Consider the following 57,671-nt stretch of genomic DNA (forward strand, 5'->3'; position numbering starts at 1 on the left):
AAGACCGCCTACACCGCCGTCCTGAACGCCCTCAACGCCGGCGGCACCACCAACCCGCCCACCACGCCGCCGGTGACCCCGCCGACCAGCTCGCCGACCCCGCCGCCGTCCGGCTCCGGCTGCACCGCCGCCGTCTCGCTGAACAGCTGGAACGGCGGCTACGTGGCCACGGTGAAGGTCACCGCCGGGTCCTCGGCGGTCAACGGCTGGACCGTCAGCGTGACGCTGCCCTCCGGCAGCGCCCTCACCGGCGCCTGGAGCGCGACCAACACCGGGACCACCGGGACGGTCAGCTTCCGCAACGTCGACTACAACGGCCGGATCGCCGCCGGTGGCAGCACCGAGTTCGGCTTCCAGGGCACCGGGACCGGGCCCGGCGCCACTCCCACCTGCCGGGTGGGCTGAGCCCGCGCCGGTGACCCCGCCCGCCGGCCCGGCCCGTCCGGGCCGGCGGGCACCATCCCCTCCAGGCCGGAAGGACCCCATGAAACCATCGCCGTTCCGCCGGGTGCGCGCCGTGCTCGCGGTGCTGAGCCTGACCCTGCTGACCCTGCTCGCGCCGAGCCCGGCGCGGGCGGACAACCCGATCGTCCAGACCATCTACACCGCCGACCCGGCGCCGCTGGTGCACAACGGCCGGGTCTACCTCTACACCGGCCACGACGAGGACGCCTCGACGTACTTCACCATGAAGGAGTGGCGGGTCTGGTCGTCCGCCGACATGGTCAACTGGACCGACCACGGCTCGCCGCTCGACCTGGCCAGCTTCAGCTGGGCGAGCAGCAACGCCTGGGCCGGGCAGACCGTCGAGCGCAACGGCAAGTTCTACTGGTACGTGCCGATGACCACCCGCGCCGGCCGGATGGCGATCGGCGTCGCGGTCGCCGACAGCCCCACCGGCCCGTTCCGGGACGCCCTGGGGCACCCGCTGGTCGACACCAACCAGATCGACCCGACCGTGTTCATCGACGACGACGGCCAGGCGTACCTCTACTGGGGCAACCCCGACCTGTGGTACGTCCGGCTCAACGCCGACATGATCTCCTACGCCGGCAGCCCCGCCAAGATCCCGCTCACCACCGCCGGCTTCGGCACCCGCACCGGCGACGCGAACCGGCCCACCCTGTTCGAGGAGGGACCCTGGGTCTACAAGCGCAGCGGCCTCTACTACCTGGTGTTCGCCGCGAAGTGCTGCTCGGAGTTCATCGCCTACTCGACGGCGCCCGGACCGCTGGGACCGTGGACCTACCGCGGCACGATCATGCCCACCCAGGGCAGCAGCTTCACCAACCACCCGGGCATCGTCGACTTCAACGGGGGCTCGTACTTCTTCTACCACAACGGCGCGCTGCCGGGCGGCGGCGGCTACACCCGCTCGGTCGCCGTGGAGAAGTTCAGCTACCGCGCCGACGGCACCATCCCGACGATCACCATGACGGCGGCCGGCGCGCCGCAGGTGGGGACGCTCAACCCGTACGTCCGCCAGGAGGCGGAGACCATCGCCACCGAGACCGGAGTCGAGACCGAGGCGGCCGGGACCGGCAACCGCGCGGTCAGCTTCATCGACAACGGCGACTGGATCAAGGTCAAGGGGGCCGCCTTCGGCACGGGCGCCGCGACCTTCACCGCCCGGGTCGCCTCCGCCACCAGCGGCGGCCGGATCGAGGTGCGGCTCGACGGCAGCACCGGCGCCCTGGCGGGGACCTGCACCGTCCCCGGCACCGGCGGCTGGCAGACCTGGACGACCGTGTCGTGCCCGGTGACCGCGGCCGGCCAGCACGACCTGTACCTGCGCTTCACCGGCGGCAGCGGCAGCCTGTTCAACGTGGACTGGTGGCAGTTCTCCCCCACGGGCTCGACACCGCCGCCGAGCACGCCCCCGCCGACCACCCCTGCGCCCTCGACCCCTCCGGTGGCCGGATGCGCCGCGACCTACCGCACCACCAGCACCTGGAACGGCGGGTTCCAGGCGGAGGTCACCGTCACGGCGGGCCCGTCCGCCCTGGGCGGCTGGCGGGTGAGCTGGACGCCGGCCGCCGGACAGACCATCAGCCAGGCATGGAACGGCACGCTGAGCACCAGCGGCTCGACCGTGGCGGTGGGCAACGCCTCGTACAACGGCAGCCTGGCGGCCGGGGCCTCGACGACGTTCGGCTTCCTCGCCGGCGGCAGCGCGTCGACGCCGGCGCTGACCTGCACCCCCGCCTGACCCGTCGGATCTAGCGGTCGCCCTCGTCGTCGCGCCTGCGGTCGTGCAGCTCACGCACCTTCCGCGCGACGTCGAGGGCCCCGCCGACGAGGATGACGACGGCACCGGCGGCGTTCAGGATGGCCGAGAGGTCGGACCAGGACACGGGCAGTAGGAACATCGGAGGGCTCTCCCCGCAGAGATCGACGACGACAGAACTCCTCCAGCCTCGGCCGATCCCCCGACAGCGTCACCCTGGCGTTACAGCCTGATACAAGGCCGCCACTTTGGACCGCCCTTGCGCGGTAGTCACAGAGGGGTATTGCATGCCTACTATCGGTCATGGCCCGTCGATCCGAGACCCCGCGAGATCCGCAGTCCATCCTACGGCTGCAGCTGCGCCTGTGCCGTGAGCACAACGGCCAACCACCCTTGCGACTGATGGCAGAACGCACCAAAGATGAGGACATCGGACACAGCTATTCGCACACCACCATCGGGAAGAAGCTCGAGGGGAACGCGCCGATCGACTGGATCTTCGTCCAGGCGATGGTCCGGGTCCTGCACCGCCTCGGTGGGCATCCCGGCGAGCCCGATCTCGCGCGGTGGCTCAAACTGTTCGAGCAGACCCTGCGGCACGACCACTGGGTAGGGTCGCCGCCGCCCCTGGCCGACGCCTACCAGAGCCGTCCCCTCGCGGACGAGCTCAGCCTCGAAGTCGCGCGCGGCCGCACGGTCGTTCTCCGCGGGTTCGGCGGGGTGGGCAAGACCCAGTTCGCCGCCGACCTGGTCTACCGGTCCTGGACGGAGCACCTCGTCGATGTCGTCGTCTGGGTGGACGCCGCCGACCGGGCCGCCCCGCTCGCCGCCCTGAGCAAACTGGCCGGCAAGCTCGGCATCGAGGCCGACGGCGACGAGGAGGTCCTGGCCCGGCAGGTGCTGGCCCGGCTCGCCGAGCGCGGCGGCCACCGGGCGCTGATCGTTTACGACGGCGTGCGGAACCCCGCCGATCTGGACGGTCTGTGGCCGCTGCCGGGCGACACCGCGACGGTGGTAACCACCCAGTGTCGACAGGACGCGCTCGAGGGACACGGGCGGATCGTCCACACCGTCGGTGTCTTCGAGCCCGGCGAGTCCTTGGGCTACCTGCGCGAGAAGCTCGACGGCGAAGGCCTCGAGGACGCCGCCCGGCTCGCCGAGGAGCTCGGCCACCTGCCGCTCGCCCTGTCGCTGGCCGGGGCGTACATGAAGAACTACGCGCTGGATTGCCCCGAGTATCTGCGCAGGTTCCGGGAGCTGCGGCTCGTCGATCTCTCGCCGGACCGGGACGCCGCGACCCTGGCCACGGCGTGGAACCTCGCGATCACTGCGGCCGACGAACGCCGGCCCGAGGGCGCGGCTCGGCTGCTGCTCCAGTTCGCGGCCAATCTGGATCCGCACGGCTCCCCGGCGGCACTGTTCCTGACCGAGGCCGTCCGGGCCATGCTCACGGCCCGCCGCGGCCGGGCGACCAGCGCCGACGACGCCCGCGACGGCGTGTCGAACCTGCGGCTGCTGAGCCTGTGCGAGGACCTCGACGGGCATCGCACCATCACTGTGCACCCGCTCCTGCAGCGGTCGGTACGCGAGGACGCGCCCGCGGCGGTGTGCGCACTCGCCGGCTGCGCGGCGGACGCCCTGCTGGAAAGATGGCCCACGGTCGAGGGCGACGTCGGCCTCGTCGAGCAGCTGCGCAACAACACCGAGGCCCTGCGCCGGAACGCCGATGACGCGCTGTGGCGGAACGGGCTGCACCGGGTCGTGTTTCGCGCGGGCAACAGCCTCACCGCCCAGGGGCTGCCGGTCACAGCCCTGCGATACTGGCAGGAGCTGGTGCCTTCGGCGGTCAAGCACCTCGGCGCCGAGCACGCCGACACACTCACCGTCAGGCACAATCTCGCGTGGGCCCGGCATCGCACCGGAGACCACGCCGGCGCGCTGGACGAGATGCGCGATGTGTGGGAGATCCGCCGCCGGGTCCTGCCCGCCGAGGATCTGAACACCCTCGCCGCACTGCACGGCATCACGGTGTTCCAGCAAGCGCTGGGAAACCGCGAGGGCGCCGCGGCGTCCCTGGCGGCCCTGGTGACCCGGTACGACCGGCGGGTCGGGGCGGACGATCGCGACACGCTCAACGCCCGCAAGGATCTGGCCTGCATGCTGGGCGAACTCGAGTCCCCGGCGGTGGCGGTATCCCGGCTCCGCGCGCTGGTGGACAGATATCGCACCGTGGTCGGCGTCGATGATCCGGACACGCTGGACGTCGAGCTCGTGCTGGCCGGATGGCTGGCCGGCACGGGCGAGCTCGACGAGGCGCGGTCGCTCGTCGACCGGCTGATCGGCGACTACCGCAGGGTGCTCGGTGCGGACCACCTCACCACGCTGCAGGTCCGCTACTACGCCGCCGATGTGCGCCGGCAGCAAGGTCAGCGGAGGCAGGCCGGGCGCGCGATGCGTGGACTCCGCCGCGAACTGCAGCCGCTGCTCGGCGCGGGCCGGCCGGAGCTCGCGGAGCTCGACGACGAGATCGACGGCTGGCTGGCCGAGCTGCACCTCAGGCGGCGTGCGGCAGCTGCACCAGCCCGAGGCGGTACGCCGTCGTGACGGCATGCGTGCGGTTGCGGACGCCCAGCTTCATGAGCACCCGCCCGACGTGCGTCCGTACCGTCAGGGAACTCAGGACCAGCGCGTCCGCGATCTCGGCGTTGGACAGTCCCCGCGCCATCAGCACCAGGATCTCGTGTTCGCGCCGGGTCAGCCGGTCCGGCGGGGCGCCGGCGAGCCCGAGGACCGGCCGGCCGGCCGCCTCCCGCAACAGGTCGCCCAGGACCGCCGGGTCGAGCCAGATGCCGGCGGCGGTGACCGTGCGGACCGCGCGGGCCAGCCGGTCGGTGGCGGTCTCCTTGAGCAGGTAGCCGGCCGCGCCGGCGAGCAGCGCGTCGCAGACCAGCCGGGGGGTGTGCCGGTCGGTCAGGACCACCACCCGGGCGGTCCCGCCCGCGACGACCTCGGCGATCACGTCGGCGCCGCCGGCCGGGAGGTCCGTCACGACCACGTCGGGGCGGAGCCCGGCGGCGGCGGCGAGCACGTCACCGGGCGTGGCCTCGCCGGCCACGCGGAGGTCCGGCGTGGCGTCCAGCACGGCCGCTACACCGGCGCGGATCAGCGGTATCTCGTCGGCGATCAGCACCCGGACGGTCGTCACGCCGTCGCGCCGGGCGGGCAGCGGGCGCACGGATGACAGCTCGGTCACGTCGTCGCCCCCTCTCGCGGTTCCGTCCTGGTCACCGGGGCCTCCTGGCTGCGCTCACTCGTCGTCGCGCTGATGCCGTTCAGCCTCGCGGGCACCGCTGGACCATCCGCTACAGCGATCTCTGCACCGCATCGCTCCGCCGGGGCCCGGTCAGTCGTACGAGCCGTGCCGGATCGCGTCCACCAGGCCGGCCACCGCCCGGCCGCCGGGCGTCAGGAACGGCTCGGCGGTGCGCAGAGCGTCGATCATCGCCGGTCGGTCGAAGCCGTCGCGTGCCCGGCCGGCCAGCGCCGCGACGCGGTCGGCCGGGAACTCCCGGGCCGCCGCGGGACGCCGCCAGAACGACCACAGGGCGAACCACACGCAGCAGGCGTGCGCGAACGAGTGCAGGTGCAGCCGGCGCCCGGTCCACGGCGAGGCGACGGGCACCCGGTCGGCGGCGGCCCGGTCCCGCAGCAGCGGCTCGTCGCGTTCGACGAGGTAGAGGAACGAGTGGACGGCCTCGTGGAGCAGCCGGTCGAGGACGCCGGCCGGGTCGGCCGGCGGGCCGGCCAGGTTGCCGAAGGCGGGGCCGCCGATGCGGCGTTCGGTCGAGAACGACGTCGCGGCGTCGCCCGGGCCGCGGCGGGCCACGACGACCCGGACCGACGAGGTGACCAGGTGGTGGGCCTCGGGGCTGATCCGCCGGGCGGCGGCCAGGGCGGCGTCGGCGGCGGTCACGACCTCGCGCAGGGCCTCCGGCCGGTACGCCACGGTCGGCCCGGCCCAGTCCAGGGCGGCGTACGGGCTGCGGGTGTCCACCGGTATGCCCGGGGCCAGCCGGGGCGCGTGGTACGCGCCGTCCGCGCCCTCCGCCGGGAACCAGCAGTCGCCCAATGCGGTCCACACCGGCCGGCCCGGCGCCCGCGCCGGGTCGAGGCGGCGGAGCTCGGCCAGCGCGCCGGTCAGGAAGAAGTGCAGGTCGTGCGGGGGTCCGTAGTGCAGCCGGCGGCCGCTCTCCGGCGCCAGCACCAGCCGCGTCGTGCTCGCCTCGGGCAGCTCGCCCACGATCGAGCGCAGCCGGTCGCCGATGTGGGCCCGCACGAACCGGTCCAGCATGGCCTCGAACCGGTCCCGGGAGGCGGCCGCGAACCGGTCGTGCAGTTCGCGGTGCCGGGCCGCCGCCGGTCGCCAGGACAGGACGTCGGCGACCACCGGCTCACCGTCCCGCGGTCGCGGGCAGCGCCAGGGCGAGGAACTGGTCGCCGTCGCGCATCATCAGGCCCCGGTCGCAGAACTCGGCCAGCGCGCCGGTCACCTCGTCCCGGGACGGGCCCGGGTCGAGCCGGCCGTGCATCGCCGCCGCGGTGACCGGGCGATCGGCGCAGCTCAGGTAGATCGCGGCCAGCGGGCCGTCGAAGGTGAACGTGCCCGCCTCGGCCGGCGTGCGCGCGTCCTCGATCTGCAGGAAGCCTTCCGCGTGCCGGAAGGTCAGGGTGGGCCGTTCCGGCGCGCGCCAGGCGTCCCGCCAGGCCCGCACCACCCGCCGGGTGCCGTCCATCGTCTCCTCCGGCACCGACCCGTCGAACTCGTACTCGAAGAAGTAGGCGATCCGCTCCAGGTCGACCGACTCGGGATAGATCTGCCCGTAGCCGCGGTGCGGGCGCCGGTAGCGGGCCGGGAACGCCGCCGGATCGGCGAAGATCGGGCTGAAGCGTTCCATCCAGATGCGGGTCGGCGCGCCGGGCGGTGATAGATGCGCCAGCAGCGGCAGGAGTGCCTCCTGGCGCTCGTAGTCCGCCGCGCGTTCGCCGGGGAAGCCGAAAAGCAGGTTCCAGTGCACCTTGATGCCGTAGTAGCGGGCCCAGCGCAGCGTGTTGACGTTCTGGATGCCGGTGACGCCCTTGCGCATCAGCCGCAGGACCGGCGTGCTCAGCGACTCGATGCCCGGCTGCACCCGGCTCACGCCGGCCTGCCGCAGCAGCCGCAGCTGGTCGCGGGTCAGGTTGGACTTGAGCTCGTAGAAGATCTCGTAGTCGGTGCCGGCGGCGACCAGCTCGGCCAGCAGGGTACGCAGATACGCCATGTCCAGGATGTTGTCGACGGCCTCGAAGCGGAAGCTGCGGTAGCGGCGCGCCGCCTGCGCCAGCTCCTGGCGTACCCGGCCCGGCGACTTGCTGCGGAAGGCCATCCCGGTGCCGTTGAGGCCGCAGAACGTGCAGTGGTGCTTGGCGCCCCACCAGCAGCCCCGGGAGCTCTCGAACGGGATGGCGACGTCGCGCCTTGGCGCCCGGGTGAGCAGCCCGAGGCGCTCGGCCCGGTCGAAGTACTCGGTGTAGTCCGGCATCGGGAGCTCGTCCAGCCGGGTGAACGGCGGACGGTGCCCGACCGCGGTCACGCCCCCGTCGCGCCGGCACACCACGCCCGGCACGGCCGCCGGGTCGGCGCCCGTCGCCAGCGCCCGGAGGAACTCCGGGAAGGCCTCGTCGCCCTCGCCGATGACCGCGTAGTCCACGCAGCCGATCGCGCCGGTCAGCTCGACGCCCATCTCGCCCTCGAAGTTCGCCCCGCCGAACAGCGTGACCACCGCGGGGTGGGCGGCCTTGATCCGGGCGGCCAGGGCGAACGAGGCGAGGTTCTGCTGGAACGTCGACGTGAAGCCCACGACGTCGAAGCCGCCCCACGGGATCTCGGCCATCAGGCGGTCGAGGAACCGGGGCACCTGCTCCTCGCGCACGGATCTCAGGAACTCCAGCGGGTGTGCGACGTCGGGCAGCGCGGCGCGCAGGAACGGCTCGTCGGCCGGGACGGGCGCACCGGGTCCGGGGGCCGGGCCCGGGAACGCGGCCGCGGCGAAGAGCCAGTCGCCGAGGAAGGACCGCCCGACGTCGCCGATCGCCTCGTAGGCGCCGGCGCCGATGAGGTCGGCGAACTCGAGATTGAGGTGGAACGTCTCGGCCGGGAACCCGTGGGCGCCGGCGATCGCCTTCAGCAGGCCCAGCTGGATCGACGGCCGGAACTGGGAGTGGAAGGGCATCGACACGAGCGCGACCCGCGGCGGTGAGGCCATGACGGTCAGCGGGGCGGCTCGGTGTCCGGCCCGGAGTGCTGGACCGAGTTCTCGACGCTCGGTCCGTCGAGGGCGTCCTGGATGCTGCCGCCCTTGGCCGACTCGGCGACGGTGCGGAACGCCGTGCCCCGGCCCCGCTCGTACGCGTCCCGGAAGCCCTCCGACAGCAGCCCGGCGCGGACGGCCGGGGCCGGTTCGGCGGCGGGCCGGCCGAACCGGTGCATGATGGTCAGCAGCACGCCGCGCTCGGTCTCCGACAGGGTCCGGGCGAACTCGTCGAGCTTGGTGGCCAGATTGCGCAGTTCGTCCTCAGTGACGGGGAGTTCGTCAGCCATCGCCTGAGCTCCTTCGGTCCACAGGTTCCCGAGGTCACACGCGTGCCGGGCCACCATACCGCCGCACCGCGGCGGATGTCATCGATCGATGTTCATCTTCCGATCGGGGCCGGCTCGACCGGTTCCAGCCGGGCCCGGATCAGGGCGTCGTCGGGATGGCGCAACTCGTCCAGGATGGTGACGGCCCGGCCCCAGGCGGCGTACGCCGCGTCTGCGTCGCCGGCCGCGTGCAGGGCGTCGCCCAGCCGGGTCAGCGAGTCGGTCTCGTTGTAGCGGTCGCCCAGGTCCTGGAAGCCCTCCAGGGCCTGCTCATAGGCGCGCACCGCCTCGTCGAACGCACCCAGGGCGTGGTAGGCGTATCCGAGGCTGTCCCAGGTGTTGGCCTCGCCCTCGCGGTCGCCGGCCTCCTGCAGCATGGCCAGCGCCTGCCGGCAGATGCTCAGGCTCTCCTGCGGGCTGCCCAGCCGGGCCCGGTACCAGCCCACGGCGTTGAGCGCCCGGCCCCACCCCACCTGGTGCTCGCAGGCCCGGTAGAGCTCCAGGGCCAGCTCGGCGTGCCGCAGCGCGTCCGGGTAGCGGCGCTGCTGGTCGTACATCCACGACGTGCTCAGCTGGGTGCGGGCCCGGCCGGCGCCGTCGGCCAGCCCGGTGAACAGGTCGAAGGCGAGCTGGTGATGGGCGCGGGCGTCGGCGAAGTCGCCCAGCCGGGTGCGGACCCGGGCCAGGCTGAGATGCGTGTAGGCCTGCCCGCACCGGTCACCGGAGCGCCGGGCCGTGTCCAGGGCCACCTGCGCGGTGAGCAACTGGTCGCGCAGGTGCCCCTGGTAGAACAGGAACGTCGTCAGCGTCCACGCCAGCTGCCAGCTGTGCGCCGCGAAGTCGTGGGCCGCCGCCCGGCCGACCGCCGCGACCAGCACCGGGTGTTCGGCGGTGAACCAGGCCAGCGCCCGGGTGCGGTCCGGGATGTCCTCGCACACCGTTCCGGGCGCCGGCGGGATCAGGGTCAGCGGGTCCTCGCGCCGGCTCAGCCGGGCCGTCGCCAGGCCCGCCGTCTGCAGGTAGTGGTCGAGCATCCGGTGGATCGCGGCGCGCCGGTCGGCCGGCGTGTCCAGGGTGGACGTCTGTTCGCCGGCGTACGCCCGCAGCAGGTCGTGGAAGGCGAACCGGCCCGGCGCGTGCTCGGTGACCAGATGGGCCCGGGACAGCTCGGCCAGCTGCCGGCGCGCCTCGCGGATCGTGCCGCCGGTCAGCGCGGCCGCGGCGGGCACCGCGATGTCCGGGCCCGGATGCAGCGCGAGCCGGCGGAACATCCGGGCGGCGCCCCCGCTCAGCGTCCGGTACGACCACCCGAAGACCCCGCGTACGTCGGTCTCCGCGTCGCCGTCGTCGAAGGCGTCCAGGCCGGAGTACGCCGTCCGCAGCTGCCCGGCCAGCACCGCGAGGGAGAACTTGGGGTGCACGGCGGCGCGGGCGGCGACGATGGTGAGCGCGAGCGGCAGCCGCGCGCACGCGTCGATGATGTCCTCGACCGCTCCCGGCTCGGCGTCCACCCGGGCCCGGCCGATCCGCCGGGCCAGCAGCCGGCGCGCCTCGACGGCCGACAGCAGGTCCACGGTGACCGGCCGGGCGTCCTGGCCGACGATGAGCCCGGCCAGCTGATCGCGGCTGGTGATCACGACGAGGCAGCCCGGCGCCCCGGGCAGCAGCGGCCGGACGTGCTGGGCGTCGCGGGCGTTGTCGAGCACGATCAGCACCCGCTTGCCGGCCAGCAGGCTGCGGTACAGCCCGGCCTGGGCGTCCGGGCTGATCGGGATGCGCTGGGGCGGCACGGCGAACGCGTCCAGGAAGCCGCGGATCGCCTCGCCCGGCTGCACCGCGGCGCCGCCGGGGTCGAAGCCGCGCAGGTTGACGTAGAGCTGGCCGTCCGGGAACCGGTCGCGCACCCGGTGCGCCCAGTGCACCGCCAGGGCGGTCTTGCCGATGCCGGCGGTGCCGGAGATCGCCACGACCGGGGTGGCGGTGTCCGGGCCGCCGCCGTCGTCGAGCAGCCGGTCCAGCCGCACCAGCTCGTCGTCGCGGCCGGTGAAGTCGGGAATGTTCAGCGGCAGCTGCGCCGGTGTCTGGCCGGCCGCGGCGGGACCGCCGGACCGGTCGTCGTCCCGCGCGGGCTCCACCGGTACGGCGTCGGTCACGCCGGTCTCCCCGGCGGCGTTCTTGAGGTCCGGATCGGCGGCCAGGATCCGCCGGTGCAGCAGCCGCAGCGGCTCGGCCGGATCGATGCCGCAGTCGTCGCGCAGGCGCCGGCGCGCCTGCTGGAACACCGCGAGCGCCTCGGCCTGCCGGTCGGACCGGTACAGCGCGATCATCAGCAGCTCGTACAGGCGCTCCCGCAGGGGCTCCTCGGCGAGCAGGCGGCGCAGGGTGGCGATGTGGTCGCGGTGCCGGCCCAGCGCCAGCTCCGCCTCGATCCACTCCTCGGCCAGCCCGACCCGGCGCTCGGCCAGCGCCGCCCGCTGCTGCTGCAGGTAGGGACCGGGCAGCCCCTCGAAGCTGGGCCCGCGCCACAGCCGCACCGCGCGGGCCAGGGCCTCGGCGGCCGCCGGCAGGTCACCGCGGGCGCGGGCCACCCGGGCCCGCTGTTGCTCCGCGTCGGACACCGCGAGGTCGAGGGCGCCGGCGGCGACCTCCAGGCGGTAGCCGGCGTCCGTCCACGTCAGCCGGCTGGCCGAGGCGGGGGCGTCGTCCAGCACCCGGCGCAGCGATGACACGTGCCGCTGGAGCAGGTTGACGGCGCACCCGGGGATCGCCTCGCCCCACAGCGCCTCCACCAGCTGCTGCCGGCCGACCGGCCGGTTGGCGTTGAGCAGGAGCACCGCCAGCACGGCGCGGCGTTGCGCCGGGCCCAGCGACACCGGGGTCGGACCGCGCCAGGCACGCAGCGGTCCCAGAATCTCGAAGCGAATCCCGGCCTCTCCGTCGGGCCTCATCACGGCCTCCCGCGATCACGGTGCCCCTCGCCGCCAGTCCCGCGTGCCCCGGCCACTCCAGTTGTACTCCGGCGGCGCCGCGGCCAGCGACGTGATTTCCCGCGCCCGGGCGCGAATCCGCGGGTGGATCGCCCGGCGGCGGGAACTGTCGGATGGACGACGACCCCGCCCTACGGGCGCCGGCATCCGTACCGGATGGCGCGGGCAGCGCCGCCCGAGCTGAGCGTTCGTTCAGCGCGGCAAGGGACGAATCACTCAAGACCCGCTAAACGCCGGGACGAACCGTATGAAACACGCTTTCCTCCTAGTCTGCGTTACGCAGATAGCCGCACGCCGACGGCTGAGTGATAAATGAGTCTTGCTGACAGCCGATTCAGGGCCGACCATGAGACCGGGAGGTCGGCATGGCAGCCAACTCAGACACTTCGGCGGGGGGACGGGTCTACTACCCCGGCCCCGGCATCGTCGTCACCCGCGCCTACATCGAGACCTCGCAGGCCCGGTACCGGATCGGCGATCTGGTCATCGACGATCCGTCCTATCTCTACGCCCACCCGGCCCGCGCGGTCGCGCTCTACTGCGCGGTGGTCGAACTCCTGCTGGCCACGGGCGTCGCCGCGCTGTACGGCTCGGCGGGGACGCTGCTCTGCGGGTCCGGCGCGGTCGCCGCGGCCGGCCTGGCCGGCGCCCTCTGGGCCGACGACCGCCGCAACCCCCGGCGCATGGAACTCACGGCGTGGTACCGGGGGCGTCGCGTGGTGCTGTTCGCCTCGGCCGACCACCGCGTCTTCGAGCAGGTACGGCGGGCCGTGATCCGCGCCCGGGAAGCCAACGAACGGCCGCAGCCCTGAGCTCAGCCGCCGCGCAGCGCGTCCCGGCTCGAGCGGATGAGCTGCAGGGCCCGGTCGCCCGTCCGGCCGTAATCGACCAGGTCCTGGAAGAGGGCGTTGTGCCGGTCGGTCGCCCCGCGGTCGGTCAGCAGGAAGTCGGCTCCCGCCGCACCCTCCACGAAGAGCACGTCGGGGTGGCTGCGGCCGGCGAACTTCAGCAGCTCGAACGAGCCACCCAGGCCGGAGTGGTGCTCCAGATCCAGCGGCGTCACGCCGAGGGCGAAGGTCTCGTCGTCCTCGGCCAGCTTCAGGAGATGGTCGAGCTGGCGGGCCATGAGGTCGCGGCCGCCGATCGGACGCCGGAGCACGGCCTCGTCGATCACCGCTATCACCCGCGGCGCGTCCGGGCCGCCGAGGCGCTCGAACAGCGCCTGCTGACGATCCATCCGCAACTCGACGCGGGCCTGCACCTGCTCGTCGTTCGGATCGGCGCGCAGCGTGCGCGCGGTGACGGCGCGCGCGTAGTCCCGGGTCTGCAGCAAACCGGGAACGAACAGCAACTGCCAGGCCCGGATGACGGCGGCCTCGTTCTCGTAAGCCACGAAATCAGCATAGGCCCCGGTCAATCGATGGCGGCTGTACCACTGCCGGGAGCGGGCGGTACGGGCGAGCCGGGACAGTTCCGCGAGCACATTCTCGTCGGTTACGCCGTAGTGACCCAGCAGCGCGCGAACCTCCAAGGGCTGGATCGACACCTCGCCCTTTTCTATTCGGGTGAGTTTCGAGACCGACCAGTCCATGTCGGTGGCGACCGCGGCAACGCTCAGGCCGGCCTCGTCGCGCAACTCCCGCAGGCGCTGGGCGACGTTCGCCTTGGCCACCTTGGGTCCCATCGGGGCCGCGGGCGTCACGAACTGCTCAGCTCCCTCCGGCATGCCTCACCGCCCGTCGACTGCCGCCATGAATCTGCAGATTGCAAGTGGCCGATGCCCACCCGCGAAAGCCTAGCATCGCGCTGGCGTTCCCTTGTCGACACACCACGGCGGCACATTGCCGTCGTCCATTCGGCGGATACATCACGCTCAATTTCGGGTACTGTCAGTGATTGGCCGACTCCCATGGGCTGCCCTGTTCGCCGGCGTGGCCGGCGGCGTTCGGATATGCCGCCCCTGCCGCCCCTGAGACGTGGCCTTTCGACCGATGGGCCGATGCGAGGCCGTTCCCAGGAGGCACAGTGCGCAACCGGACCGAACCGGGCTGGCACAAGAGCTCGAGAAGCTCCAGCGGAAACTGCGTGGAGATCAGGAAGGAGGGCGACCGGGTGCTCATGCGCGACTCCAAGGATCGGCTCGGTCCCGTTCTCGCCTTCGACCTCGGCGCATTCCGGGCCTTCATCGCCGGCCTGACGGCCGGGGACGACCCGGCCGCCTGACCGAAGCGCCGGTCAGCCGCTGATGAGCTTGGCCATCAGGGTGCGGGCCTCCTCGCCCGAGGCCGCCGCGTCCATCAGGGAGTTCGTCAGCTCCCGGTAGAGGGCGATCCGGTCCCGGTCGCCGTCGAGGATCCGGTCGCCCTCGGCGCCCTCGAAGAAGACCAGGCTGCCGTCCGCCGCGTCGTAGAGCTCGTAGGTTCCCGCCAGGCCCCGATGCGGGCCGTGCTCCAGCGGAATCACTCCGATCCGGACGGTCGGCAGGTGCGACACCTCGATCAGGTGCTCGATCTGGTGGCGCATCGCGGCCGACCCGGCGGGCGCCCGGCGCAGCACGGACTCGTCCAGCACCACGTGCACCTGCGGCGGGTCGTCGCTGCGCAGCCGCTCGAGGAAAGCCCCATGGCGCTCGTCGCGGACATCCCGGCGCTCGACGGCCTCGGCGTCGGCCGGGTCCAGGCCGGAGATGCCGCAGATCAGATCCTGCGCGTACGCGGGCTCCTGGAACACGCCCGGGACGTAGAGCGGGGCGTTGTAGAAGATGCTACCGGCCACCTTCTCCGTTTCGCGGAGCCGCCGGAAGGCGTCCGAATTGCGGACATCGAACATCTTCGTCATGGTCCAGCCCTCCATATGGCCGATGCTAGCGCGAACGCCGCTCGCTATCTGCAAAACGCAGATTTCCAAAGGCGGACTGCAGACTACACAGGTTGACCGGAACATCCCAAAGCGATCATGTCGTGTCCCGGAGCGTCAGCCTCCGGTGCGATTCCCCGACCATGACGGCAAACCGATCGTGGGCGGGGCAGCCGCGGCCACCCCGCCCACGAGAGGTCACTTCTGCGGAAGCAGCGGCGACTCCGGGTTCACCGTGGCGACCGGCGGGCGCTGCTTGCCGGTCGGCGAGGACAGGGTGGCGACCTCACCCGGCGGCGGCAGCGGCTCGGTGAACGGCTGCGCCGAGTCGGTGCAGACCGTCCCCTTGGCCGGCGGCTTGCCGGTCAGCAGGTAGTTGTCGATCGCGGTGGTGGCGCACACGCCCGAGCCGTACGCGGTGTGGCCCCAGTTGTTGCTGGACAGCAGCCGCGAGTTGGGCAGCAGCCGGCTCGACGCGACGGCGCCCCGGTAGTTCGTCGCCGGATCCCAGAAGTTGCCCACGACCAGCACCGGAGCGACGGTCCGCCGGTTGAACGGCCCGCGGTAGGCGTCCTCGTCCTGCACGGTCCACATCTTGTGGGCGCACTGGCTGTCGATCCAGCCCCAGGCCCGGCCGAAGTACGGCGCCTGCCGGTCGCGACGGGCCGTGGCGGCGGGCCAGGATCCCGCGTCCGCCGGGTGCCGGCCGTCGGTGCAGATCACCGCGCTGGTCGCCTCGAAGCCGTTCTCGTACGGGAAGTCGTACCCCTGCCTGCTCGCCCGGGCGGCCCGGGCCCGCGCGGTCAGCGCGGCGGTCGAACCACCCTGCAGGGCCGCCCAGACCTCCGCGGAGATCTCGGTGACCACCTCACCGGCGTCCGTGCCGTAGAGCGCGCCGAGGATCGCGCTGACGAAGATCGCGTACGTCACCGTGAACGTGCCGCCCTCGCCGTCGGGCAGCTGGATCGGCTCGGCGCGCAGCCGCCGGGCGATCGTCTCGAAGTTGCGGACCGGGTCACCCGCGGCGAACACGCAGTACTTCTCGCCGGCCCGGTCGCAGCGCCGCAGGATCTCGATCAGCGCCCGGTACGCGCCGTCGGAGGAGCGCAGCCGCTCGTCGAGGATCTGCCGGGTGTTGCCGACCCACGCGGTCGGGGTGAGCACGCCGTCCACGGTCAGGGCCCGGAACCGGTCCGGGAACATGTTGGCGTAGTACTGCCCCAGCGCGCTGCCGTAGCTGAAGCCCAGGTAGTTCAGCTTCTTGTCGCCCACGGCGCGGCGCATCACGTCCATGTCGCGGGCCACCTCGGCGGTGGACATCGCGCCGGTCAGCGGCCGGCCGGTGGTGGAGCAGGCCCTGCCGAGCAGCTTGGAGCCCCGCACGTACCGCTGCTCCTCGGCCCGGGTGACCGGGAACGGCACGTTGAACAGATCGAGCACCGCGGTCTGGTCCTTGACCGACTTGAAGCAGCGGACGTTCGCGCTGGCGCCGATGCCGCGGGGGTCGACCCCGACGATGTCGAAGCGATCGAGCAGCGAGTCGCTGAGGAACTCCGGCGCATAGCGGGCGAACTCGGTGGCCGAGCCGCCCGGGCCGCCCGGGTTGAGGAACAGGCTGCCGATCTTGTGCCGCTGGTCCCGGGCCCGGACCCGCAGCACGGCGATCTCGGTGGTGGCGCCGCGCGGCTGGTCGTAGTCGAGCGGCAGCCGGACGGTCGCGCACTCGGCGATCTCGTAGCACTTGTACCAGCCCAGCTTGGGCGTGGGCACCGCGTCGACCCGTTTGCTCTCGGCCGCGCTGGTGCGATCGGCGGAGACCGGGGCAGCCGAGCCGGGCGCAGCGGCCACGGCGGACAGGACGATGCCGGCCAGCGCCGCGGTCAGTAGTCGGTGCGTCTTCAGTGTCATGGTGACGACCCTTCTGACGATGGATCGCGGCGTCGCGCCGCGACCCCCGGCATAGTAGGAAGTCGATGCCACGCTGAGTGATCATGACATCCGGCGACGCGTCAGCGGACACCCGGACCGACAGCTGTCCGATCTTGTCAACTCTGGTCAAGATCCGTATCGAACGCTACCGGCGATGATCCCGACGCCGCACTGTTGACCAGTACCACCGAGGGCCGCCGGCACGACCGAAGGAGACAACGTCATGCGCAGCACGATCATCCCCGTTCTGATCGCCGTTCTCTCGTGGCTGATCTCCCCCTTGGCCGTCCTCGTCCTCGTCTCGACCTACGTCTGGTCGCGCCACGATGGACACCGCCGGCGAGCGCGTGAAATGGTGGGCCTGCTCCTCCGGCGCGACCAGCCACCGCCGGTCGCCGGCCGGCGACACGTCCCGCCCAGCCGGTCCAGCCGGTCCGGCCGGCCGGGACGCGCGGGTCGGCAGCGCGTCGACACCGACCCGGCGCGGGGTCGCGTGCCATCGCTGCGCAGGCAGCGCGCGTCGATGGAGGGCCGCCCGCCCAGGGATCGGAGGCGCGGATGAGCACGGCCGCCCGTTTGCCGGAAGCGCTGCGCGAGGCCCACATGGCATCGGGCGCGCCGAGTTGCCGAACGATCGCCCGCCGGATCAGGAAGCTCAGCGCGTCCGCCGGGCCGGGCCCGTTTCGCCACGGCGAGTTCAAGGCGCTGAGTCACACGACGGTCAACGACGTCATCAAGGGCAAGCGGATCCCGAAGCTGGAGACGCTGCTCCTGATCGTCGACGCGCTCGGCGGCGACAAGGGGTTCTTCACGAATCTCTGGCAGGACGCGCAAGCCGGCGACGACGCTCTTCCGCGGGCCACCGGCTCGCGCACCGCGGAGCCGGCCGTCTCCTTCCTCAGCGCCGAGTACGTCGTCGAGCACCACGCGCAGGCCGAGACCCTGTTCAAGGAGGGCTCCTACGAGGACGCCGAACGGCAGCTCGAGCTCGTGATCGCCGGGGCGCAGCACAACAAGGCTCGCGTCCTCTACACGCGGGGCCGGTGGGCGGAGGCGGAGGCCCTGTACCGGGACACACTCAAGACCCGGCGTCACCTCCTGGGTGACGAGGACGAGGAGACCCTGGCCACCCGGAACAACCTCGCCCTGGTGCTCTTCGATCAGGGCCAGGTCCACGAGGCGCAGGCCGAACACGAGGCCGTCTACCTCGCCTTCCGCAGCCTGCACGGCGAGGACCATGAGACGACCCTCGCGTGCCGCTACAACCGGGCGCGCATCCTGCACCGCTGCGGACGCCTGGCCGAGGCCGAGGACGCCTTCCGCTCCGTACTGGAGGTTCTGCGCAGGACGGCCGAGCGTCGTGTGTCACTGATCGTGCAGAACAATCTCGGCCGGGTGCTCTACGACCGCGGGGACATGCGGGCGGCCCGCACCGAGTTCGAGGCCGTCCTCAGCGCGCAGCGCGAGCTGTTGCGCGAGGACCACCCGGATCTGCTGCGTACCCGTCACAACATCGCTCTGGTCCAGCGCGGCGAGGGCCGGAGGGACGACGCCGAGCGGGAGTTCAAGGAGGTCCTGAAGCTCCAGCGTCAGGTTCTGGGCGAGCGCCACGCGCACGTCTTCGACACCCGCCACCATCTGGCGCTCCTCGACTACGACCGGCGCCGGTTCGGCCTGGCCGAAGAGGGGTTCCGCCAGGTGATGAAGGACCAGGCCGAGTTGCTCGGCGTCCGGCATCCGGACACCCTGCGCACCCGCCGCAACCGCGCGCTGGCCATCCGCGATCAGGGCGACCTGGACGAAGCCGCCCGGGAACTCGGCGCCGTCCTCGGCCTGCAGGAGCAGACGCTGGGACCCGATCATGACGAGACGGCGCAGACGCGCCGCAATCTCGCCGGTCTGAGGGCCGGCTCCGCCGGCGCCGAGCCGGCCCGACCGCCGCACCCCGCGTCGCCGCGGCCGACCGGCTAGGAAAGCGGGCCCGGATCCGGGCGACACCCGGCCCTCACCCGATCGGTCGACGGCATGGGCATGCCGCCTCCCGGGCCACTACCTTCTGGTGGTGGGTGGTCGGGCGCAGGTGAGGACGGCGCGGCAGCCGCGTGGCAACCTGCCGGCGGAGCTGTCGAGCTTCGTCGGGCGTACCCGCGAGCGCGCCGAACTCAAGCGCCTGCTGGCCGTCTCGCGGCAGGTCACGATCACCGGGATCGGCGGGGTGGGCAAGACGCGGACGGCGATCCGCCTGGCCGCCGAGGTGCGGCGCGCGTTCCCGGACGGGGTGTGGCTGGTCGACCTGTCGATGCTCACCGAGGCCGAGCAGGTCACCGAGGCGATCACCCAGGCCCTCGGGGTGCAGGACCAGACCGTACGCCCGCCCGTGGACAGTCTCGCCGGCTATCTCGAGAACCGCCGCCTGCTGCTGATCCTGGACACGTGCGAGCACGTGGTCGAGGCCTGCGGCGGGCTCGTCGAGCGGCTGCTGCGGGCCGCGCCGGGCCTGCAGGTGCTGGCCACCAGCCGGCAGCCGCTGGGGACGCACGGCGAGCACGTGTTCCTGCTGCACCCGCTGCCCGTGTCCGGCCCGGACGGCCCGCCCGCCGACCGGGAGCAGGACGCGGCGGTGCTGCTGTTCGCCGAGCGGGCCGCCGCGGCCGCCCCGGGCTTCGCCGTCACCGCCGGGAACCGGGCCGTGGTGGCCCGGCTGTGCCGCCGCCTGGACGGGATCCCGCTGGGCATCGAGCTCGCCGCCGTCCGCACCCGGGCGCTGCCGGTCGAGCGGATCGCGAGCCTGGTCGACGAGTGGTTCGCCGACGGGGACCACCTGCTGCACCGGGCCGGCGGCGGCCGCCACGAGTCGCTGCGGACGGCCATCGACGGCAGCTACGCGCTCTGCTCGCCGGACGAGCGGGCGGTATGGGCGCGGGCCGCGGTCTTCGCCGACGGCTTCGGCCTCGACGCGGTCCGGGACATCTGCGACGGAACGCTGGAGCTGGTGGCGGGCCTGGTCGACAAGTCCGTTCTGGTCCGCGACGCGCCCGCCGGCGACCGCTACCGCATGCTCGACACCATCCGCGAGTACGGGCTGGAGATCCTGCGCGCCACGGGCGAGGAGCACGCCACCCGCTGCCGCCACCGCGACTTCTACCTGCGGCTGGCCCGCCGGTTCGACGACGAGTGGCACGGCCCCGACCAGCTCGCCTGGTTCGAGCGGCTCATCCGGGAGCACCCCAACGTGCGCGCCGCGCTCGACTTCAGCCTGGCCGACCCGCGCGAGCGGCACGCCGGCCTGGAGCTGGCGGTGAGGCTGCGGTACTTCTGGTTCGCCTGCGGGCATCCGCGCGAGGGACGCCGCTACCTCGAGCGGGCCGCCGCGGCGGCGAGCGAGCCGGCACCGATGCTGACCGCGGCGCTCTGGCTCTGCGCGTGGCTCTGCGCCCTGCAGGGCGACCTGGACGCGGCGCTGGACCGCCTCGCGGCCTGCCGCCCGTACGCCGAGCAGCAGGGCGACGTCGCGGCGAGCGGCTGGATCGCGTACGTCACGGGCATCGTCGCGACGCTGCGCGGCGATCCGTCCGGCGCGCTGGCCGAGCTCGAGGAGGCGGTCCGCCTGCACACCGGCCAGGGCGAACCGGACGACGGCTTCTTCGTCGCGCTGCCCGGCCTGGCCGTCACGCTGGCGATCCTGGGCGACGTGGACCGGGCGGTCGCCGTCAACGACGAGAACCTTCGCCTCTGCGCGAACCGGCCCGAGTTGTGGGGGCGCTCCTACGCCGACTACGTGCGGGCGGTGATCGAGGTGACCCGGGGCGATCCGGTGGCCGCGGTCGAGCGGGGTCGCGCCGCGCTGTGGGCGAAGCGGCAGTTCGGCGACCACGCCGGCTGCGCCATGGTGGTGGACACTCTGGCCTCGGCCGCGTCGGCGCAGGGTGACGGCGACCGGGCGGCCCGGCTGATCGCCGTCGCGCACCGGATCTGGGAGAACGTGGGCCGGCCCCAGATGGGCTCGCCGTACCTGAGCGAGAGCCGGGGGTGGGCCGAGCGGCGGGCCCGGGAGCTCCTCGGCGACCGGCGCTTCGAGGCGGTCCTCGCCGAAGGGCTGGCCTACGATCCGGACACCGGCATGACGTACGCGCTGGACGAGCCGCGGCCCGGCGCCGGCGCGGAGCCGGCGGCCGCCTGGGCCCCGCTGACCCGGCGGGAACGCGAGGTGGCCGGGCTGATCGCCGACGGGCTGACCAATCAGCAGATCGCCGACCGCCTGGTCATCGGCCGGCGCACGGCCAACACCCACGTCGAGCACATCCTCACCAAGCTCGACTTCTCGGCGCGGGCCCAGATCGCCGCGTGGGTGGGCGCCCGGCGCGGGGCCGCGGACCGGCATCGGTCAGGTGACCGATTCGCCGCGGCGACGGGGCGGCGAGGATGACGGCATGAACGTGGACCACGCTCCGCCGGCCCTGCTGCGTGTCCGGACCACCTCGTCGGGGCCGGCCGACGTCTGCGTCGCGGTCGCCGGCGAGCTGGACACCGGCAACGTCGGGTGGCTGCGGGCCGCGATCATCGACGTCCTGGACCGCTTCCGCCCCGCCACGCTCACCCTGGACCTCGGCGGTCTGCGCTTCATCGGGGTCGCCGGCGTACGCGTGCTCTACGAGCTGCACGAGGCCGCCGCGGCCGAAGGTTGCACGCTCACCGCCGACCCGCTGCACGAGGCCGTCTGCCTCACCCTGGCCCGGCTGGGCCTCGAGCCGGAGTTCGCCCGGCCGGTCGCCCGGGGCCTGAGCGGAGGTGCCGTTCCGCCGCCGGACGCGGGACACGGGGGCGGGTGACGGCGCGCAGGCGCCGGCCCGACCGGCCCGCGCGGTGACCGCCGGCGGCGCCCGGGCGAACGGGTCCCGGCAGACCGTCGGCCATTCCCAGACGGTGCACTTCACGCAGTCCCACCAGGTGAAACAGTCGCAGGTGGCGATGTCCGGCGGGCAGAAGTAGGCGTCCTGCAGCGTGAGCGCCGGCCCGGCGGGGCCCACGGCGTGACGGCCGGGCGCGGCAATTCATTGCACACCCGCGGGGCCGCGCGGAAACGGGTCCTTACGTCCTTCGTGCACCGACTGATCGGCCAGGTCAGATCATTTCTCGGTGAAGAAGCGCAGCTCCGAGGGGGCGGCCAGAAGATCCTCCAGAATGGCGTTGCCCCGCACGTTGTACGGCTGGCCCATGTGCTCGTCCCACGCCGCGCGGGACCGGAACATCTCCAGCATCACCCAGGTGTCCGGGTCGTCCTGCGGCTGCACCAGGTGCATGAACACGCACCCCGGCTCGGTCAGGCTGTCCCGCCGCATGGACTGCAGCTGGGCCTCGGCCTCCCGCCGCCGATCCGGCCGCGGCCTGATGGTGACCACCAGGAAGAAGGCCCGGTCCTGATCGCTCACGGGTGCCACACCCCCTGCGGATGACCGCCGTCAATGCCTAGAACCTACGTCCGGCGCCGCGTCCGGGCCACCCCCGCGGGCTCGATCATCCGGCCCGGCCGGATGTCGGGCCGACGACAGGCCGGGCCCATTCCGCCGGCCGAGGGCCGAGACTGGACCGGTGGTGACCGGCGTCCTCGGGGACGTGATCGAGCGGGCGCGGCGGCGGAACTTCGTCGGCCGCCGCGACGAGCTGCGGGCCTTCGCCGACGCGCTGTCCGGGCGGTCGCCGCGGCGAGTGCTGTTCGTGTACGGCCCGGGTGGCATCGGCAAGACCACGCTGCTGCTGGAGATGGCCGCCCGGGCCCGGGCCGCCGGCCGGGTGCCGGCGCTGCTGGACGGCCAGGAGATGGAACCGTCGCCGGAGGGCTTTCGCCACGCGGTCCTGCGGTCCGCCGCCGGCCCCGGCCCGGTGCTGCTGGTCGACTCGTACGAGCAGCTGGGGGCCGTCGACGGCTGGCTGCGCCGGGAGTTCATCCCCGAGCTGCCGGCCGACGGGCTGGTGGTGCTGGCCGGGCGCGAGCCGCCGCCGGCCGCCTGGCGGGTGGACCCGGGCTGGCGGGCGGTGCTCGCCGTGCATCGCGTCGATCACCTCGACGAGGCCGACAGCGCGGACCTGCTCGCCCGGGCCGGCGTGGCCGGGCCGGCCCGGCAGCGGCTGGCGGCGCTGGGCCGCGGCCATCCGCTGACGCTCGCCCTGCTGGCCGACGTGGCCCGCGGCGGCACGGTGCCGGAGAGCCTGGCCGAGGTGCCCGACCTGATCTCGGTGCTGCTGGAGTCGCTGCTGCGGGACGCGCCCTCGGAGGCGCACGTGACCGGCCTGGCCACCTGCGCGCGGGCCTGGCTGACGACCGAGGACCTGCTGCGCAAGACGGTCGGCGCCGCCGCGCCCGAGGTGTGGGGATGGCTGCGGCAACGGCCGTTCGTCGGTTGCCGGCCCGGCGGGCTGACCCCGCACGACCTGACCCGCGAGGTGCTCGAGGCCGAGTTCGAGCGCCGCTCGCCGGACCGGTACCGGGCGCTGCACCGGATCATCCACGACCACGTGGTGGCGGGCATCCGGGCCACCACCGGCCTGGACCGCCAGCTGCTGGCCCAGCAGCTGGCCTATCTGCACCGGCGCAGCCCGCTGACCGGGGCCTACTTCGCGCTGCGCAGCCAGGGCTCGGCCGCGGTCGTGCCGGCCCGGCCCGAGGAGCACGCGCCGATCCTGTCGCTGATCGAGCGGAGCGAGGGCCCGGCCAGCGCGGCCCTGGCCGAACGCTGGCTCGCCGACGAGCCCGGCCACCTGAACGTGGTGCGGACCGAGGAGGGTGTCGTCGGCTTCGCGTACGGGGTCTTCTGCCCGTGCGGCTCCCCGATGGAGGAGCGGGATCCCGTCGTCCGCGCCATCCTCGAGCACGTGGCCCGCACCGCGCCGGTACGCCCCGGCGAGCGCGTCGACATCGGCCGGTTCTGGTCCGGCGTCCGCGACTTCCAGCGGGACAAGTACGCGCTGCTGGCCGGCTCGGTCACCTCGATCATGACCTGGTGCACCGAACCGGTCGCGTGGTCGTTCGTGGTGTCCAGCGATCCCGCGTACTGGGGGCCGTTCTTCGACTATCTCGGCTTCCGCCCGCTGGTCGGGCTCGACGTCGCCGGACGCCCGCACGTGGCGTACGGGATGGACTGGCGGCGCTTCCCGGTCAACGCGTGGCTCGACCTGATGAACGACCGTGAGCATCACGGCGGCACGGGGCCGCCACCGGAGTCGGCGCTGCGGCCGCCGCCGTTGTCCCGGGACGCGTTCGGCGCCGCCGTACGGTCGGCGCTGCAGCACCTGCACCGCACCGACCGGCTCGCCGGCTGCCCGCTGGTCGGCGGCGGGCTCGGCGCCGACGCCGGCGCGGTGCGCGCGAGCATCGAGGCGGCGGTCGGCCGGCTCGCCGGCGAGCCCCGGGGCGAGCAGCTGCGGGCCGTCCTGCATCGCACGTTCCTGCGCCCGGCGCCCAGCCAGGAGGCCGCGGCCGAGGTGCTCGGCCTGCCGTTCAGCACCTACCGGCGGCACCTGGGGCGGGCGGTGGAGCAGCTGACCGAGGTGTTGTGGGCGATGGAGATCGGCGCGGCGCCGGTGGACAGCGGATGAGCACCGACTGACCTGGAGAACGGGCACGCGTCGCGGCGAGGATGCCGCCATCGGCTCATCGACGGAGGTGCGACATGGCACGGATAGTGGTCCTCGGTGCGGGTCTCGGCGGCCTGGGCACGGCGCTGCTGCTGGCTCGCGACCGGCACGAGGTGATCGTCGTCGAACGCGACCCGGCCGCCCCGCCACCGCCGGAGGACACCGACACCGCCTGGAACGGGTGGCAGCGGCGCGGCGTGAACCAGTTCCGGCTGCCGCACTTCATGCTGCCGCGCTGGTGGCAGCAGGTGCGCGAGGAGCTGCCGGAGCTGGGCGCGGCGCTGCGGGCGGCCGGCGCCCGGCCCGTCAACCTGCTCGAGGAGCTGCCGGTGTCCCGGCGCGGCCCGATGCGCCCCGGCGACGAGCGGTTCGCCACCGTGACCGCCCGCCGGCCGGTGCTCGAGGCGGTCATGTCGGCCGTCGCCGAGGCCGCCGGGGTGACGATCCGGCGCGGCGTCGCGGTCACCGGCCTGACCACGGGCGGCCGCTCGCCGGCGCCCCGGGTGACCGGTGTCCTGACCGCCGGCGGCGCCGCGATCCCGGCGGACCTGGTGGTGGACTGCACGGGCCGGCGGTCGGCGCTGGGCGCCTGGCTGGCCGCGACCGGCGCCCGGGCGCCGGCCGAGGAGCGGTCGGATTCCGGCTTCGTCTACCACTGCCGGCACTTCCGCTCCGGTACGGGCGGGTCACCGGTGTTGCTGGCCAACCTGTTGCAGCACTACGACTCGCTGTCGGCCATCACGCTGCCCGGCGACAACGACACCTGGAGCGTGGTGCTGGCCACCGCGAGCCGGGACAAGGCGCTGCGGGGACTGCGCGAGCCGGACCGCTGGCACGCGGCCGTCGCCCGGTACCCCCTGCTCGCGCACTGGGCCGACGGGGAGGCGATCTCCGGCGTCGACGTCATGGCCGGCATCGAGGACCGGCACCGGCGCCTCGTGGTCGACGGCGACCCGGTGGCCACCGGCGTGGTCGAGGTGGGCGACTCCTGGGCCTGCACCAACCCCTCGGTCGGCCGGGGCGCGTCGATGGCGCTGATCCAGGGCCGCCTGCTGCGGGACCTGCTGCGCGAGACCGACCCGGCCGACCACGACAAGCTGGCCCGGCGGTTCGACGAGGTCAGCACGCAGGTGGTCGAGCCGCTGTACCGGGCGACCCTGTGGAACGACCGGCACCGGCTCGCCGAGCTGGCGGCGGACGCCGCCGGGACGGCGTACCGCACCGACGATCCGCGCTGGCCGATCAGCAAGGCGCTGTTCGCGGCGAGCCTGACCGACCCGGAGCTGGCCCGCGGATACACCGCCGTGGCCGCCTTCATCGCCACGCCCGACGAGGTGCTCGGCGCGCCCGGGGCGGTCGACCGGGTCGTGGCGCTCGGCCGGGACGCCCCGCAGTACCCGCTGCCCGGCCCGGGCCGGGACGAGTTGCTCGCCGCGATCGCCTGATCCCTGGAGGGACACAATGGACATCACTGTGGGTGACATCACCCTGCGCGTCCGGGACACCGGCTCGGGGGTGCCCGTGATGCTGCTGCACGGCTGGCCGGACACCGGTGACCTGTGGCGGCACCAGGTGCCGGCCCTCACCGCGGCCGGGTACCGGGTCATCGTCCCCGACCTGCGCGGCTTCGGCGGGTCCGGCAAGCCGGCCGACGTGGCCGCCTACGCCTTGCCCGCGCTGATCGGCGACGTCGTCGGCCTGCTCGACGCGCTGGACGTCCGCGAGGTCCACCTGGTCGGCCACGACTGGGGCGCCGCCATCGCCTGGATGACCGCGGCGCTGGCGCCGCACCGAATCGCCTCGCTCACCGCCATGTCCGTCGGCCATCCGGCGGCGTTCCGCGCCGCCGGGCTGAGGCAGCGGGAGAAGTCCTGGTACATGCTGCTGTTCCAGTTCGCCGGGGTGGCCGAGCGGTGGCTGTCCGACGACGACTTCGGCAACCTGCGCGAATGGTCGGCGCACCCGGACATCGAGGCGGTCGTCGAGCGGCTCGCCGACCCGGCGGCGCTGACCGCCGGGCTGGCGCTGTACCGGGCGAATCTGTCGCCCGAGGCGCTGTTCGGTCCCCCGGCCCCGCTGCCGCCGGTGACCGTGCCGGCGATGGGCCTGTGGAGCAGCGGCGACTTCGCCCTGATCGAGGAGGGGATGACCGGCTCGGCCGGACATGTGAGCGGCCCGTGGCGCTACGAGCGGGTCGAGGGCGCCGGCCACTGGCTGCAGCTCGACGCCCCCGAGACGGTCAACGCCCTGCTGCTGGACTTCCTCGGCGCTCAGCCTCGTCACAGGGCAGGCCGCCCGTCGCGCTTGGTCTCACCTTCACGTCCCGATTCCCCCGTACGCTCCGCGTAACCGGGCGAGGGCGACCTGCTCCCCTGCAACGAGACCAATGGTCGTCGGCGGACCTTGTACGAAGCATGCAAGACTGGTCGCGTTCTTGTGGATATCTTGAATCTCCTGGTGGAGCGTCCGGTCGAAGGGTGTGCTGAGGTCAGTTGACGGCGGAGTTCGGGGTGCTGGGCGCGGTGGAGGCCCGGATCGACGGCCGTCCGGTCGCCCTCGGGCACGCCCGGCAGCGCTGCGTCCTGGGCGTGCTGCTCGTCGAGGCGGGCCGGCCGGTCACGGTCGACCAGCTGATCGACCGGGTGTGGGGCGAGGACGCGCCCCAGCGGGCCGCCGGCGCGCTCTACAGCTACCTCTCCCGGCTGCGCAGCGCCGTCGCCGGCGCCGGCGAGGTGGAGATCCGGCGCCGGCCCGGCGGGTACGTCCTGACCGCCGACCCGCAGACGGTGGACCTGCACCGCTTCCGCCGGCTCATGACGCTGGCACGGCAGTCCGACGCGGACGCCACCGCCACGGAGCTGACCGAGCAGGCCCTCGGGCTGTGGCGCGGCGAGCCGTTCGCCGGCCTGGACACCCCGTGGCTGGCCTCGATGCGGCGCCTGCTGCTCGGCGAGCGGTTCGCCGCCGAGCTCGACCGCAACGACGGGCTCCTGCGGCTGGGCCGGCACAGCGAGCTGCTGCCGGCCCTGTCGGCCGCCGTGGCCGAGCATCCCCTGGACGAGCGGCTGGCCGGACAGGCCATGCTCGCCCTCTACCGGTGCGGCCGGCAGGCGGACGCCGACGAGCAGTACCGGCGGATCCGCCGCTGCCTCGCCGACGAGCTGGGCAGCGACCCCGGCGCCGCGCTCCGCCGCCTGCACGAGCGGATCCTCGCCGCCGACCCGGGCCTGCAGGCTGCGGCCGGTGACGCCCGCTCCCCCGGCGTGCCGCTCACCGCCGCGACGCCGGTGCCCGCGCAGCTGCCGGCCGACGTGCGCGCCTTCATCGGCCGCACCGAGGAACTGGCCACGCTGGACAGGCTGCTGGCGCCGCCGGAGAGCGACGAGCCGCCGCTGACCGTCGCGCTGCTGTCCGGCACCGCCGGGGTGGGCAAGTCCGCCCTGGCCGTACGGTGGGCGCACCGGGTCCGCGGGTCGTTCCCCGACGGACAGCTGTACGTGAACCTGCGCGGCTACGACGCCGAGCAGCCCGTGGCGGTGGCCGACGCGCTGGCCGGTTTCCTGACCGCGCTCGGCGTCCGGGGGCCGGAGATCCCGCCGGGGATCGACGAGCGCGCCGGCCGGTACCGCTCCGAGCTGACCGGCCGCCGGATGCTGGTGCTGCTGGACAACGCGTCCTCGGTGGACCAGATCCGGCCGCTGCTGCCCGGCACCGGCTCGTGCCTGGTGCTGATCACCAGCCGCGACTCGCTGCCCGGCATGGTGGCGGTGCACGGCGCCGAACGGGTCAACCTGGATCTGCTCCCCCCGGCGGACGCGGTGGCCCTGCTGCGGCGGCTGATCGGCGCGCGGGTGGACCGGGAGCCCGCCGTCGCCGCCGCGCTGGCCGCGGCCTGCGCCCGGCTGCCGCTGGCCCTGCGGATCGCCGCCGAGCTGGCCGCGGAGCGCACCGGCGCCTCGCTGGCCGAGCTGGTCGCCGAGCTGGGCGACCACCAGGTGCGGCTCGACCTGCTGAACGCCGGCGGCGACCCGCACGCCGAGGTCCGCGCCGTCTTCTCCTGGTCCTACCAGCACCTGCCGGCCGACGCGGCCCGGGTGTTCCGGCTGCTGGGCCTGCACCCGGGCGACAACGTGCACGTCGACGCCGTCGCGGCGCTCACCGGCGCCGACGCGGGCGAGGCCCGGCGACTGCTCGGCGTGCTGGTCCGGGCCAGCCTGATCCACGTCGGCCGGGGCGGCCGGTACGGGATGCACGACCTGCTGCGGGCGTACGCCGCCGAACTCGCGGCCGCGCACGACGCGCCGGCCGACCGCCGAGCCGCGCTGACCGGCCTCTTCGACCACTACCTGGCCGGCTCCGTCGCGGCGATGGACGCGCTTCACCCGCGCCAGGGGGCGAGCCCCGGCGACCCCGAGGCGGCCCGGAACTGGATCGAGGCGGAGCGGCCCAACCTGGCCGCCACCTGCATCTACGGTGCCGCCCACGGCTGGCCCCGGCACGCCATCGCGCTGGCCGGCACGCTGTTCCGCTACCTCGACGCCGGCGGGCCGGTGGCCGAGGCGGTGACCGTCACCGCGTCCGCCGTAGCGGCGGCCCGCGCCGTCGGCGACCGGCAGGCGCAGGCCCGGGCGCTGTCCGACCTGGGCCGGTTGCACCGGCGGCAGGGCCGCCTCGACGACGCCGCCGCGACCTACGGGCACGCCCTGATGCTCTACGCCGACCTCGGCGAACGCGCCGCCGAGGCGGTGGCGCTGCGCAACCTGGGCAGCGTGCACTGGCGGCTGGGCGACTACCGGCAGGCCGCGGAGCACTACCGCCGGGCGTGGGCGCACTACCAGGGGCTGGACGACGGGGCCGGGCAGGCCGACGCGCTGGTCCGGCTCGGCCTGGTGGACGCCCGGCTGGGCGACCAGGCGGCGGCGACGCAACGGCTGCGGTCGGCCCTGGAGCTCTTCGCGCGGCTCGGTGACGGGTTCAGCGAGGCGTACGTGTCGTCCCTGCTCGCCCGGCTGTCCCATGAGCCGGCCGAGCTGGAACGGTCCGCTGTGCTGCTGGAGCAGAGCCTCGCGGTGGTCCGGCAGGCAGGCGACCGCACCGCGGAGGCGTACGTGCTGACCGACCTCGCCGCGGTGCACGCCCGCAGCGGCCGGCTCGCCGAGGCCGCCGGTCACCTCCGCCGGGCCCTGGTGCTGCACCGGCGGATCGGGGACCGGGCCAGCGAGGCCGAGGCGCTCAACGACCTCGGCCAGGTGCTGCACGCCGCGGGCGCCGCCGGGGAGGCCCGGGCCCAGCACGAGCAGGCGCTGATCCTGGCCCGCGAGATCGGCGACCGCTACGAGCAGGCCCGCGCGCACGACGGTCTGGCCGCCACCGCCGAGGCGGGCGGCGACCCCGACGGTGGCCGGCCGCACCGGGAGCTGGCCCGGCGCGGCTTCGCCGACCTCGCCGTGCCCGCCGCGCCGGGCCTCGAGGTGCCGGCCGCCCCCGGACGGTAGTCAGGCCCGGAACACGCCGTCCACCCACAGCACCGTGACCGGGCAGCCGTGGGCCCGGGCGTAGGCCACGACGTCCGCCGTGCCGCCCACGCCGCGGGCCGGGCGGCCGTCCCAGACGGCGAACAGGTGATCGCAGCGGTCGACCAGCGCCTGCCCGGCCGCGAGGAACGCCCGCTCGCTGGGCTCCGGGTACGGCATCGTGGTCACCGTGGTGGCCGCGCGCCGCAGCTCCTCGAACCGCGCGCGGCTGTCGTCGGCCAGCAGTGAGCGGGCGTAGCCCCGGCACGGCAGCACCACCTCCAGGGTGCCCCCGGCCGCGAGAACCTGGGCGGCGAACAGCTGGTCGGCGCCGTCGGCCAGGTTCGACACCCCGTGCGGGGGGCCGCCGGCGGGCAGCACCCGGCGCCAATGTCGCACCGCGCAGTCGACGATGCTCGGCGGAAGAACGCGATGACCTGTGACGCCGAACCGCACGCCGACCTCCGTACCGGGGCTCGTCAAGCTGGCGAAGCACCATGACAATACGATCTTCCAGCTTTCCCCGTGGGCCCGTGGCGTGCACAATCTGTCGTCGCAGCACGCGCCGACGGCCCCGGGGGACCCGCCATGACGTTCGATGGATTCATCTCGTACAGCCATGCGGCGGACGGGCGGCTCGCGCCGGCCGTGCAACGCGGGCTGCACCGGCTGGCCAAGCCCTGGCACCGTCGGCGTGCGCTGTGGATCTTCCGGGACCAGACCGGGCTGGCCGTGACCCCGGGCCTGTGGTCCTCCATCCAGACCGCTCTGGACGGTTCGGAGTACTTCGTGCTGCTGGCCTCCCCCGAGGCGGCCCGGTCGCCGTGGGTGAACCGGGAGATCGAGCACTGGATCGCCACCAAGTCGGCGGACCGGATCCTGCCCGTGGTGACCGACGGCGAGTGGGCCTGGGATCCGGAGGAGCACGACTTCGCCGAGGACTCCACGGCGGTGCCGGCGGCGCTGCGCGGGGTGTTCAGCGAGGAGCCGTTCTTCCTGGACCTGCGGTGGGCCCGCCACAGCGAGCAGCTCAGCCTCCAGCATTCCCGCTTCCGCGACGCGATCGCGCAGCTCGCCGCCCCGATGCACGGCATGCACAAGGACGAGCTGGAGGGCGAGGACGTCCGGCAGCACCGCCGCGCCCGGCGGCTGCGGTCCGGGGCCGTGGTGACGCTGGTCGTGCTGCTGGTGCTGGCCTCGCTGACCGGGCTGTCCGCGGTGCGCAACGCCGAGCGGGCGAGGGACGCGGCGGCCGAGGCCCTGCGGCAGCAGCAGGTGGCGGACGTGCAACGGGGCAGCGCCGAGCGGGCCGCGGAGGAGGCGCTGCGGCAGCAGGAGCTGGCGCAGCAGATGCAGACCCGGGCGGCGGACGCGGCGGCCGAGGCGGACCGGTCCGAGCGGCTGGCCCAGGAGCAGCAGGGACTGGCGGACCAGGCGGCCGCGGAGGCGCAGCGGCAGCAGCGGCTGGCCGATCAGGCGGCGACCCGCACCCGGGAACAGCAGCGGCGGGCGAAGGAGGCAGCGGCCCGGGCCCAGCGGCTGGACCAGGAGGCGCGGCGGCTGGCCCGCATCGCCGAGCAGCAGCACCGGCTGGCCCGGGAGGCCGCCGCGCAGGCCGAGCGGCAGCAGGCCAAGGCGGACCGGCAGCAGCGCGTCGCGGTCAGCCGGCGGCTGCTCAACCAGGCCCGGGCGACGCTCGGCAACGACCCGAGGGCGGCCCTGATGCTGGGCGCCGCCGCCCAGTCGATCGAGCCCGGCGCCGAGACCCGCGGCGAGCTCACCGGCCTGGTCACGGCCACCAGCTACGCCGGCACGCTCGGCGGGGTGACCTCGGCCCGGTACGCGCCCGACGGCGTCCTGGCCGCCCTGGGCGTCGACGGTCGCGTGTCGTTGTGGAACGTGGCCGACCGGACCCGGCCGGCCCGCCTCGGCACCCTCGGCGAGCCCGGTGAGCCCGGCAGCTCCCTGACCTTCAGCCCGGACGGGCGGACCCTGGCCGTGGTCGGCGCGACGGGCCGGGCGGTGCTGTGGGACGTGGCCCGCCGGTCCCGCCCGGCCCGGCTGGTCACGCTGCCGGACGACAGCCACGTCTACGCGATCGCGTTCAGCGCGGACGGGACCACCCTGGCCACCGGTCACGGGTCGGGACACACGGTCCTGTGGGACCTGACCGACCGGCGCCGGCCCGCGCGGCTGGCCACGCTGACCGACTGGGGCGCCTATCCGGTGGACGACCTGGCGTTCAGCCCGGACGGGCGGACGCTGGTGGCCAACAAGGGCCGCTTCATCCCGGTCTACGACCTGACCGACCGGGCGGATCCCGTCGCGCTGCGCAGCCTGATCGGCTTCACCGTCGCCTCGATGACGTTCGACCCGAAGGGCTCCACCCTGGTCGTCGGCTCGTACGACGGCAAGGTGGACTTCTACGACCTGACCCGCGAGGCCGACGGGACCGACGAGGCCGACGTCCCGGGCCTGCGCGCGCTGGACGAGCCGCCGGGCGCCGGGCATCCCCAGCCGCCGCCCATGCCGGACCCCGAGCCCGACGAGAACCTGCCCTTCCGCCGGCTGGCCGGCCTGGCCGGCATCGTCGCCACGGTGACGTTCAGCCCCGACGGCGGCTTCCTGGCCGCCGGGGACGCGAGCGGAACGGCCATGGTGTGGGACACCGCCCAGGCCGGCGGTCCCGTGTTGGCCACCACGGTGCGCGCCTACGGCCGGATCGGCGCGCTGACCCTGGACCCGGACGCCGGCACTCTGGTCACCACCGACAGCTCCGCGACGGCCACGATGTGGAACGTGACCTCCCGCGGCACGCCGGACCTGCTCGCCGCGCTGCCCGTCCCGGACGGCAACCCCCTGGCCACGGCGTTCCGCCCGGACGGCCGGACGTTGCTGGCCGCGGGGTCCGGCGGCACGGCGAAGTCCTGGGGCGTCACCGACCCCGCCCGTCCCGAGCCGGGCGCCGGCCTGACCCTCCACGGCGGGCAGCGGGTCCGGTCGGTCGCGTTCAGCCCGGACCGCCGGACCGTGGCCGCCGTCGGGGCGCAGGACGGCCGGCTGACGCTGACCGACACGGACCGTCCAACCCGGACGGTGACGCTGGCGGCCTCGATGGCGCCCGCGCACGGCCGGAACGCGATGGCGTTCAGCCCGGACGGGCGCACGCTCGCCGTCGTGGCCGGCCCCACCACCCTTGCGCTGTGGGACGTGACCGAGCGGACCCGGCCCGTTCAGCGGGCCACGGTCGGCGGCACGATCGGCTTCCAGAGCGCGGTGGCCTTCAGCCCGGACGGGCGCACGCTGGTCACCGTCGGCGACGACCGCACGCTGACCCTCTGGAACGTGGCCGGCCGCTCCGCCCCCGGGCGGCTCGCCGTGCTGGCCGGCCACCTGGACGCCGTGCTGTCGGTGGCCTTCAGCCCGGACGGGCGCACGCTGGTGAGCGGCAGCCTGGACACCACGGCGATACTGTGGGACGTCACCGATCGCGCGCGACCGCACCGGTTCGCCACGCTGACCGGCCACGGCGGCTGGGTCGGGTCGGTGGCGTTCAGCCGGGACGGCCGCACCCTGGCCACGGCCGGGCAGGACTACGCGGTGACCCTGTGGGACACCGCCGGCCCGGCCGTGCCGATCCGGCTGACCACGCTGCGCAGCACCGCCGGCGACGGGGGACGCGCCGTGGAGTTCAGCCCGGACGGGCGCACCCTGGCGGTCACCGGCCCGGCCGGCGGCGACCACCCGACCGTCGCGCTGTGGAGCTACCGCAAGCTGAACAGCCTCCGCGCCGACCCGGCCCGGTACGCCTGCGTCACCACCGGGCGCGGCCTGACCGCCGGCGAGTGGGCCCGCTACGTGCCCGAGTTCCCGTACCGGCGGACCTGTTCGCCCTGACCGGCCGGCAGCGGGCCGGTGGGCAGGTCGCGGCGGATCAGCTTGCCGGTCGGGTTGCGCGGCAACTCGTCGAGGAACACCACGTCGCGCGGCACCTTGAAGCGGGCCAGGTTGGCCCGGACGTGGTCCCGGATCTCCTCGGGGTCGCGCGCCGATGCGCCGGTGGGCACGACGAACGCGCGCAGCCGCGTGCCGAACTCGGGGTCGTCGACGCCGATGACGGCCGCCTCGAGCACGTCGTCGCGCTCGGCCAGCAGGTTCTCCACCTCGAGCGGGTAGACGTTCTCGCCGCCCGAGATGATCATGTCGTCGTCCCGGCCGTCGATGAAGAGCAGACCCTCGGCGTCGAAGTGGCCGCGGTCGCCGGTGGCCATGTAGCCGTCGATGACCTGCTTGTGCCGGCCGTCGGTGTAACCCTCGAACGGGATGCCGGTGCGCACGAACACCCGGGCGATCTCGCCGGGCGCCGTGACCCGCCGGCCGTCGGCGTCGAAGAGCGCGACGTGGACGGTGACCGGGGGCCGGCCGACGGTGCCCGGGGCCCGCCGCGCCTCGTCGGGCGTGGCCACCGAGGCCACCGCCACCTCGGTGGAGCCGTACACGTTGTGCACGACGTCGCCGAAGATGTCCTGGAACCGGTTGGTCAGCTCGGGGGCCAGCGGCGATCCGGCGACGAAGACGGTCCGCAGCGAGCTGGTGTCGTACCGGCCGATCACCTCCGGGCCGAGCGCCAGGATGCGGGTGAGCATGGTCGGCACGGCGACCAGCATCTCGGCGCGGTGCTCGGCGATGGCCCGCAGGATGCTCTCGGCGGAGAAGCGGCGCATCAGCACGGCATGGTTGGCCAGCGACAGCCCGACGGTCCAGGCCCCGAACCCGGTGCTGTGGAACAGCGGCGAGGCGATCACCACGGCGCCCCGGCGCGGGAACGGGATCCGGTCCGCGATCAGGGCGCTGGCCAGCGGCGACACCTTGGTCCGGGGAGCGCCCTTGGGCAGCCCGGTGGTGCCGCTGGTGAGGATGATGAACCCGCCGGGCCGGTCCGGCAGGGGCAGCGGCGTACGGGGATGCGCGGCGATCAGCTCGTCGATCGACGGGCCGCCGGCGCCCAGGGTGAGGTAGCGGGAGACGGTGGCCGGCAGCCCGTCGACGACGTCGGCGAACTCGCTGTCGTACAGCACGACCCGGACCTTCTCCCGGGCCGCCACCTCGATGAGCTGCTGCTTGGCCAACCCGGTGTTCATCAGCGCCAGGCGCAGCCGGGCCCGGGCGGTGGCGCTGATGGCCAGCAGCAGGCCGCGGTGGTCGCGGGCCAGCACGGCGACCACCGAGCGGTCCGGCAGGCCGAGCCCGTGCAGGGCGTGGGCGAGGGCGTTGGACTGCTCGTCGAGCTCGCGGTAGGTGAGGGTGCCGCGGTCGTCGGTGACCGCCGGGGCGTCGGGGTGCTCGGCGGCGGCCTTCATGATCAGCGCCGCCTGGGGTCCGAGCCGGGCGTTGTGCACGGCGGCGCGCAGCAGCCGGCCGGGGCGCAGCAGGTTGACGATGCCGATCTGGTGCATGCGGCGGACGGCCTGCGCGTGTTCGAGCGTGTTCCTGATCATGATCGGCACCTCTGTTCGGCGGGGTCGTGCACGTCCACCGGGCCGGTGACCTCGGCGGTGATGCCGGCGAGGCGGTCGCCCGCCGCCGCGCTGCTCCAGTCGCGATGCTCGTCGACGATGCGCCGGGCCAGGAGCGCGGCCGGCGGGGCGGTGGCGGCGATGCGGTGGGCCAGGTCGAGGGCGGCCGGCAGGGCGGCGCCGGGCGCGGTGACCCGGTTGACCAGCCCGAGCTCGTGCAGCCGGCGGGCCGGCAGGGGCTCGCCGGTGAGCGCGAACTCCAGCGCGGTGGCCCGGGGCAGGCTCCGGGCCAGCCGCAGCAGCGCGCCGGCCGCGGCGGCCGGGTCCCGCTGGACCTCGGGGAGGGCGAAGGTGGCGTCCTCGCCGGCCACGATCAGATCGGCGGCGAGCGGGAGGCCGCCGGCCGGGGCCGCGCCCTCGACGGCGACGATCAGCGGCTTGCCGGGCGGCCGGGCGGCCGGGCCGAGCGGATCACACCGGGCGGCGACCGGATCCGCGGCTGGTGTGACTGCCGGGCCGTCCGGGTCCACGCGGGACGCGGTGTCGCCGCCCGGAGCAGCGGCCGGGCCGTCCGGGTCCACGCGGGACGCGGTGTCGACGCCGGTCAGCACGGCGACCCGGGCGTCCGGGTCGGCCTCGAAGGCGTCCATCGCGCGTTCCAGGGCCCGGGCGGTCGCCGCGTCGGCGTGGGCGGCGGGCCGGCGCAGCCGGATCACGGTGACCGGGCCCTGCCACTCGACCAGCACCGGCGGCTCGCCGGGCGGAGGCAGCGGCGCGGGCGTGGTGTCGGCGACGGCGAACCCGTCGCCGGTGACGTCGATGCGCCAGCCGAGCGGGTCCTCGGTGCGGAGCCGGTCGATCAGCGCGCGGTCGCGGGTGCGGCGGACCACGCGCGCGCCGTCCGGGGTGAGGGCGGTGACGATGCCGGACTCGGGCTCGCCGTCGCGGCCGTACGCGACGGTGCAGGCCTCCAGGACCGCCGGGCCGGTCCGGGCCGGGCTGACCGCACGGACGGCGGGGCGGGGCCGGCGCAGGTCGGCGTCGAGGTCACGGTATCCGCGCCCCGGCGGGCGGGCGGAGAACACGGCGACGGCGTGCTTGGTGAGGTACCACCCGACGGCGGTGGCGAGGCCGTAGCTGTCCGGGTCGGCGCGCAGCCGGGGCACGAGGTTCGCGACGGCATGACTCGCGTAGTTGTTGCCGGGCCCGCCGGCGAAGGTGAGTCCCCCGGTGACGGTGAGCGGACGGGCCGGGTCGTCGATCGGCAGCGCGAGCTCGGCCGCGGCGACCTCGACCGCGGAGGGGAAGCAGGCGTACAGGTCGAGGTGGCGGATGTCCTCGATGGACAGTCCGGTGTGGCCCAGCACGGCCCGTCCGGCGGCGCCGAGCGCGGGCGAGGCGGCCAGGTCGGCGCGCTCGGTGACGTACCACTCCTCGGTGGCGTGCGCGCCGGCGTGCGCGAACACCCACCGGTCCTGGGCGATGCCGGCCCGCCGGGCGGCGTCGGCGCTGCACACGATGATGCCGGTGGCCTGGTTCACCTGCAGGTGGGCGGTGAGCAGCTTGCGGTACGGCGCGGCGATCGGGCGGTTGGCGCCGTCCGGGGCGGCCAGCTCGTCGGGGGTGCGCCGGCCGGGCAGCCAGGCGTACGGATTCGCCGCGGCCACCTCGGACAGGCGGGACCAGAGTCCGGTGATCCGGGCCTGGTGCGCGGCCGGGGACAGCCCGAGGCGCCGGCGGACGGCGGACTCGATGAGCGCGTACAGGTGGACCGGCGCGACCAGGCCGGCCGCGATCTCGGCCTCGTTGTTCGGCGGGGTGTGGGCGCCGAGGGTGCGGGCCGGGGCCGTGCCGTCCGGCTGCCGGGGCCAGGCCAGGTCGCGGCCCGCGCGTTCGGCGGCGGCCGCGGTGGCGGCGGCCTCGGCCCCGCCCAGCAGGGCGACCGAGACCCGCCCGGCGGCGATCGCGGCGGCCGCGTCGTTGAGCAGCCGCAGCGAGCCGTCGCCGCCGAAGATGCCGCTCTGCACGGTCTCCGCCGGCCGGGCCCCGACCGCCTCGGCGATCAGCGCGGCGCCGTCCGGGTACTGCCAGGAGACGCTGGCGACGTAGCCGACCGCGTCGGCGCCGGCCAGCAGCTCCTCCCCCACGCCGGCGTCCCCGGCGGCCAGCCGCAGCGCGCGCACGGCCAGCGACACCGGATCGCCGCCCCGGGGCTCGGTGGAGCGTTCGCACACCTGGCCGACGCCGACCACGACCGGGGTCCACGGGTCGAGGTCAAGGCCGGTGCGCTCGTGGCGGATCGGGGCGGGCCTGGTCCTCGGCGCCGCGGCGGTCGGGCGGTTCGCCGGGGCGGCGACCGCGGGCGGATGCGCGGCCGGGACGTCCCGCACCGCGGTGGTCAGCTGCTCCAGCGACTTCTGCACGGCTTCGGCGAGGTTGCGGGCCAGCATCGCGCCGAGCGGCCCGTCCGCGGTGCCGCCCTCGACGCCGCCGTCGCAGCGCACCACCGTGCCGGCGGCGGTGGGCGCGAGCGACAGGTAGAAGCCGACGGCGATGCCCATCGGGCCGGTGCCGTCCAGCCAGACCGTGCGTGCGGGCTCCGCGCCGGTGACCGTCCAGCGCACCTCGCTGGGCACGCCCATCAGGGCGACCCGCTGGGCGAAGCGCGCGCCGGGGACCAGCGCGGCCGGCGGAGGCGCCGGCCAGCCGGCGTGCAGCACCAGCCAGTCGCCCATCCGGGCGGGGTCGGCCAGGACCGCGAAGACCCGCTCCGGGTCGGCGGGGACCTCGGCCGAGGCGACGCAGGGGTACGCGAAGACGCGCGGCGGCTCGACGGGGGGCGGGACGTGCCCCCGCGCCGATCGCCGGATCGCCCGGCGCAGCGTGGTGGCGGCCACCGCTCGGCCCACGGCGAGGCCGGCTCGGAGTCGCGCGTACGGTCGCGCAGCGGGCATGGAGGTCTCCCTAACAGTCTGGCGTGACGGTATGTGAGTGACCTGGGTCACGGCAAGCCCTGGCTTCGGCCTGGTGGCCCCAACTAACCGTCAGGGCGTACGGTATGTGCCGTGACAGCGGAAGCCCGCCGGCGAACCCAGGCGCAGCGCAGCGAGACCACCCGGTCCAAGATCCTCGACGCCACGGTCCAGTCCCTGGTCGAGCGCGGCTACGCCGAGACCACCACCGCCGAGGTGCTGGCCCTGGCCGACGTGCCCCGCGGCACGCTGCTGCACCACTTCCCCACCAAGGTGGACCTGCTGGTCGCGGCGGTGCAGCACCTCGCCCGGCGGCGGCTGGAGGCGCTCTCCGCCGAGATCGCCGGCGTGCGCACCACCACCACCGGCGACGGCGCCGGCCGGCTCGACGCGCTGATCGACATCATGTGGCGGCACTTCTCCTCGCCGCTGTTCTGGGCCGCGCTCGAGCTGTGGACCGCCGCCCGCACCGACGCCGAGCTGCGCGCCGCCCTGACGCCGGTGGAGAAGGAGGTCTTCGGGGTGCTGCACGAGCGCTCCCGGGACCTGCTCGAGGAGTCCGCGCCCGGCGACCCCCGGCTGGCCACCGTGGTCCAGCTCAGCTTCGAAGTGCTGACCGGGCTGGCCATGACCGGCCTGGTCAGCGGGGACCTGGCCCAACGCGAGGTGCTCATCCGGCGCTGGAAGCGCGCCGCCGCCATCCTGCTCGGCCGGCGCGACCCGCAGACGCTGGTCGAACGCGGCGCAAAGGAGATCCGACCATGACCGACGACCCCTTCGAGACCACCGAACGGGCGGCGCTGCGCGAGGCGACCGCCCGGTTCGTCCGCCGCGAGATCACCCCGCACCTCGACGACTGGGAACGCGCCGGGGAGATCCCGCGCGGCCTGCACCGGCGCGCCGCCAAGGCCGGCCTGTACGGCATCGGCTTCGCCGAGGAGCACGGCGGCGACGGCGGCGACACCGTGGACACGGTCGTCGCCACCGAGGCCTTCCTGGAGGCGGGCGGCTCGTCCGGCTGCCACGCCGCGCTGTTCACGCACGGCATCGCGCTGCCGCACATGATCGCGGCCGGCGACTCCGCGCTGATCGACCGGTTCGTCCGCCCGGCCCTGGCCGGCGAGGTGGTGTGCGCCCTCGGCGTCACCGAGCCGGACGCCGGGTCGGACGTGGGCGCGCTGCGCACCACCGCGGTCCGCGACGGCGAGCACTACGTCGTCGACGGGGCCAAGATGTTCATCACCTCGGGCACCCGCGCCGACTTCGTCACCACCGCGGTGCGCACCGGCGGCCCCGGCGCGTCCGGCATCAGCCTGCTCGTCGTCGAGCGCGGCACGCCCGGCTTCACGGTGTCCCGCCGGCTCGACAAGATGGGCTGGCTCTGCTCGGACACCGCGGAGCTGTCGTTCGCCGGCTGCCGGGTGCCGGCCGGCAATCTGATCGGGGCCGAGAACTCGGGGTTCGCGCTGATCGCCCAGGTGTTCGTGCCGGAACGGATCATCGCGGCGGTGCACGCGTACTCGGTGGCGCAGCGGTGCCTGGACCTCACGCTGGCCCACGCCCGCGCCCGCTCGACCTTCGGCAAGCCGCTGATCGCCCGGCAGGTGGTGCGGCACAAGCTGGTCCAGATGCGCCAGCGCATCGAGCTGGCCCGCACGTACACCCGGCGGGTGGCCGCCCGGCACGCGGCCGGCGAGCTGGTCGTCGGCGAGGCCTGCCTGGCCAAGAACGCCGCGGTGGACGCCGTCAAGCACGTGGTCGACGAGGCGGTCCAGCTGCACGGCGGGATGGGGTACATGCGCGAGTCGGAGGTGGAACGGCACTACCGCGACAGCCGGATCCTCGGCATCGGCGCCGGCGCCACCGAGGTGATGACCGACCTGGCCGCGAAGATGTTCGGCTACGACCGCTGACCGCCGCGGCCCGGGCCGTCAGGAGGTCAGGTGGAACTGGCTGATCACCGAGCGCAGGTTCGCGGCGGTCGTGGCGAGCTCCTGGGCGGCCCGCTGGGTCTGTGCCGCCGACCGGGTCGCCTCCCGGGAGGTGGTGGTGACCGCGGTGACGCGTTCGGCGATGTCGCCGGTGCGCCCGGCGGCCCGGGCCACCCGGTGGCCGATCTCCTCGGTGGAGGCCGACTGCTCCTCCACGGCGGCGGCGATGCCCTGCTGGATGTCGGCGATCTCGTTGACGGTCGACGAGATGCCGCTGATCGCGGCCGCGGCGTCGGTGCTGTCGGCCTGCAACGCGGTGATCTGCCGGGCGATGTCCTCGGTGGCCTTCGCCGTCTCGCTGGCCAGGTCCTTGACCTCGCCGGCGACGACGGCGAAGCCCTTGCCGAGCTCGCCGGCCCGGGCCGCCTCGATGGTGGCGTTCAGCGCCAGCAGGTTGGTCTGCTCGGCGATCGCGGCGATCACCTGGGCCACCTGACCGATCTGCGCGCTGGAGCCGGACAGCTTCACCACGGTGCGGTTGGCGCCCTCGGCGGCGATGACCGCGTTGGCGACGATCGTGGTCGCCGAGGTGGCGTTGCCGGCGATCTCGGAGATCGCCGACCGCATCTCGTCGGTGCCGGTGGCGATCGCCTGCACGTCCTCGCTGACCTGGGTGGCGCTGCCGGCCGCCGCGGCGGCCTCGACCGAGGCCCGCTCCGCGCCGGCGGAGACCTCGCGGCTCACCTCGGTCAGGGCCTCCGCGGACTCGGCCAGGGTGGTGGCGTTGCGGGAGATGTCGGTGATGGCCGTGCCGACGCGGTCGACGGTGGTGTTGAGCGCGGCGCCCATCGCGCCGAGGTCGTCCTGGGCCCGCACGGTCAGCCGATGGCGGAAGTCACCGGCCGCCACCCGTTCGAGCAGCGCCTTGGTGGCCGCCACGGGCGCCGCGATCAACCGGGCGACGAACCAGATCACGATGCCGACCAGCAGGGCGGACAGGATCGTGACGGTCGCCAGCACCAGCTTGGTGCGCGTGTCGCCGTCCTGTGCGGCCGTCACGTCCCGGGCCGCGCTCTCGCCGAGCAGCGTCTTGAGGCCGTCGCTACCGGCGTCCAGCGCGTCCCAGTGCTCCTGCGTGGTGTCGAAGGTGGCCTGCGGCAGCACCCCGGACACCTGCGCGAGCCGGGCGGCGTCGTCGAGCACCGGCTGGATCGTCGGCAGGTACCGGGCGACCGCGTCGTCGATCCCGGCGTCCAGATCCACCGACCGCAGCGTCGCCTGCTGCTCCGCCAGCTCGCCCGCGTGCTCGGTGAGCTGGTCGATCACCTCCGCCCGCCGCTCGGCGGACACCGCCTGGGTCAGGATCGCCGCGTCGGCCAGCACCACCGAGGCGGTGTGCTGGGAGTCGATCGTCCAGGCCAGGGCCTCCGCGACCCGGAACGCCCGATCGGCGCGGTCACCGGCCGCCTCGGCCTCCACGTAGCCGATCGTGCCGACGGTCAGCGAGGCGGCGATGGCCAGCACGCCGATGGCGGCCAGGCGGCGCTTGACGGTCCATGGCACGGGAGCGCCCCCTCGTCGTCTGCCCGACGGGCGATGCATTCCCCCGTCCCCGGTGACGGTCTCACGGTGCCCGCCGGCCCGGGGCCGGAATCAGGCAGAATGCCGCTCAGCGCTCGGCGGCGTAGTCGCGCATGGCCCCGGCGACGTCGTGCAGGAACCGCGCGGTGGCGGCGGCCTGCTCGGGGGTCAGCTGCCCGGCCGCCTCGTCGATGCGGCCGAGCAGCGGGGCCAGGGCCGCGAAGACCTCCTCGTACGCCCGGTCGGTCGCGACCACGGACTGTCGCCGCCGGTCCGACGGGTGCGCGACCCGGCGCACGTGCCCGGTGCTCTCCAGGCGGTCGACCAGCGTGGTGGCCGACGCCGACCGGATGCCCAGGCGCTGCCCCAGCTCGCTCGGTCCCAGCCCGTCCGCGCTGGTCACGACGTGATCCAGCGCGGTGACGTCGGTGAGGCCGAGGGCCAGCCGGCGCGCCACGCTCTGCACGGCTTCGCCGTTGGCCCGCAGCATGTCCCGGACGGCGTACGCCAGCTCGCTGTGTCGTGGTGCCCGCCGCTGCCCGGTCATGGCGCGATTCTACGGCAGGCAGGTAGCTAGATTCTCTAGTTACCTGTATAACGAGAATCATGATGTCGGAGAGAAGTGACCGCCGCCGCTGGCTCGGCCTGCTCGTGGTCAGCCTCGGCGTCGCGATGATCATCGTGGACGCGACCATCGTGAACGTCGCCGTCCCGTCGATCATCAAGGACCTCGGCGCCACCTCCAGCGACGCCCAGTGGATCCAGGAGTCGTACACGCTGGTCTTCGCCGCCCTGCTGCTGGTCGCCGGCCGCACGGCGGACCGGGCGGGACGGCGCCGGCTGTTCCTGATCGGGGTCGTGGTGTTCGTCCTGGGCAGCATCGGCTGCGCCCAGGCGCCCGACCCGCCGCTGCTCATCGCCTTCCGCCTCGTGCAGGGCGTCGGTGGGGCGCTGATCCTGCCCGCCTCGCTGTCGCTGCTGAACGCCACCTTCACCGGCCGCGAGCGGGGCATCGCCTTCGCGGTGTGGGGCTCCACCATCGGTGGCACCGCCGCGCTCGGCCCGCTGCTCGGCGGCTGGCTGACCACCGAACTGTCCTGGCGGTGGGCGTTCGGCATCAACATCCCGCTCGGCGCCCTCATCATCGCCGGCGCCCTGCTGCTGCTCCCGGAGTCCCGCGAGCCCCGCGACCGGCGGGGCAACGACTGGGCCGGCGCCCTGATCTCCATGGTCACGCTCACCGGCATCGTCTTCGGCCTCATCGAGGGGCGCAACTACGGCTGGTTCGAGCGCACCGGCCCGGTGGACGTGGCCGGCTTCTCCTGGACGGCGCGGCTCTCCCCCGTACCGGTGGCCCTCGCCCTCGCCGTCGCCGGCGTGATCGCCTTCGTGGTGGTCGAACGCCGCCGCAACGCCGCCGGCAGATCGGTGCTGCTCGACCTGCGGCTGTTCGCCATCCCGTCGTTCCGCAACGGGAACCTGGTGGCCGGCATCGTCAGCCTCGGCGAGTTCGGCCTGCTCTTCTCGCTGCCGCTGTGGCTGCAGAACGTGCGGGGCTACACCGCCTTCGAGGCCGGGCTGGCGCTGCTGCCGCTGGCCGCCGGCAGCTTCCTGGCCAGCGGCCTGGCCGCGCCGCTGACGGCCCGGCGGGGCGCGGTGTTCTCGGTCCGCCTGGGCATCCTGCTGGAGCTGGCCGGCGTGGCCGGACTCGGTGTGGTCGTCGCGCCGGGCACGCCGTGGTGGGCGTTCGCGCCGATGCTGTTGGTCTACGGCATCGGCGTCGGGCTGGCCACCGCCCAGATCACCGGCGTGGTGCTGGCCGACGTGCCGGTGGCGATGAGCGGCCAGGCGTCCGGCACCCAGAGCACCACCCGGCAGCTCGGCTCCGCGCTGGGCATCGCCGTGCTCGGCACCGTGCTGTTCACCACGCTGGCCGGGCACCTCGGCGCCGCGCTCACCGACCGCGGCATCCCGGCCGGGGAACGCGACGCCGTGATCACCGCGGTCAAGGACAGCGCGGGGGCGGCCATCGGCGGGCTGGCCGCGGATCCGGGCACCGCGCCGCTGGCCGACGACGCGCGCCAGGCGTTCTCCACGGCGACCCGGTGGACCGCCTTCACCGCGACCGGTTTCCTGCTGATCGGCCTGATCGCCTCGGCGCGGCTGGGCCGGGGTCGCCGGGACCCGGACCCGCCGGACGGCCGGGCCGCCGAGGCAGCCGCGGCCGGGGGCTCCGGCTAGCCCGCGGAGGCCAGCCGGAACGAGCCCTTGCCGGCGCACTTCGCCGCGTACATCGCCTCGTCGGCGGTGCTCAGCAGCATCGAGGTGTCCTGGTCCCGGCAGGTGGCCTGGGCCACGCCGACGCTGGCGCGCACCCGTACCTGCTCGCCGCCGGGCAGCCGGCAGGGTTCGCCGACGGCCTGCACGATCCGGGCGGCCACGACGGCGACCTCGCCGGGCTGCGGCTGGTCGACCAGCACGGCGAACTCGTCGCCGCCGAGCCGGGCGACCACGTCGCCCGGCCGCACGCTCGAGCGCAGCCGGGCCGCGGTCTCCACCAGCACCGCGTCGCCGGCCGCGTGGCCGTACGAGTCGTTGACCGGCTTGAAGTCGTCGAGGTCGATCAGCAGCACGCCGACCTGGCCGTCGCGCCGCAGCGCCGCGCCGAGCCGGTCGAGGAACTGCGCCCGGTTGCCCAGGCCGGTGAGGCTGTCGGTGAACGCCATGACGTGCAGGCGCTCGGCCAGCGCGTCGCGCTCGCGCAGCAGCCGGGCGTTGTCGAGGAACGCGGTGAGCTGGCGGGCCACCACGATGCCGGTGATCGCGGCCAGGCCGACGATGGCCACCCAGGCGCGCAGATCGAGCCCCTTGACCGCCAGCGTGACCACGAGCAGCGCGAACGTGGCGACCAGCGCCGCGTACGGCAGCAGGCTGAAGGGGCGCTTGCGGTTCTCGGCGCGCCGGCCCCCGCCGACGTGCAGGGAACGGCACTGCGACCAGGCGGCGACCATGAGCAGGGCGTGCGAGGAGGCCGTCATCGCGAAGATGACGCCCGGGTGCCCGGCCCGGACCAGTTCGGGGCCCAGCGCGCGGGACATGCCCTCGACGGCGGCGGCCAGCGGGCCGAGGACGCCCATGTGCCACCGGAAGGGCGCCACCCCGCTCAGGAAGAGCCGGGCCACGGCGAACGCCGTCACCATCGCCACCACCGGGCCGGCCGCGACCATGACGAGGTCGTGCGCCCGGACGGACAGGTCGTCGGTGGTGCTCGACACGGTCCAGTAGAGCCCGTACGCGCCGGCCGCCACCACCACCGTGGCCACGTCCAGCAGGTAGCAGAGCCGCTCGTGGGCCGACCGGTGCGGAATCGGGTACGTCAGCACGACGACCGTCAGGATCACGCAGCCCAGGCCGAGCGCGCCCGTGCGGACCGCCCCGGCGCCGGTCAGCGCCGCGAGCGAGAACGGCGCGCCGAAGGAGGCCGCCAGCTGGGCCCACTCCCCGGCGCTGAAGACGCAGCCCGCGACGGCCATGGCGGTCCAGAAGCGGCGGCGCGGATCGGCCCGGTCCATCTGCCGGCTGGCCCGGAACGCGTAGTACGACATCGCCGACGCGAACAGCGCTACGGCCAGCCAGCAGCTGAGCACCTGCACGCGCAGGCCGGCGGCGGTCGAGACGTACCAGCCGGACAGGGCGAAGGCGGCGGTGACGGCGGCGCCGGGGAGCGCGGCGCTGCCGCGGGTGCGGCTCGAGCACGCTCGTAGCCGCCCGGCCCAGCCGTCGGCCGGTCCCGCCACCCGTGTCGTCATCTGGTTTCCGCCCCCGCCACTGCACCGTCGACGGTGGCGGCGTCGCGGGGTTCCGCTGCGTCGACCGTCTCCCGGTGCTATCGGCCAGCCGCGGGCCCGGTTGAGGAAGTCCGCCCGCCGCGACGACTCCCGTCAAGTCGGCACACAGTCCCACTAAACCTGACCAATCATTGAAATTGACATCCATCGATGCCATACTCTTGGGAGCGCTCCCATTTCCCTTCCCAGCGCCGCCGAACGGAGGACGAACCATACCTTCCCCCCAGCCCCGACCCCGCGGTGGACGACCCCGGTCCGCCGCCCGTCAGCCCCTTCGAGCGCTCGTCCTGCTGCTCACCCTCGTGCTCGGCCTGCTGCCCGCGGCCGGCCCGGCCCAGGCCCACGGCACCATCGTCGACCCGGCCTCCCGCGCCTACCAGTGCTGGCGCGACTGGGGCAGCAACCACACGAACCCGGCCATGCAGCAACAGGATCCGATGTGCTGGCAGGCGTTCCAGGCCAACCCCGACACCATGTGGAACTGGATGAGCGCGCTGCGCGACGGCCTCGGCGGCAACTATCAGGCCCGGACGCCCGACGGCCAGCTGTGCAGCAACGCCCTCGCCCGCAACAACAGCCTGAACACCCCCGGGGCGTGGAAGACCACCACCGTCGGCCGGACCTTCACCGTCCACCTGTACGACCAGGCCAGCCACGGCGCCGACTTCCTGCGGGTCTACGTCAGCAAGAACGGGTTCGACCCCACCACCCAGCGCCTCGGGTGGGCAAACCTCGACCTGATCACGCAGACCGGCCGGTACGCGCCCGCGCAGAACATCTCGTTCACGGTCTCGACCTCCGGCTACACCGGACGGCACACCGTCTTCGTCATCTGGCAGGCCTCGCACCTCGACCAGGCCTACATGTGGTGCAGCGACGTGACCTTCGGCTGAGCGGCGGCCCCGGCGGCCCCTGCTCCACCCCGGCCCAGGACCTCCGCGTCCTGGGCCGGCGCCCGGTGGGTCCGGGCCCGGTCACCCGCCGGCCGCCAGCAGCCGCCCGGCCAGCACCCGGCACCGGTCGACCAGCTCCGGCGGATCCAGCACCTCGAAGTCGTGTCCCAGCAGGAGCACGTGCAACAGCACGAAGTCGAGGCTGCCGGCGCCGCTGAGCACCTCGCACCGCCCGTTCCCGCGCGGCCGCACGACCGCCGCGGACGCCGGCAGCTGCGCGCGTACGGTCTCGGCCGGCGCGTGCAGCAGGAACCGCGCCCGGTGCGGGTAGACCCGGCTGGCCACGCTCTCCTGCACGTACGCCGCCGCGTCGGGCGCCGGGCGGGGGCGGAAGTGCCAGGCCCGGGCGGCCACCTCGGTCATCCGGTCGACGCGGAACGTACGCCAGTCGTCGCGGTCGAGGTCGAAGGCGACCAGGTACCAGCGCCGGTCGGAGGCGACCAGGCGGTACGGCTCGACCCGGCGCCGCCGTACCTCACCGCCGGACGGATAGCCGAAGCCGGCCTCGGCCGCGTCGCGGCAGGCCCGGGCCAGCGTCATGAGCACCTCGGGATCGACCGGCGTCCGGCCGCCGCCGAAGGACTCCACCGAGCCGGAGAGCGCCCGGACGTCGTGCCGCAGCCGCAGCGGCAGCACCTGGTCGAGCTTGGTCAGGGCCCGCAGCGCGGCGTCCCCGGCGCCGGCGATCGCCCCGCCCGCCCCGGCCAGCAGCGAGACCGCGGTGGCGATCGCCTCCTCGTCGTCGAGCAGCAGCGGGGGCAGGTGCTGCCCGGCGCCGAGGCGGTAGCCGCCGCCGACCCCCTGCGCGGCGTGCACCGGATAGCCCAGCGTGCGCAGCCGTTCGACGTCGCGGCGCACCGTGCGCGAGGTCACCCCGAGCCGCTCGGCGAGCTCCGGGCCGGTCCAGACCTGCCGCTGCTGGAGCAGGCCCAGCAGGGTGAGCACCCGCTCGGTCGTGCCCCGTTCGCCGCCGCTCGCCCCGTCCATCTCTCCACCCTGGCAGACATAGCGGACCGATACTGTCCGCCAGGGCTGGCAAGGTGGTCGCCATGGACCACCGAGAACGGAGAACCCGATGAGCCGCGAGATCCAGGTGACCTTCGACGCCCACGACCCGGCGGCGCTGTCGTCCTTCTGGCGCGACGTGCTGGGCTACGTCCACCCCGGCCCGCCCGGCGTCGACCTGCCCGCGGGGGCCGACCCGCTCGCCGCCTGGGACGACTTCCTCGACCGCGCCGGCGTGCCGCCGGAGCAGCGCAACACCCGCTCCGCGATCGAGGACCCGGACGGCCACGGCCCGCGGCTGTTCTTCCAGCAGGTGCCGGAGGACAAGGCCGGCAAGAACCGCGTCCACCTCGACGTCCGGGCCGCCCCGGGCGTACGGGGCGAGGAGCGGATGGCGGCGCTGGAGGCCGAGTGCGACCGGCTCGTCGCGCTGGGGGCCAAGCGGGTCAGCCGGGCCGAGCCGGAGCCGCCGCTGAGCCTGGGCTTCATCGTGATGACCGACCCCGAGGGCAACGAGTTCTGCCTCGACTGACGGCGTCGCGCGACTCGTCGCCGGGGTCCGGGCCTCACGCGTGCCGGTGGTGCGGTGCTGTCACCCGACCGGGCGTGCGGTGCCGCCCACCAGCAGCGCCAGCCCGGTGGCGACCAGCGCGGCCGGTCCGGCCCAGCTGAGCGACGGCCGCCACACGTCCAGGGCGGCCAGCAGCAGCACGGCCCCGGCCACGGCGGCGAGGACACCCATCGCGACGGCGAACGCCGTCCGTTCTCTCGGCTCACTCATGCCACACCTCGATCAGTCCGAGCCCGACCCGGGCGTCGATGTCCACCGCCGGTCCCGCGCCGGCCTGGGTCCAGCCGGCGTCGATCCCGTTGTCGACGGAACGGCCGTCCACCTCGATGTCGCCCGAGCCCACCGCCGAGACGACGCGTACCGGGCCCCCGGCCGGCACCGTCAGGGACAGCTTGCCGATGCCGACGGCGACCTCCATCCGGCCGCCGGCGGGCAGCGCCCGCTCGGTCAGATCGACCCGCAGCTCGCCGATGCCCACCACGGTGTGCACGGGCCATTCGGTCGCGGCCGGCGCGACGCTGCGCTGCCCCACCGGTCCCGCGTAGCGCCGCACCGGCAGGGCGGCCAGGATCGCGGCGATCAGCAGCAGCACGCCGGCCGCGGCCAGCGCGCCGGGGACGCGCCGGAGCACCAGGACGGCCAGCCCGACCGCGAGCAGGCCGACCGCGGGTAGGACCCGCCAGGGCACCGGTACGCCGAGCCCGTCGAGCAGCCACGCCACCCCGGCCGCGACCACCAGCAGACCGGCGATCAGCGGACCCCACCGCGGCGCGGTCCGGCCGCCCAGCCCGGCCGGGGCCGGCACGGTGGTCATCACCGCCTCCGGTCACGGGTGGCGGAGATCAGCACCAGGACCCCGGCCAGAATGATGATCAGCGGCCAGACCAGGGCCACGTCGAACCACGGCGCGACCAGGCGCAGCAGCAGCACGCCGCCGAGCGCGACCAGCACGATCCCGGCGTACCAGGACAGTGAGCCCGGGGAGGACCGGGCCGGCGCCGGCTCCGGCTCGCCGGCGTCGTCCGGGACGGCGATCCAGGCGATCACGTACGCGAGCACGCCGAGCCCGCTCGCCAGCACGAGCGCCACCGCGGCGATCCGCAGCAGCACCGGATCGACGCCGAGGTAGCGGCCCAGGCCGCCGCACACGCCGCCGATGACGCGGTCGCTGCGGCTGCGGCGCAGCCGGCGCACCGGGGACTCCGGGAGTGGCGGTGGGGTGGGTGGATAGGCACCGATGGATGGCGTAGTCATGACGCACACCTCCCGTCTCCGAGGCTGGCCGCACCCGGCCCGGCGCGCCAGGGGCCGAGGACCCGGACGGTACGAGGCCTCCGGCCCCTGCCCGGCCGGCAGCCCGCTCCCGGTGACGTGAGCGGCCGCCGACGTCATCCGGGGCCCGGCCGGCCGACAGCCGTTCGGTCAGCGCCGCCGACCCGGACGGCGGCGGGAACGACCATAGCGTTGCGCCCCGACGTATTGAATGGCGACTTAACGAAGGGTTAAGGTGGCCGCACTGGCCACATGGGACAAGCGGGGCTCAGACGATTCCTCAGTGGCCCATTTCCGTACACGCCCACGATGATCTCCCGGCGCGCGCATGATCCTTGTTCGCGCGGCCGGAAGGGCGTGTCCGTTACTGGCGGAAAACGGCCGGGTCGGGCGCGAATGGGTCTTGATAAACGTCGATGGCGATCGCTGTGTTACTTCGGCGAAGGGACACATTCGCAATGCGCAGACGTCGGGCCCTCATCGTTTCCGGATCTCTTTTCGCGCTGGTGCTGTTCGCCGCGGCCGGGCCGGCCGCCGCCGGCGGGGCGGGCCACGCCCGGGCCGCGACGCAGGCCCACGCGCACGCTCCGGACCAGGACGAGCTGCGCGAGCACCTGGCCCAGGACCTGGTGGGCACGCCGATGCGGGTCATCGAGGAACGGAGCGCCCGGAACGCCGCCCGGATCGAGCGCGAGACCGGTCGGCGCCCCGGCACGGCGCGGACCCGGGCGAGCGTCGCCGACGACCCGGGTCAGTCGGGATCGTGGAGCCCGGTCATCGGCACGAGCGTCGTTCCCGTGTTCGAGGCGGTGCTGCCCAACGGCAAGGTGCTGATCTGGGACTCCGTCGGCGACAACGCCGCCGAGTCGTACCCGGACCACAGCTTCACCCGCGCGATGGTCTGGAATCCGGCCGACGACACCGCCAAGCGGGTGGATCTGCAGGGATCCAACATCTTCTGCTCCGGCTTCGCGCACCTGGCCAACGGCAACATCCTGGTCGCCGGCGGCAACGCCAACGCCAGCCTGGAGGGCACGGTCCGGACCTACGTGTTCAACTGGCAGACCGAGACGTGGACCCGCGGCAAGGACATGGCCGCGGCACGCTGGTATCCCTCGGTGGCCGAGACGGCCAACGGCGAGGAGGTCATCATCGGTGGCGGCCCCACGACCGCCGAGGTGTACCAGACGAACGGCGCCGTGCGCGCGCTGACCGGGTTCACCAAGTACAGCGCGCGGCTCTACCCGTTCCTGGGCTCGCGGCCCGACGCCCAGCTCGGGCTCGTCGGCCCGTACGCCACCGGGTACACGGTCACCACCGCGGGCAACGGGGTGATCACGGCGACCACCACGCGGGACAGCATCTCGCGGGACTACGGGAGCTTCTCCACGTACGACATCGGCAGGACCCTCGTGGTCGGCGGCGGCAACATCACCGAGGACGGGGTCGCCAAGGTCCCCACCCGCACCGCCGTCGTGCTGGACAGCCGGACCGGCCTGGCGCCGTCCGTCGCCGCCACCGGCTCGCTGTCGACGGGACGGCGGCAGCTCAACGCGACCCTGCTGGCCGACGGCTCGGTGCTGGCCACCGGCGGCATGACCAGCACCGCCACCTCACCGCTGGTCGACCTGAACCACGCCGCGACGGCCGCGGAGCGCTGGGATCCCGCCACCGGCCAGTGGACGGTGCTGGCCGGCGCGAGCCGGGTCCGGCAGTACCACTCGACCGCGGCGCTGCTGCCGGACGGCCGGGTCATGACCGGCGGCGGCGGCATCTGCGGCATCTGCATGACCGCCGGCTACCTGGAGAAGAACATCGAGTACTTCACCCCGCCCTACCTGTACGACAAGGACGGCAGCGGGCGGCTCGCGACGCGGCCGGTCATCTCCACGGCGCCGACCGGCGTGGGCATCGGCGCCACGTTCACCATCTCCTCCGCGCAGGCGTCGAGCATCCGCAAGGTGGCGCTGGTCGGCCTGGGCGACGTGACCCACAGCGTGAACCAGGGTCAGCGCTACGTGCCCCTGACCTTCTCGGCCTCCGGCACGACGCTGACGGTCACCGGGCCGCCGAACGGTGGGGTGGCCCCGCCCGGCTTCTACATGCTCTTCGTCGTCGACGACGCCGGAGTCCCGTCCGTCGCGAAGATGGTGCAGGTCGCCAAGGGCCCGAGCCCGGTGATGAGCCAGGTCAGGAACAGCACCGGACGGTGCATCGACGTCCCGTTGTCCGCGACGGCAATTCGTACTTATGTGCAGGCCTACGACTGCAACAACAGCAAGGCGCAGGCGCTGACCCGGCTGCCCGACGACAAATCGGTGCGCGTGCTGGGCAACTGTCTCGACGTGCCGTCGCGGAATTTCGTGGCCGGCCAGAAGGTGTGGACCTACACCTGCAACAAATCAATCGCCCAGACCTGGCAATTCGGTTCGGACGGCACAATGCGGCCGACCGGCAATACCGCGGTGTGTCTCGCGGTGGCGTCCGCCGACAACAAGGCGGCGATTCTTCTCGGCACCTGCAACGGCAGCGCCGCGCAGAAATGGACGTGGTGACGATGAGCTGACGGCGGCGGTCACCGCCGGTTCGCGGCCTCGTACCGGTCACCGGCGACCGGTTCGAGCCAGGTGGTCGGGTCGCCGCCGTCGGGGCCGGCCTCCAGCATGGCCAGGTGGCTCATGAAGGTGTCCGCGGCGGCGCCGTGCCAGTGCTCCTCGCCGGGTGGGCAGACCACCGTGTCGCCGGCCCGGGCGCGCACCACGGCGCCGTCGCGGGTGCCGACCAGGGCGACGCCCTCGGTGACGTGCAGGGTCTGCCCCACGGCGTGGGAGTGCCAGTTCGTGTGCGCCCCCGGGGCGAACCGCACCAGCGCGACGGTCAGCCGCGAAGGGCCGGTGCCCTGCTGGATCGGCGTCATGTAGACGTCCCCGGTGAACGCCGTGGCGGGCATCTTGACGGTGGCGCTGACGGTCCTGAGTTCCATGGCGCTTCCTCTCGATCGACGTCGTCCAGCCAAGCGCACGGACCGGGCCGGCATCCAGTCCCTGCCGGTGCCGGTACCGACAGGACCCCCTTCGCGGCCGGCTGCCGTAAGTTCGGTGCCGTGAGGGCGATCGTGTTCAGCAGCACCGGTGACAGTTCCGTCCTGCGCCTGGCCGAGCGGGAGGTCCCGGAGCCCGGTGACGGCCAGGTCCGCGTGCGGGTGATGCGCTCCGGGGTCAACCCGACGGACTGGAAGCGGCGCTCGGCCGGCGACCCCGGCTTCGCCGAGGTCACGCCGAACATGGACGGCGCCGGCGTGGTGGACGCGGTCGGACCGGGCGTGCTGTCGCTGCACGCCGGCGACCGGGTGTGGGTCATGCTCGCGGCGCACAGCGGTCCCTTCGGCACCGCCGCCGAATACTCGATCGTGCCGGCCGCGCACGCCTTCCCGCTGCCCGAGGGGATCGCGTACGACGTGGGGGCCGCCCTCGGCGTACCCGCGATCACCGCGCACCGGGCCCTGACGGTGGCCGAGGGCGGTCCCGCCCGGCTCAGCCCCTTCGCGATGGCCGGCCGCACCGTGCTGGTCGCCGGGGGCGCCGGCGCCGTCGGGCACGCCGCCATCCAGCTCGCCCGCTGGGCCGGCGCGACCGTCATCACCACCGTGAGCAGCCCCGGGAAGGCCGCGCTGGCCACCGCCGCCGGGGCCCACCACGTCGTCGACTACCGGCACGGCGACGCGGCCCGGGAGATCCGCGCGGCCGCCCCGGACGGCGTGGACGTCGTCGTGGAGGTCTCCCCGGCCGGCAACGCCGAGCTGAACCGGGCGGTCGTCGCCAACCACGCCACCATCGCGATCTACGCGAACAACGGCGGCGACACGGCCGCGTTCGACATCCGCCCGCACATGATGCTCAACACCCGGGTGCAGTTCCTCATCCTCTACACGCTGGGCGAGCCGGCGCTGCAGGCCGCGGCCGAGGACGTCGGCGCGGCGCTGCGCGACGGCGCGCTGCCCGTCGGCGAGGAGCACGGGCTGCCGCTGCACCACTTCCCGCTGGAGCGCACCGCCGACGCCCACGACGCGGTCGAGCGGGGCGTGGTCGGCAAGGTCCTGATCACCCCGTAGGCGGCCCGTCAGCGCCGCCCGACGAGCTCGCCCACCTCGGTCCGGGACGAGACGCCCAGTTTGCGGAGGATGTTGGAGACGTGCACGGCGGCGGTCTTCGGCGAGATGTACAGACGCCGGGCCAGTTCCGGGTTGGTCAGCCCGTCGCTGATCAGCACCGCCACCTCCCGCTCGCGCGGGGTGAGCGCGGCCGGGCCGGTGACCGCCGGCGGCGCGTCGGCCGGGGCCAGGCCCAGCCCGGCGCGGACCCGGGCGAGCTGGGCCACCCGCCAGCCGCCCCAGTCGGCCAGCAGGTCCGTGGCCGCCGCCACCTGCGCGGTGGCCTCCTCGCGACGGTCGCCCGCGAGGAGGCAGCGGGCGGCGCCGACCCGGACGGTGCCGCGGTTCGCCGGCCCCAGGATGTGCGCCTCGGCGACGGACAGGTAGCCGGCCAGCGCCTCGGCGGGCCGGCCGCGCGCCTCCGCGAGCTGGGCCTCGACCAGCGTCCGGTAGGCGTCCCAGACCTCGGCGTCGAGCAGCGCGGCGGCCAGCCGGTCCAGCCGGTGCGCCGGCAGGCCGATCTCCAGCGCGGCGGAGATCAGATCGTGGGCCTGCTCCCCGCTGCGCCACGTCTCCCCGGCCAGGGCCGCGACGAGCTCGTCCAGCCCCGCCTCGGCGCGGGCCCGGTCGCCGCGGCGGCAGGCGAGGTGGAAGGCCAGGCCGGGGATGGTGGTCGGCGGGTTGTTGGGCACCGCCGCCAGGTCGGCGACGAGTTGCTCGACCCGGTCCAGCTCGCCGGCCTCCAGGTAGAGCCCGGCCAGGAAAACCCCGTGGTAGTCGGCCCAGCGGCCGCGGCGCCGGTAGCCGCGGTCCTGCTCGCGGCCCTCCTCCAGCGCCGCGATCGCGGCGCGCAGGTCGCCGGCCCGCAGCGCCAGCCGGGCCCGGCCCTGGAAGTACGTGGCCACCGCGAGCGACTCGAAGCCGGCCCGCTCGGCGTCGACCCGCATGCGTTCCAGGATCTCGGCGTGCTCGGCCGGCGAGGTGGGCGGCTCGCCCTGCACCAGGTTGCTGAGGGCGCGGGCGGCCAGCACCCACTCGCCGGCCCGCTCGGCCTCGTCGACGAGTGTGGACAGGATCTTCCGGCCGGCAGCGGCGGTCTGCGGGCGCTCGGTGAGCGTCGAGCCCTTCTCGACCAGCGCGGCCAGGCGGACGCCGGGCAGGTCGAACTCGTCGGCCAGGGCCAGCGCGCGCTCCGACCAGAGCAGCGCGGCGTCGAGGTCGTCACGCAGGTACGCCGACTGCGCGATCGCGGTCATCGCCCGCGCCTGGTCGGCGCCGGGCGGCAGCTGGGCGATCAGGGTCTCGATGTCGTGGGTCAGGGCGCGCATCTCGTCGGTCTCCCGGGACTCCCAGGCGATGCGGACCAGCAGGTACAGCGACTCGGCCCGGTCGGTGCTGGTGCCGGCGACGTCCCGCCAGCGCCGGCCGTAGCGCAGGGCGTCGTCCAGCAGGCCGGCCAGCCACGCCGCCCGGGCGGCGCCGGCGAGCAGGCCGGTGTCGTCGGGCGCCTCGTCCAGGCCGGTCTCGGCCAGCTGCAGGGCCTGGTAGGCCGAGCCGATGGAGAGGTAGAGCGCGGTGCCGCGGCGGGCCGCGGCGATCATGTCGTCGTACCGGCCGGCGCCGCGGGCGTGGTGCGCCACCATGGCGGGGTCGGGGCCGTCGTCCCCGGCGCCGCCCGGGACCGGGCCGACGGCCGATCCCCTCCGCAGCAGCACGTCGAGGGCCGCCTCGTGCAGCCGGCGGCGCTGCCGGCTGAGCATCTGGTCGGCGATCGCCTCGCGCACCAGCGCGTGCCGGAACGCGAACTCGTCCTCGCCGGACTCGACCAGGACGCCCCGGGTGACCAGGCCGCGCAGCACGGCGATGAGCTCGTCCTCGCCCGTGCCGGTCACCTCGGCGAGCAGGTCGAACGGGATGCGCTGGCCGAGCACGGTGGCCGCCTCGACGACGCGGTGGCTGAGCGGGTCGAGGTCGTCGACCTGGCGGCGCAGGACGTCGGCCAGGCTCCACGGCAGCGGCTGCTCGACGAGCGCCTCCATGTCGTACCCGGGCAGCGCGCGCAGCAGCTCCTCCAGGAAGAACGGGTTTCCGCCGGTGCGGTGGTGCAGCGCCGTCGCGGCGCGCAGCGGCGCCGGCGCGCCGGTGGCCGCGGCCAGGAACGCCGCGGTCTGCGCGCGGGTGAGGCGGTCCAGCCGTACGTGGGTGACGGTGTGCCGGCGTTCCATCCGGGCCAGCAGGCCGGCCACCGGCTGGCGCCGGGTCACCTCGTCCGGCCGGTACGTGCCGATGAGCAGCCGGGGCCCGCGCTGGTCGGCGATCCGTTCGAACAGCGCCGCGCTCTCCGAGTCGGCCCAGTGCAGGTCCTCGAAGAAGACGACCGCGGGCGCGTCGCCGATCAGGTCGGCCAGTAGGGCCAGACCGGTGTGCAGGCGTTCGACCGCGCTGCGCCCCGGGTCCGCGAGGGCGGCCAGCTGCTCCTCGTCGACTTCCGGGCGGCCGTCGACGGCGTCCAGGAGCACCTCGTACGGCCGGGACAGCGAGCCGGGCTCCGCCTGGCCGACCAGCACCACGGTCTCCGCGGGCAGGGTGGCCAGCAGCTCGTGCACCAGCCGGGTCTTGCCGATGCCCGGCTCGCCCGCGATGAGAGCGACGGCGGGCTCACGCGCCGCGGCGAGCCGCGCCAGCCGGCGCAGCTCGCCGTCCCGCCCGATCATCACCGGGCCGGCGCCGCCGCCGAGGGTTCGCACGGCCTCAGGGTACCGGTGGGCCGGCCCCGGACGGCCGGGGCTTTGCGGGCCCGGCGGGCCGTCCGGGCGCGGGTGAGCAGGCGTGCCCGGTCGGCCTCGGCGATCAGCTCGCGGCGCCGGTCGTTCGCCAGTACCAACAACAGGTCCGGGTGCATCCACATGGCTTGTCTCCTCGTCAACCGGTGATAGCTCGATCCTCGGTCGGACAGGGTTCCGCCACATCGGCCGGGCTTACCTATCTTCGCTGGTCAGCAGCGTTCAGACGGGCCGGCGAGCGGCCTAGGCACACCTAGGCGCGGCCATCGCTCAGCCGTGCGGCCGGTACTCGACCGCCTGCAGCGCCCACCGGTTGCCGTCCGGGTCCCGGAAGTGGACGAAGTGGCCCCACGGGTGCACCTCGACCTCACCGGCCTCGATCCCGGCGGCCAGCAGCTGGTCCCGGGCGGCGTGGGCGTCGGCCACCACCACCTGGATCTCCTGGGTGCCCGGCGTCTTGCCGGTCACGCCCTCGCCGATCATGATGGAGCACGCCGACCCGGGCGGCGTGAGCTGCACGAACCGCAGGCCGTCGCGGACCTGGTGGTCGTGGTCGGCGCTGAACCCGAGCCGCTGGTAGAACGCCTTGGCCCGGTCGACGTCGGTCACCGGCACGGGGATGAGCTCGATCTTCCACGTTGGTGTCATGGGTCCATCGTGTCCGGAATTGCGGTCAGGTTCCGACCTGTGGGTCGGCCGGACGGTCGCCCGCCGGGCCCAGCAGGGCCCGCACGCCGGCGAGGTAGCCCTCGGTGTCGGTGCCGGCGACCAGCAGCCGTTGCAGGACGAAGCCCTGCACCAGCCCGAGCATGGCCGCGCCCACCTGCTCGGGCACCGCGTCGGCGCCCAGGTGGCCGGCGGCCTGCCAGCGGCGGGCGGATTCGGAGAAGTATCCCCGCAGCCGCCGGTACACCTCGTCGGCGCGGGCGGCGAGCTCCGGGCTGCGCAGCGCCTCGGCCCACACCTGCACCCCGATCCGGGTGACGTCCACACCGAGGACCGGGTGGTCGGCGATCCGTTCGCTGACCGCCTCGAGGACGGCGGTGAGCACGTCGGTGGGTGACGGGGTGGCCCCGTCGGCCAGCAGCAGCGCGAACGTCTCGTCCGCGGCCGACAGCGCCTGTTCCGCCACGGCCCCGATCAGCTCCTCCTTGCTCCGGAAGTAGCGGTACACCGCGCCGGCGGACAGCCCGGACGCGCCGATGATGTCGGCCATCGACGTGGCGTGGAACCCGTTGGCGGCGAAGAGCCGGGCCGCCGCGACCACGA

At 74.4% G+C, this 57,671-nt stretch carries 45 protein-coding genes (1 of these 45 running past the window's edge); 20 read left to right on the plus strand and 25 right to left on the minus strand.

Translation table 11 applies throughout. From position 1 onward, the window contains the following. Both Ani05nite_RS37210 and Ani05nite_RS37215 read left to right on the plus strand, forming a co-directional pair. Positions 1-405 (plus strand): cellulose binding domain-containing protein (locus Ani05nite_RS37210; protein WP_203776355.1); only part of this gene is annotated, 405 nt, incomplete at its 5' end. A 79-nt stretch (positions 406-484) separates the two neighbouring features. Further along, on the plus strand, positions 485-2,209 hold the full coding sequence (locus Ani05nite_RS37215) for a family 43 glycosylhydrolase (protein WP_203776357.1): 1,725 nt from the start codon (positions 485-487) through the stop codon (positions 2,207-2,209). 10 nt (positions 2,210-2,219) lie between these two features. On the opposite strand, the gene Ani05nite_RS37220 is transcribed toward Ani05nite_RS37215, so the two are convergent. Then, entirely contained in the window at positions 2,220-2,369 is a 150-nt protein-coding gene (locus Ani05nite_RS37220) for a hypothetical protein (protein WP_203776359.1), read from the minus strand. Between the two features lie 260 nt (positions 2,370-2,629). Here Ani05nite_RS37220 and Ani05nite_RS37225 point away from each other — a divergent pair, with 260 nt between their 5' ends. Next, positions 2,630-4,831, plus strand: coding sequence for a tetratricopeptide repeat protein (locus tag Ani05nite_RS37225; protein WP_203776361.1), 2,202 nt, complete (start codon positions 2,630-2,632; stop codon positions 4,829-4,831). Here Ani05nite_RS37225 and Ani05nite_RS37230 read toward each other — a convergent pair. The 5 genes from Ani05nite_RS37230 to Ani05nite_RS37250 all read right to left on the minus strand — a co-directional run bounded on the left by Ani05nite_RS37230 (position 4,782) and on the right by Ani05nite_RS37250 (position 11,851). Further along, positions 4,782-5,480: a LuxR C-terminal-related transcriptional regulator gene (locus Ani05nite_RS37230; protein ID WP_239131019.1), complete on the minus strand. Its 699-nt coding sequence runs from the start codon at positions 5,478-5,480 to the stop codon at positions 4,782-4,784. The genes Ani05nite_RS37225 and Ani05nite_RS37230 overlap by 50 nt on opposite strands. A 150-nt stretch (positions 5,481-5,630) precedes the next feature. Next, the gene (locus tag Ani05nite_RS37235; RefSeq protein WP_203776363.1) at positions 5,631-6,674 is read right to left on the minus strand and encodes an aKG-HExxH-type peptide beta-hydroxylase; all 1,044 of its coding nucleotides are present in this window, start codon (positions 6,672-6,674) and stop codon (positions 5,631-5,633) included. A 4-nt stretch (positions 6,675-6,678) separates the two neighbouring features. Next, positions 6,679-8,529, minus strand: a complete 1,851-nt coding sequence (locus Ani05nite_RS37240; protein WP_239131020.1) for a RiPP maturation radical SAM C-methyltransferase — start codon at positions 8,527-8,529, stop codon at positions 6,679-6,681. 5 nt (positions 8,530-8,534) lie between these two features. Further along, positions 8,535-8,864, minus strand: a complete 330-nt coding sequence (locus Ani05nite_RS37245) for a hypothetical protein (RefSeq protein WP_203776365.1) — start codon at positions 8,862-8,864, stop codon at positions 8,535-8,537. A gap of 92 nt (positions 8,865-8,956) precedes the next feature. Further along, positions 8,957-11,851: an AfsR/SARP family transcriptional regulator gene (locus Ani05nite_RS37250; RefSeq protein WP_203776367.1), complete on the minus strand. Its 2,895-nt coding sequence runs from the start codon at positions 11,849-11,851 to the stop codon at positions 8,957-8,959. A gap of 404 nt (positions 11,852-12,255) precedes the next feature. Here Ani05nite_RS37250 and Ani05nite_RS37255 point away from each other — a divergent pair, with 404 nt between their 5' ends. Beyond that, a complete protein-coding gene (locus Ani05nite_RS37255) occupies positions 12,256-12,702 on the plus strand; it encodes a DUF6232 family protein (RefSeq protein WP_203776369.1) in 447 nt (148 codons plus the stop codon). Between the two features lie 2 nt (positions 12,703-12,704). Here Ani05nite_RS37255 and Ani05nite_RS37260 read toward each other — a convergent pair whose 3' ends face one another. Further along, complete coding sequence (locus tag Ani05nite_RS37260; RefSeq protein ID WP_203776371.1) at positions 12,705-13,562, minus strand: helix-turn-helix domain-containing protein; 858 nt, start codon at positions 13,560-13,562, stop codon at positions 12,705-12,707. A gap of 353 nt (positions 13,563-13,915) precedes the next feature. Here Ani05nite_RS37260 and Ani05nite_RS37265 point away from each other — a divergent pair, with 353 nt between their 5' ends. Then, positions 13,916-14,113: a DUF397 domain-containing protein gene (locus Ani05nite_RS37265; RefSeq protein ID WP_203776373.1), complete on the plus strand. Its 198-nt coding sequence runs from the start codon at positions 13,916-13,918 to the stop codon at positions 14,111-14,113. A gap of 12 nt (positions 14,114-14,125) precedes the next feature. Here Ani05nite_RS37265 and Ani05nite_RS37270 read toward each other — a convergent pair whose 3' ends face one another. Both Ani05nite_RS37270 and Ani05nite_RS37275 read right to left on the minus strand, forming a co-directional pair. Next, positions 14,126-14,743: a DUF5753 domain-containing protein gene (locus Ani05nite_RS37270; protein ID WP_203776375.1), complete on the minus strand. Its 618-nt coding sequence runs from the start codon at positions 14,741-14,743 to the stop codon at positions 14,126-14,128. Positions 14,744-14,944: 201 nt separating this feature from the next. Next, positions 14,945-16,654 carry an alpha/beta hydrolase gene (locus Ani05nite_RS37275; RefSeq protein WP_203776377.1) on the minus strand — a complete coding sequence of 570 codons (1,710 nt, stop codon included), beginning with the start codon at positions 16,652-16,654 and terminating at the stop codon, positions 14,945-14,947. Between the two features lie 579 nt (positions 16,655-17,233). Between Ani05nite_RS37275 and Ani05nite_RS37280 the strand changes: the two genes are divergently transcribed. The 3 genes from Ani05nite_RS37280 (at position 17,234) to Ani05nite_RS37290 (ending at position 21,504) form a co-directional block, all read left to right on the plus strand. Continuing rightward, positions 17,234-18,646, plus strand: coding sequence for a tetratricopeptide repeat protein (locus tag Ani05nite_RS37280; RefSeq protein ID WP_203776379.1), 1,413 nt, complete (start codon positions 17,234-17,236; stop codon positions 18,644-18,646). A gap of 109 nt (positions 18,647-18,755) precedes the next feature. Then, the gene (locus Ani05nite_RS37285) at positions 18,756-21,101 is read left to right on the plus strand and encodes an ATP-binding protein (protein WP_239131021.1); all 2,346 of its coding nucleotides are present in this window, start codon (positions 18,756-18,758) and stop codon (positions 21,099-21,101) included. Positions 21,102-21,105: 4 nt separating this feature from the next. Then, positions 21,106-21,504 carry an STAS domain-containing protein gene (locus Ani05nite_RS37290; protein ID WP_203776380.1) on the plus strand — a complete coding sequence of 133 codons (399 nt, stop codon included), beginning with the start codon at positions 21,106-21,108 and terminating at the stop codon, positions 21,502-21,504. Between the two features lie 297 nt (positions 21,505-21,801). Here Ani05nite_RS37290 and Ani05nite_RS37295 read toward each other — a convergent pair whose 3' ends face one another. Beyond that, positions 21,802-22,104: a putative quinol monooxygenase gene (locus Ani05nite_RS37295; protein WP_203776381.1), complete on the minus strand. Its 303-nt coding sequence runs from the start codon at positions 22,102-22,104 to the stop codon at positions 21,802-21,804. A gap of 160 nt (positions 22,105-22,264) precedes the next feature. Between Ani05nite_RS37295 and Ani05nite_RS37300 the strand changes: the two genes are divergently transcribed. The 4 genes from Ani05nite_RS37300 to Ani05nite_RS37315 all read left to right on the plus strand — a co-directional run bounded on the left by Ani05nite_RS37300 (position 22,265) and on the right by Ani05nite_RS37315 (position 29,802). Then, complete coding sequence (locus Ani05nite_RS37300; RefSeq protein ID WP_239131022.1) at positions 22,265-24,268, plus strand: ATP-binding protein; 2,004 nt, start codon at positions 22,265-22,267, stop codon at positions 24,266-24,268. Between the two features lie 74 nt (positions 24,269-24,342). Beyond that, positions 24,343-25,752 carry a tryptophan 7-halogenase gene (locus tag Ani05nite_RS37305; RefSeq protein WP_203776382.1) on the plus strand — a complete coding sequence of 470 codons (1,410 nt, stop codon included), beginning with the start codon at positions 24,343-24,345 and terminating at the stop codon, positions 25,750-25,752. Positions 25,753-25,768: 16 nt separating this feature from the next. After that, positions 25,769-26,656 (plus strand): alpha/beta fold hydrolase, encoded by an 888-nt coding sequence (locus Ani05nite_RS37310; protein WP_203776383.1) that lies wholly within the window; start codon positions 25,769-25,771, stop codon positions 26,654-26,656. A 143-nt stretch (positions 26,657-26,799) separates the two neighbouring features. Further along, a complete protein-coding gene (locus Ani05nite_RS37315) occupies positions 26,800-29,802 on the plus strand; it encodes an AfsR/SARP family transcriptional regulator (RefSeq protein WP_203776384.1) in 3,003 nt (1,000 codons plus the stop codon). Here Ani05nite_RS37315 and Ani05nite_RS37320 read toward each other — a convergent pair whose 3' ends face one another. Then, positions 29,803-30,219 (minus strand): hypothetical protein, encoded by a 417-nt coding sequence (locus Ani05nite_RS37320; protein ID WP_239131023.1) that lies wholly within the window; start codon positions 30,217-30,219, stop codon positions 29,803-29,805. A 189-nt stretch (positions 30,220-30,408) separates the two neighbouring features. On the opposite strand from Ani05nite_RS37320, the gene Ani05nite_RS37325 reads away from it, so the two are divergent. Next, positions 30,409-33,717 (plus strand): TIR domain-containing protein, encoded by a 3,309-nt coding sequence (locus Ani05nite_RS37325; RefSeq protein WP_203776386.1) that lies wholly within the window; start codon positions 30,409-30,411, stop codon positions 33,715-33,717. Here Ani05nite_RS37325 and Ani05nite_RS37330 read toward each other — a convergent pair. Next, on the minus strand, positions 33,675-35,318 hold the full coding sequence (locus Ani05nite_RS37330) for an acyl-CoA synthetase (RefSeq protein ID WP_203776388.1): 1,644 nt from the start codon (positions 35,316-35,318) through the stop codon (positions 33,675-33,677). The genes Ani05nite_RS37325 and Ani05nite_RS37330 overlap by 43 nt on opposite strands. Then, complete coding sequence (locus Ani05nite_RS37335) at positions 35,315-38,290, minus strand: type II toxin-antitoxin system Rv0910 family toxin (protein ID WP_203776390.1); 2,976 nt, start codon at positions 38,288-38,290, stop codon at positions 35,315-35,317. The genes Ani05nite_RS37330 and Ani05nite_RS37335 overlap by 4 nt, the downstream gene beginning before the upstream one ends. A 111-nt stretch (positions 38,291-38,401) precedes the next feature. Between Ani05nite_RS37335 and Ani05nite_RS37340 the strand changes: the two genes are divergently transcribed. Further along, positions 38,402-39,073, plus strand: a complete 672-nt coding sequence (locus Ani05nite_RS37340) for a TetR/AcrR family transcriptional regulator (RefSeq protein WP_203776392.1) — start codon at positions 38,402-38,404, stop codon at positions 39,071-39,073. Next, entirely contained in the window at positions 39,070-40,221 is a 1,152-nt protein-coding gene (locus Ani05nite_RS37345; RefSeq protein WP_203776394.1) for an acyl-CoA dehydrogenase family protein, read from the plus strand. The genes Ani05nite_RS37340 and Ani05nite_RS37345 overlap by 4 nt, the downstream gene beginning before the upstream one ends. A gap of 18 nt (positions 40,222-40,239) precedes the next feature. On the opposite strand, the gene Ani05nite_RS37350 is transcribed toward Ani05nite_RS37345, so the two are convergent. Next, positions 40,240-41,802: a methyl-accepting chemotaxis protein gene (locus Ani05nite_RS37350; protein ID WP_203776396.1), complete on the minus strand. Its 1,563-nt coding sequence runs from the start codon at positions 41,800-41,802 to the stop codon at positions 40,240-40,242. A gap of 106 nt (positions 41,803-41,908) precedes the next feature. Beyond that, complete coding sequence (locus Ani05nite_RS37355; RefSeq protein WP_203776398.1) at positions 41,909-42,367, minus strand: MarR family winged helix-turn-helix transcriptional regulator; 459 nt, start codon at positions 42,365-42,367, stop codon at positions 41,909-41,911. 59 nt (positions 42,368-42,426) lie between these two features. On the opposite strand from Ani05nite_RS37355, the gene Ani05nite_RS37360 reads away from it, so the two are divergent. Next, positions 42,427-44,061: an MFS transporter gene (locus Ani05nite_RS37360; RefSeq protein WP_377882443.1), complete on the plus strand. Its 1,635-nt coding sequence runs from the start codon at positions 42,427-42,429 to the stop codon at positions 44,059-44,061. Here the strand turns inward: Ani05nite_RS37360 and Ani05nite_RS42035 are convergent. Further along, the gene (locus tag Ani05nite_RS42035; RefSeq protein WP_203776400.1) at positions 44,058-45,629 is read right to left on the minus strand and encodes a GGDEF domain-containing protein; all 1,572 of its coding nucleotides are present in this window, start codon (positions 45,627-45,629) and stop codon (positions 44,058-44,060) included. The two genes, Ani05nite_RS37360 and Ani05nite_RS42035, sit on opposite strands and share 4 nt — an antisense overlap. 341 nt (positions 45,630-45,970) lie before the next feature. On the opposite strand from Ani05nite_RS42035, the gene Ani05nite_RS37370 reads away from it, so the two are divergent. After that, complete coding sequence (locus Ani05nite_RS37370; RefSeq protein ID WP_239131024.1) at positions 45,971-46,561, plus strand: lytic polysaccharide monooxygenase auxiliary activity family 9 protein; 591 nt, start codon at positions 45,971-45,973, stop codon at positions 46,559-46,561. 81 nt (positions 46,562-46,642) lie between these two features. Here the strand turns inward: Ani05nite_RS37370 and Ani05nite_RS37375 are convergent, their stop codons facing one another. After that, the gene (locus Ani05nite_RS37375; RefSeq protein WP_203776402.1) at positions 46,643-47,608 is read right to left on the minus strand and encodes a helix-turn-helix transcriptional regulator; all 966 of its coding nucleotides are present in this window, start codon (positions 47,606-47,608) and stop codon (positions 46,643-46,645) included. Between the two features lie 88 nt (positions 47,609-47,696). On the opposite strand from Ani05nite_RS37375, the gene Ani05nite_RS37380 reads away from it, so the two are divergent. Continuing rightward, positions 47,697-48,158, plus strand: a complete 462-nt coding sequence (locus tag Ani05nite_RS37380) for a VOC family protein (RefSeq protein WP_203776404.1) — start codon at positions 47,697-47,699, stop codon at positions 48,156-48,158. A gap of 60 nt (positions 48,159-48,218) precedes the next feature. Here the strand turns inward: Ani05nite_RS37380 and Ani05nite_RS37385 are convergent, their stop codons facing one another. Genes Ani05nite_RS37385 through Ani05nite_RS37395 form a run of 3 tightly spaced genes read right to left on the minus strand, consistent with a single transcriptional unit; the run spans position 48,219 to position 49,451 of the window. Further along, on the minus strand, positions 48,219-48,407 hold the full coding sequence (locus Ani05nite_RS37385) for a hypothetical protein (protein ID WP_203776406.1): 189 nt from the start codon (positions 48,405-48,407) through the stop codon (positions 48,219-48,221). Next, positions 48,400-49,011 carry a LiaF domain-containing protein gene (locus Ani05nite_RS37390; protein ID WP_203776408.1) on the minus strand — a complete coding sequence of 204 codons (612 nt, stop codon included), beginning with the start codon at positions 49,009-49,011 and terminating at the stop codon, positions 48,400-48,402. The genes Ani05nite_RS37385 and Ani05nite_RS37390 overlap by 8 nt, the downstream gene beginning before the upstream one ends. Further along, a complete protein-coding gene (locus tag Ani05nite_RS37395) occupies positions 49,011-49,451 on the minus strand; it encodes a PspC domain-containing protein (RefSeq protein WP_203776410.1) in 441 nt (146 codons plus the stop codon). Before Ani05nite_RS37395 ends, Ani05nite_RS37390 begins: the two co-directional genes overlap by 1 nt. A 476-nt stretch (positions 49,452-49,927) precedes the next feature. Between Ani05nite_RS37395 and Ani05nite_RS37400 the strand changes: the two genes are divergently transcribed. Further along, entirely contained in the window at positions 49,928-52,024 is a 2,097-nt protein-coding gene (locus tag Ani05nite_RS37400) for a galactose oxidase-like domain-containing protein (RefSeq protein ID WP_203776412.1), read from the plus strand. A 20-nt stretch (positions 52,025-52,044) separates the two neighbouring features. Here the strand turns inward: Ani05nite_RS37400 and Ani05nite_RS37405 are convergent, their stop codons facing one another. Next, entirely contained in the window at positions 52,045-52,452 is a 408-nt protein-coding gene (locus Ani05nite_RS37405) for a (R)-mandelonitrile lyase (protein WP_203776413.1), read from the minus strand. A gap of 120 nt (positions 52,453-52,572) precedes the next feature. Between Ani05nite_RS37405 and Ani05nite_RS37410 the strand changes: the two genes are divergently transcribed. Further along, positions 52,573-53,580, plus strand: coding sequence for an NADPH:quinone reductase (locus tag Ani05nite_RS37410; RefSeq protein ID WP_203776415.1), 1,008 nt, complete (start codon positions 52,573-52,575; stop codon positions 53,578-53,580). A gap of 8 nt (positions 53,581-53,588) precedes the next feature. Here Ani05nite_RS37410 and Ani05nite_RS37415 read toward each other — a convergent pair whose 3' ends face one another. The 4 genes from Ani05nite_RS37415 to Ani05nite_RS37430 all read right to left on the minus strand — a co-directional run. Continuing rightward, on the minus strand, positions 53,589-56,366 hold the full coding sequence (locus Ani05nite_RS37415) for a LuxR family transcriptional regulator (RefSeq protein WP_239131025.1): 2,778 nt from the start codon (positions 56,364-56,366) through the stop codon (positions 53,589-53,591). Continuing rightward, positions 56,333-56,527, minus strand: a complete 195-nt coding sequence (locus tag Ani05nite_RS37420) for a hypothetical protein (protein WP_203776417.1) — start codon at positions 56,525-56,527, stop codon at positions 56,333-56,335. The genes Ani05nite_RS37415 and Ani05nite_RS37420 overlap by 34 nt, the downstream gene beginning before the upstream one ends. 145 nt (positions 56,528-56,672) lie before the next feature. Beyond that, complete coding sequence (locus Ani05nite_RS37425) at positions 56,673-57,050, minus strand: VOC family protein (protein ID WP_203776419.1); 378 nt, start codon at positions 57,048-57,050, stop codon at positions 56,673-56,675. Between the two features lie 25 nt (positions 57,051-57,075). Next, positions 57,076-57,671 carry the 3' portion of a TetR/AcrR family transcriptional regulator gene (locus tag Ani05nite_RS37430; RefSeq protein WP_203776421.1) on the minus strand. 46 nt of this gene lie beyond the right edge of the window, so the window shows 596 of its 642 coding nt (coding positions 47-642); its start codon lies off the right edge, out of view; the stop codon is at positions 57,076-57,078.

Origin of the sequence: Actinoplanes nipponensis, assembly GCF_016862275.1 — a bacterium.
Classification (GTDB): domain Bacteria; phylum Actinomycetota; class Actinomycetes; order Mycobacteriales; family Micromonosporaceae; genus Actinoplanes; species Actinoplanes nipponensis.

Coding starts and splice junctions, on each gene's coding strand:
- Ani05nite_RS37425 (WP_203776419.1), bottom strand. CDS start 57,050: ATGACACCAACGTGGAAGATCGAGCTCATCCCCGTGCCGGTGACCGAC.
- Ani05nite_RS37215 (WP_203776357.1), top strand. CDS start 485: ATGAAACCATCGCCGTTCCGCCGGGTGCGCGCCGTGCTCGCGGTGCTG.
- Ani05nite_RS37250 (WP_203776367.1), bottom strand. CDS start 11,851: ATGAGGCCCGACGGAGAGGCCGGGATTCGCTTCGAGATTCTGGGACCG.
- Ani05nite_RS37345 (WP_203776394.1), top strand. CDS start 39,070: ATGACCGACGACCCCTTCGAGACCACCGAACGGGCGGCGCTGCGCGAG.
- Ani05nite_RS37335 (WP_203776390.1), bottom strand. CDS start 38,290: ATGCCCGCTGCGCGACCGTACGCGCGACTCCGAGCCGGCCTCGCCGTG.
- Ani05nite_RS37420 (WP_203776417.1), bottom strand. CDS start 56,527: ATGTGGATGCACCCGGACCTGTTGTTGGTACTGGCGAACGACCGGCGC.
- Ani05nite_RS37380 (WP_203776404.1), top strand. CDS start 47,697: ATGAGCCGCGAGATCCAGGTGACCTTCGACGCCCACGACCCGGCGGCG.
- Ani05nite_RS37375 (WP_203776402.1), bottom strand. CDS start 47,608: ATGGACGGGGCGAGCGGCGGCGAACGGGGCACGACCGAGCGGGTGCTC.
- Ani05nite_RS37355 (WP_203776398.1), bottom strand. CDS start 42,367: ATGACCGGGCAGCGGCGGGCACCACGACACAGCGAGCTGGCGTACGCC.
- Ani05nite_RS37305 (WP_203776382.1), top strand. CDS start 24,343: ATGGCACGGATAGTGGTCCTCGGTGCGGGTCTCGGCGGCCTGGGCACG.
- Ani05nite_RS37255 (WP_203776369.1), top strand. CDS start 12,256: ATGGCAGCCAACTCAGACACTTCGGCGGGGGGACGGGTCTACTACCCC.
- Ani05nite_RS37270 (WP_203776375.1), bottom strand. CDS start 14,743: ATGGAGGGCTGGACCATGACGAAGATGTTCGATGTCCGCAATTCGGAC.
- Ani05nite_RS37395 (WP_203776410.1), bottom strand. CDS start 49,451: ATGACTACGCCATCCATCGGTGCCTATCCACCCACCCCACCGCCACTC.
- Ani05nite_RS37310 (WP_203776383.1), top strand. CDS start 25,769: ATGGACATCACTGTGGGTGACATCACCCTGCGCGTCCGGGACACCGGC.
- Ani05nite_RS37390 (WP_203776408.1), bottom strand. CDS start 49,011: ATGACCACCGTGCCGGCCCCGGCCGGGCTGGGCGGCCGGACCGCGCCG.
- Ani05nite_RS42035 (WP_203776400.1), bottom strand. CDS start 45,629: ATGACGACACGGGTGGCGGGACCGGCCGACGGCTGGGCCGGGCGGCTA.
- Ani05nite_RS37280 (WP_203776379.1), top strand. CDS start 17,234: ATGAGCACGGCCGCCCGTTTGCCGGAAGCGCTGCGCGAGGCCCACATG.
- Ani05nite_RS37220 (WP_203776359.1), bottom strand. CDS start 2,369: ATGTTCCTACTGCCCGTGTCCTGGTCCGACCTCTCGGCCATCCTGAAC.
- Ani05nite_RS37405 (WP_203776413.1), bottom strand. CDS start 52,452: ATGGAACTCAGGACCGTCAGCGCCACCGTCAAGATGCCCGCCACGGCG.
- Ani05nite_RS37240 (WP_239131020.1), bottom strand. CDS start 8,529: ATGGCCTCACCGCCGCGGGTCGCGCTCGTGTCGATGCCCTTCCACTCC.
- Ani05nite_RS37325 (WP_203776386.1), top strand. CDS start 30,409: ATGACGTTCGATGGATTCATCTCGTACAGCCATGCGGCGGACGGGCGG.
- Ani05nite_RS37290 (WP_203776380.1), top strand. CDS start 21,106: ATGAACGTGGACCACGCTCCGCCGGCCCTGCTGCGTGTCCGGACCACC.
- Ani05nite_RS37400 (WP_203776412.1), top strand. CDS start 49,928: ATGCGCAGACGTCGGGCCCTCATCGTTTCCGGATCTCTTTTCGCGCTG.
- Ani05nite_RS37275 (WP_203776377.1), bottom strand. CDS start 16,654: ATGACACTGAAGACGCACCGACTACTGACCGCGGCGCTGGCCGGCATC.
- Ani05nite_RS37360 (WP_377882443.1), top strand. CDS start 42,427: ATGATGTCGGAGAGAAGTGACCGCCGCCGCTGGCTCGGCCTGCTCGTG.
- Ani05nite_RS37245 (WP_203776365.1), bottom strand. CDS start 8,864: ATGGCTGACGAACTCCCCGTCACTGAGGACGAACTGCGCAATCTGGCC.
- Ani05nite_RS37385 (WP_203776406.1), bottom strand. CDS start 48,407: ATGAGTGAGCCGAGAGAACGGACGGCGTTCGCCGTCGCGATGGGTGTC.
- Ani05nite_RS37330 (WP_203776388.1), bottom strand. CDS start 35,318: ATGATCAGGAACACGCTCGAACACGCGCAGGCCGTCCGCCGCATGCAC.
- Ani05nite_RS37225 (WP_203776361.1), top strand. CDS start 2,630: ATGGCAGAACGCACCAAAGATGAGGACATCGGACACAGCTATTCGCAC.